The 55786-nt window shown below is 71.9% G+C and carries 55 protein-coding genes and 2 pseudogenes (2 of these 57 only partly in view); 19 read left to right on the forward strand and 38 right to left on the reverse strand.

Translation table 11 applies throughout. The features are described 5' to 3' along the window. A protein-coding gene (locus tag ABZ858_RS28185) for a geranylgeranyl reductase family protein (RefSeq protein ID WP_361384427.1) crosses the window boundary here: on the reverse strand, positions 1 to 596 show its beginning. It extends 697 nt beyond the left edge of the window; the window shows 596 of its 1293 coding nt (coding positions 1-596); the start codon lies at positions 594 to 596; the stop codon falls past the left edge of the window. A gap of 97 nt (positions 597 to 693) precedes the next feature. On the opposite strand from ABZ858_RS28185, the gene ABZ858_RS28190 reads away from it, so the two are divergent. Both ABZ858_RS28190 and ABZ858_RS28195 read left to right on the forward strand, forming a co-directional pair. Next, complete coding sequence (locus ABZ858_RS28190) at positions 694 to 1200, forward strand: GNAT family N-acetyltransferase (RefSeq protein WP_361384430.1); 507 nt, start codon at positions 694 to 696, stop codon at positions 1198 to 1200. Between the two features lie 226 nt (positions 1201 to 1426). Further along, complete coding sequence (locus ABZ858_RS28195; protein ID WP_361384433.1) at positions 1427 to 1741, forward strand: PASTA domain-containing protein; 315 nt, start codon at positions 1427 to 1429, stop codon at positions 1739 to 1741. A gap of 34 nt (positions 1742 to 1775) precedes the next feature. On the opposite strand, the gene ABZ858_RS28200 is transcribed toward ABZ858_RS28195, so the two are convergent. The 5 genes from ABZ858_RS28200 to ABZ858_RS28220 form a co-directional block, all read right to left on the reverse strand. Next, positions 1776 to 2468: a demethylmenaquinone methyltransferase gene (locus ABZ858_RS28200; RefSeq protein WP_361384436.1), complete on the reverse strand. Its 693-nt coding sequence runs from the start codon at positions 2466 to 2468 to the stop codon at positions 1776 to 1778. Positions 2469 to 2820: 352 nt separating this feature from the next. Next, positions 2821 to 3498, reverse strand: a complete 678-nt coding sequence (locus ABZ858_RS28205; RefSeq protein ID WP_361384439.1) for a hypothetical protein — start codon at positions 3496 to 3498, stop codon at positions 2821 to 2823. 7 nt (positions 3499 to 3505) lie between these two features. Next, a complete protein-coding gene (gene mqnC, locus ABZ858_RS28210; protein ID WP_361384442.1) occupies positions 3506 to 4720 on the reverse strand; it encodes a cyclic dehypoxanthinyl futalosine synthase in 1215 nt (404 codons plus the stop codon). A 166-nt stretch (positions 4721 to 4886) separates the two neighbouring features. Further along, positions 4887 to 5909, reverse strand: coding sequence for an A24 family peptidase (locus ABZ858_RS28215; RefSeq protein ID WP_361384445.1), 1023 nt, complete (start codon positions 5907 to 5909; stop codon positions 4887 to 4889). Next, on the reverse strand, positions 5906 to 8881 hold the full coding sequence (locus tag ABZ858_RS28220; RefSeq protein ID WP_361384448.1) for a BTAD domain-containing putative transcriptional regulator: 2976 nt from the start codon (positions 8879 to 8881) through the stop codon (positions 5906 to 5908). The genes ABZ858_RS28215 and ABZ858_RS28220 overlap by 4 nt, the downstream gene beginning before the upstream one ends. 279 nt (positions 8882 to 9160) lie before the next feature. Here ABZ858_RS28220 and ABZ858_RS28225 point away from each other — a divergent pair, with 279 nt between their 5' ends. From ABZ858_RS28225 to ABZ858_RS28245, 5 genes are all read left to right on the forward strand, one after another. Next, entirely contained in the window at positions 9161 to 9823 is a 663-nt protein-coding gene (locus ABZ858_RS28225) for a hypothetical protein (RefSeq protein ID WP_361384451.1), read from the forward strand. Further along, positions 9820 to 10890: a hypothetical protein gene (locus ABZ858_RS28230; protein WP_361384454.1), complete on the forward strand. Its 1071-nt coding sequence runs from the start codon at positions 9820 to 9822 to the stop codon at positions 10888 to 10890. The genes ABZ858_RS28225 and ABZ858_RS28230 overlap by 4 nt, the downstream gene beginning before the upstream one ends. 85 nt (positions 10891 to 10975) lie before the next feature. Further along, a complete protein-coding gene (locus tag ABZ858_RS28235; protein WP_361384457.1) occupies positions 10976 to 11473 on the forward strand; it encodes an Imm50 family immunity protein in 498 nt (165 codons plus the stop codon). Continuing rightward, positions 11463 to 11879 (forward strand): Imm50 family immunity protein, encoded by a 417-nt coding sequence (locus ABZ858_RS28240; protein WP_361384460.1) that lies wholly within the window; start codon positions 11463 to 11465, stop codon positions 11877 to 11879. Before ABZ858_RS28235 ends, ABZ858_RS28240 begins: the two co-directional genes overlap by 11 nt. Before the next feature lie 27 nt (positions 11880 to 11906). Next, positions 11907 to 12038 (forward strand): hypothetical protein, encoded by a 132-nt coding sequence (locus tag ABZ858_RS28245; RefSeq protein WP_361384463.1) that lies wholly within the window; start codon positions 11907 to 11909, stop codon positions 12036 to 12038. Between the two features lie 66 nt (positions 12039 to 12104). Here ABZ858_RS28245 and ABZ858_RS28250 read toward each other — a convergent pair whose 3' ends face one another. From ABZ858_RS28250 to ABZ858_RS28300, 11 genes are all read right to left on the reverse strand, one after another. Further along, on the reverse strand, positions 12105 to 12569 hold the full coding sequence (locus tag ABZ858_RS28250) for a pilus assembly protein TadG-related protein (RefSeq protein WP_361384466.1): 465 nt from the start codon (positions 12567 to 12569) through the stop codon (positions 12105 to 12107). After that, entirely contained in the window at positions 12566 to 13036 is a 471-nt protein-coding gene (locus ABZ858_RS28255; RefSeq protein WP_361384468.1) for a TadE/TadG family type IV pilus assembly protein, read from the reverse strand. The genes ABZ858_RS28250 and ABZ858_RS28255 overlap by 4 nt, the downstream gene beginning before the upstream one ends. Beyond that, positions 13037 to 13558, reverse strand: coding sequence for a TadE family protein (locus tag ABZ858_RS28260; RefSeq protein ID WP_361384471.1), 522 nt, complete (start codon positions 13556 to 13558; stop codon positions 13037 to 13039). Between the two features lie 14 nt (positions 13559 to 13572). Then, positions 13573 to 13761, reverse strand: a complete 189-nt coding sequence (locus ABZ858_RS28265; protein ID WP_361384474.1) for a hypothetical protein — start codon at positions 13759 to 13761, stop codon at positions 13573 to 13575. Continuing rightward, the gene (locus tag ABZ858_RS28270) at positions 13721 to 13972 is read right to left on the reverse strand and encodes a hypothetical protein (RefSeq protein WP_361384477.1); all 252 of its coding nucleotides are present in this window, start codon (positions 13970 to 13972) and stop codon (positions 13721 to 13723) included. Before ABZ858_RS28270 ends, ABZ858_RS28265 begins: the two co-directional genes overlap by 41 nt. Before the next feature lie 76 nt (positions 13973 to 14048). Beyond that, positions 14049 to 14972: a type II secretion system F family protein gene (locus ABZ858_RS28275; RefSeq protein WP_361384481.1), complete on the reverse strand. Its 924-nt coding sequence runs from the start codon at positions 14970 to 14972 to the stop codon at positions 14049 to 14051. Continuing rightward, positions 14969 to 15991, reverse strand: coding sequence for a type II secretion system F family protein (locus tag ABZ858_RS28280; protein ID WP_361384796.1), 1023 nt, complete (start codon positions 15989 to 15991; stop codon positions 14969 to 14971). Before ABZ858_RS28280 ends, ABZ858_RS28275 begins: the two co-directional genes overlap by 4 nt. A gap of 68 nt (positions 15992 to 16059) precedes the next feature. After that, a complete protein-coding gene (locus tag ABZ858_RS28285; RefSeq protein WP_361384484.1) occupies positions 16060 to 17367 on the reverse strand; it encodes an ATPase, T2SS/T4P/T4SS family in 1308 nt (435 codons plus the stop codon). Next, complete coding sequence (locus ABZ858_RS28290; RefSeq protein WP_361384486.1) at positions 17364 to 18482, reverse strand: hypothetical protein; 1119 nt, start codon at positions 18480 to 18482, stop codon at positions 17364 to 17366. Before ABZ858_RS28290 ends, ABZ858_RS28285 begins: the two co-directional genes overlap by 4 nt. Before the next feature lie 16 nt (positions 18483 to 18498). Continuing rightward, positions 18499 to 19236: a hypothetical protein gene (locus tag ABZ858_RS28295; protein ID WP_361384489.1), complete on the reverse strand. Its 738-nt coding sequence runs from the start codon at positions 19234 to 19236 to the stop codon at positions 18499 to 18501. A gap of 432 nt (positions 19237 to 19668) precedes the next feature. After that, positions 19669 to 20328: a hypothetical protein gene (locus tag ABZ858_RS28300; RefSeq protein WP_361384492.1), complete on the reverse strand. Its 660-nt coding sequence runs from the start codon at positions 20326 to 20328 to the stop codon at positions 19669 to 19671. A 394-nt stretch (positions 20329 to 20722) separates the two neighbouring features. On the opposite strand from ABZ858_RS28300, the gene ABZ858_RS28305 reads away from it, so the two are divergent. The 6 genes from ABZ858_RS28305 to ABZ858_RS28330 all read left to right on the forward strand — a co-directional run bounded on the left by ABZ858_RS28305 (position 20723) and on the right by ABZ858_RS28330 (position 25746). After that, positions 20723 to 21490 carry a hypothetical protein gene (locus ABZ858_RS28305; protein WP_361384495.1) on the forward strand — a complete coding sequence of 256 codons (768 nt, stop codon included), beginning with the start codon at positions 20723 to 20725 and terminating at the stop codon, positions 21488 to 21490. Between the two features lie 151 nt (positions 21491 to 21641). Next, positions 21642 to 21944: a hypothetical protein gene (locus tag ABZ858_RS28310; RefSeq protein WP_361384498.1), complete on the forward strand. Its 303-nt coding sequence runs from the start codon at positions 21642 to 21644 to the stop codon at positions 21942 to 21944. A 58-nt stretch (positions 21945 to 22002) separates the two neighbouring features. Beyond that, a complete protein-coding gene (locus ABZ858_RS28315; RefSeq protein WP_361384501.1) occupies positions 22003 to 23220 on the forward strand; it encodes an enoyl-CoA hydratase/isomerase family protein in 1218 nt (405 codons plus the stop codon). Between the two features lie 11 nt (positions 23221 to 23231). After that, complete coding sequence (locus ABZ858_RS28320) at positions 23232 to 24125, forward strand: hypothetical protein (RefSeq protein ID WP_361384504.1); 894 nt, start codon at positions 23232 to 23234, stop codon at positions 24123 to 24125. A 23-nt stretch (positions 24126 to 24148) separates the two neighbouring features. Then, on the forward strand, positions 24149 to 24802 hold the full coding sequence (locus ABZ858_RS28325) for a hypothetical protein (RefSeq protein ID WP_361384507.1): 654 nt from the start codon (positions 24149 to 24151) through the stop codon (positions 24800 to 24802). A gap of 35 nt (positions 24803 to 24837) precedes the next feature. Continuing rightward, positions 24838 to 25746: a hypothetical protein gene (locus ABZ858_RS28330; protein WP_361384510.1), complete on the forward strand. Its 909-nt coding sequence runs from the start codon at positions 24838 to 24840 to the stop codon at positions 25744 to 25746. Positions 25747 to 25789: 43 nt separating this feature from the next. Here the strand turns inward: ABZ858_RS28330 and ABZ858_RS28335 are convergent, their stop codons facing one another. Genes ABZ858_RS28335 through ABZ858_RS28350 form a run of 4 tightly spaced genes read right to left on the reverse strand, consistent with a single transcriptional unit; the run spans position 25790 to position 29035 of the window. Beyond that, positions 25790 to 26698 carry a hypothetical protein gene (locus tag ABZ858_RS28335; RefSeq protein WP_361384513.1) on the reverse strand — a complete coding sequence of 303 codons (909 nt, stop codon included), beginning with the start codon at positions 26696 to 26698 and terminating at the stop codon, positions 25790 to 25792. Beyond that, complete coding sequence (locus ABZ858_RS28340) at positions 26695 to 27426, reverse strand: hypothetical protein (RefSeq protein ID WP_361384516.1); 732 nt, start codon at positions 27424 to 27426, stop codon at positions 26695 to 26697. The genes ABZ858_RS28335 and ABZ858_RS28340 overlap by 4 nt, the downstream gene beginning before the upstream one ends. After that, a complete protein-coding gene (locus ABZ858_RS28345) occupies positions 27426 to 28784 on the reverse strand; it encodes a putative T7SS-secreted protein (protein ID WP_361384519.1) in 1359 nt (452 codons plus the stop codon). Before ABZ858_RS28345 ends, ABZ858_RS28340 begins: the two co-directional genes overlap by 1 nt. 2 nt (positions 28785 to 28786) lie before the next feature. Beyond that, positions 28787 to 29035, reverse strand: a complete 249-nt coding sequence (locus ABZ858_RS28350) for a hypothetical protein (protein WP_361384522.1) — start codon at positions 29033 to 29035, stop codon at positions 28787 to 28789. A gap of 143 nt (positions 29036 to 29178) precedes the next feature. On the opposite strand from ABZ858_RS28350, the gene ABZ858_RS28355 reads away from it, so the two are divergent. Then, on the forward strand, positions 29179 to 29874 hold the full coding sequence (locus ABZ858_RS28355) for a hypothetical protein (protein ID WP_361384525.1): 696 nt from the start codon (positions 29179 to 29181) through the stop codon (positions 29872 to 29874). A gap of 61 nt (positions 29875 to 29935) precedes the next feature. Here the strand turns inward: ABZ858_RS28355 and ABZ858_RS28360 are convergent, their stop codons facing one another. Continuing rightward, complete coding sequence (locus tag ABZ858_RS28360) at positions 29936 to 30244, reverse strand: WXG100 family type VII secretion target (RefSeq protein ID WP_361384528.1); 309 nt, start codon at positions 30242 to 30244, stop codon at positions 29936 to 29938. Between the two features lie 263 nt (positions 30245 to 30507). On the opposite strand from ABZ858_RS28360, the gene ABZ858_RS28365 reads away from it, so the two are divergent. Further along, on the forward strand, positions 30508 to 35259 hold the full coding sequence (locus ABZ858_RS28365; protein ID WP_361384531.1) for an FtsK/SpoIIIE domain-containing protein: 4752 nt from the start codon (positions 30508 to 30510) through the stop codon (positions 35257 to 35259). A gap of 166 nt (positions 35260 to 35425) precedes the next feature. On the opposite strand, the gene ABZ858_RS28370 is transcribed toward ABZ858_RS28365, so the two are convergent. Then, positions 35426 to 36274, reverse strand: a complete 849-nt coding sequence (locus tag ABZ858_RS28370) for a menaquinone biosynthesis protein (protein WP_361384534.1) — start codon at positions 36272 to 36274, stop codon at positions 35426 to 35428. A 382-nt stretch (positions 36275 to 36656) separates the two neighbouring features. Here ABZ858_RS28370 and ABZ858_RS28375 point away from each other — a divergent pair, with 382 nt between their 5' ends. Together ABZ858_RS28375 and ABZ858_RS28380 are read left to right on the forward strand one after the other, a co-directional pair. Next, positions 36657 to 36860 (forward strand): cold-shock protein, encoded by a 204-nt coding sequence (locus ABZ858_RS28375; protein ID WP_004984723.1) that lies wholly within the window; start codon positions 36657 to 36659, stop codon positions 36858 to 36860. Between the two features lie 313 nt (positions 36861 to 37173). Further along, positions 37174 to 38187 (forward strand): LysR family transcriptional regulator, encoded by a 1014-nt coding sequence (locus ABZ858_RS28380; RefSeq protein ID WP_361384538.1) that lies wholly within the window; start codon positions 37174 to 37176, stop codon positions 38185 to 38187. Here the strand turns inward: ABZ858_RS28380 and ABZ858_RS28385 are convergent. Both ABZ858_RS28385 and ABZ858_RS28390 read right to left on the reverse strand, forming a co-directional pair. Continuing rightward, entirely contained in the window at positions 38087 to 40096 is a 2010-nt protein-coding gene (locus ABZ858_RS28385; protein ID WP_361384541.1) for an AMP-dependent synthetase/ligase, read from the reverse strand. The genes ABZ858_RS28380 and ABZ858_RS28385 overlap by 101 nt on opposite strands. Before the next feature lie 304 nt (positions 40097 to 40400). Next, positions 40401 to 41666: pseudogene (locus tag ABZ858_RS28390) on the reverse strand (acetyl-CoA C-acetyltransferase); the annotation flags it as partial. Between the two features lie 146 nt (positions 41667 to 41812). On the opposite strand from ABZ858_RS28390, the gene ABZ858_RS28395 reads away from it, so the two are divergent. After that, positions 41813 to 43177 carry a 3-oxoacyl-ACP reductase gene (locus tag ABZ858_RS28395; RefSeq protein ID WP_361384544.1) on the forward strand — a complete coding sequence of 455 codons (1365 nt, stop codon included), beginning with the start codon at positions 41813 to 41815 and terminating at the stop codon, positions 43175 to 43177. A 4-nt stretch (positions 43178 to 43181) separates the two neighbouring features. Further along, complete coding sequence (locus ABZ858_RS28400; protein ID WP_361384546.1) at positions 43182 to 44240, forward strand: MaoC/PaaZ C-terminal domain-containing protein; 1059 nt, start codon at positions 43182 to 43184, stop codon at positions 44238 to 44240. 3 nt (positions 44241 to 44243) lie between these two features. Here ABZ858_RS28400 and ABZ858_RS28405 read toward each other — a convergent pair whose 3' ends face one another. From ABZ858_RS28405 to ABZ858_RS28465, 13 genes and pseudogenes are all read right to left on the reverse strand, one after another. Beyond that, positions 44244 to 44879, reverse strand: coding sequence for a TetR/AcrR family transcriptional regulator (locus ABZ858_RS28405; protein WP_361384549.1), 636 nt, complete (start codon positions 44877 to 44879; stop codon positions 44244 to 44246). 84 nt (positions 44880 to 44963) lie between these two features. Then, the gene (locus ABZ858_RS28410; protein ID WP_361384552.1) at positions 44964 to 45263 is read right to left on the reverse strand and encodes a DUF4229 domain-containing protein; all 300 of its coding nucleotides are present in this window, start codon (positions 45261 to 45263) and stop codon (positions 44964 to 44966) included. A gap of 129 nt (positions 45264 to 45392) precedes the next feature. Further along, on the reverse strand, positions 45393 to 45917 hold the full coding sequence (locus tag ABZ858_RS28415; RefSeq protein WP_361384555.1) for a GNAT family N-acetyltransferase: 525 nt from the start codon (positions 45915 to 45917) through the stop codon (positions 45393 to 45395). A 16-nt stretch (positions 45918 to 45933) separates the two neighbouring features. Further along, positions 45934 to 46606: pseudogene (locus ABZ858_RS28420) on the reverse strand (UdgX family uracil-DNA binding protein). Between the two features lie 174 nt (positions 46607 to 46780). Beyond that, positions 46781 to 47944 (reverse strand): aminofutalosine synthase MqnE, encoded by a 1164-nt coding sequence (gene mqnE, locus ABZ858_RS28425; RefSeq protein WP_361384558.1) that lies wholly within the window; start codon positions 47942 to 47944, stop codon positions 46781 to 46783. A 54-nt stretch (positions 47945 to 47998) separates the two neighbouring features. Further along, positions 47999 to 48457, reverse strand: coding sequence for an Lrp/AsnC family transcriptional regulator (locus tag ABZ858_RS28430; RefSeq protein ID WP_361384561.1), 459 nt, complete (start codon positions 48455 to 48457; stop codon positions 47999 to 48001). Between the two features lie 105 nt (positions 48458 to 48562). After that, positions 48563 to 49273 carry a UbiX family flavin prenyltransferase gene (locus ABZ858_RS28435; protein WP_361384565.1) on the reverse strand — a complete coding sequence of 237 codons (711 nt, stop codon included), beginning with the start codon at positions 49271 to 49273 and terminating at the stop codon, positions 48563 to 48565. 65 nt (positions 49274 to 49338) lie between these two features. Continuing rightward, positions 49339 to 50241 carry a menaquinone biosynthesis prenyltransferase MqnP gene (gene mqnP / locus ABZ858_RS28440; protein ID WP_361384568.1) on the reverse strand — a complete coding sequence of 301 codons (903 nt, stop codon included), beginning with the start codon at positions 50239 to 50241 and terminating at the stop codon, positions 49339 to 49341. A gap of 79 nt (positions 50242 to 50320) precedes the next feature. Beyond that, positions 50321 to 51772 (reverse strand): menaquinone biosynthesis decarboxylase, encoded by a 1452-nt coding sequence (locus ABZ858_RS28445; protein ID WP_361384571.1) that lies wholly within the window; start codon positions 51770 to 51772, stop codon positions 50321 to 50323. Positions 51773 to 51891: 119 nt separating this feature from the next. Then, complete coding sequence (locus ABZ858_RS28450; protein ID WP_361384574.1) at positions 51892 to 52311, reverse strand: SRPBCC domain-containing protein; 420 nt, start codon at positions 52309 to 52311, stop codon at positions 51892 to 51894. A gap of 49 nt (positions 52312 to 52360) precedes the next feature. Beyond that, positions 52361 to 53470, reverse strand: a complete 1110-nt coding sequence (gene ccsB, locus ABZ858_RS28455) for a c-type cytochrome biogenesis protein CcsB (protein ID WP_361384577.1) — start codon at positions 53468 to 53470, stop codon at positions 52361 to 52363. Further along, entirely contained in the window at positions 53467 to 55260 is a 1794-nt protein-coding gene (locus ABZ858_RS28460) for a cytochrome c biogenesis protein ResB (protein WP_361384580.1), read from the reverse strand. The genes ccsB and ABZ858_RS28460 overlap by 4 nt, the downstream gene beginning before the upstream one ends. 3 nt (positions 55261 to 55263) lie before the next feature. Then, positions 55264 to 55786, reverse strand: partial view of a cytochrome c biogenesis protein CcdA gene (locus tag ABZ858_RS28465; protein ID WP_361384583.1) — the 3' portion only. 239 nt of this gene lie beyond the right edge of the window; the window shows 523 of its 762 coding nt (coding positions 240-762); the start codon falls outside the window, past its right edge — the gene reads right to left on this strand; its stop codon occupies positions 55264 to 55266.

Below are 55786 nucleotides of genomic sequence, written 5' to 3' on the forward strand. Positions count from 1 at the left end.
TACGTGCGCACGGCGACACCCATGGGGCGGTCCTCGCGGCGGTGCAGGCCCATCGCCAGGGACAGCCGGGTGGAGTTGCCGTCGGCGGCGACGACGAGCGGCGCGTGGAAGGTGACCTCGCGCTTCTCCTCGCCGAGCTTCGCCGTGACCCCGGTGATGCGGCCGGTGCGGTCGTCCACGAGGGGCCCGCTCACGTTGCAGCGCTCGTACAGGCGGGCGCCCGCCTTCTGGGCCTGCCGGGCGAGCTGCTCGTCGAAGTCGTCGCGCTTGCGGACGAGTCCGTAGTCGGGGAAGGAGGCGAGTTCGGGCCAGTCGAGCTGGAGCCGGACGCCGCCGCCGATGATGCGCAGCCCCTTGTTGCGCAGCCAGCCCGCCTCCTCGGAGATGTCGATGCCCATGGCGACGAGCTGCTTGACGGCGCGCGGGGTGAGTCCGTCGCCGCACACCTTCTCGCGCGGGAACGCGGTCTTCTCCAGCAGGAGGACGTCGAGACCGGCCCGGGCGAGGTGATACGCGGTGGTGGAGCCGGCCGGCCCCGCACCCACCACGATCACATCGGCGGTGTTCTCGGAGAGGGGCTCAGTCACGACGGTCACGGCGGGATCTCCCCAAGTTCGAAATCTGCGTGCCGACCGGCACTGGACATGGGCAGTCTATGCAGGAGCATTGATCACCCGGCTGAAGGGCTGCCCCGTGAACCGAGCACTCCCCGTCGTCCGGCTGCGCGTCCCCACCGACGAGGACGCCGTCGCCTGGCACCGGGTCTTCGACGACCCGGACGTCATGGAGTTCCACGGTGGCCGGTCCGCCGAACTCTCCGTCTACGAGGAGCTGACCGCCCGCCAGCGCCGGCACGACGCCGAGCACGGCTTCTGCCTCTGGACGGTGCTCGACGAGGCGGGCCGGGTCATCGGCTTCACGGGCGCGCAGCCGTGGCCCGGCGCGTGGGGCCCGGTGGGCGAGACGGAGATCGGCTGGCGGCTGGGCCGGGAGCACTGGGGGCGGGGGTACGTCACGGCGGCCGCCCGGCTGACCCTGGAGCGGCTGCGGGCGGCCGGCCAGCCGAGCGTGGTGGCGATGGTCGACGCCCGCAACGAGCGGTCCATCGCGGTCACCCGGCGGCTGGGCATGCGGCTCGCGGAGACCTTCGTGACGCCGTCCTCGCAGCGGCAGGGCCACTGCTTCCGGCTCGACCTGTGACGGCCGGCGGCGGCCCGAGCGGCTCGGCGGCTCGGCGGCTCGGCGGCTCGGCGGCATGATCGGCCCGGCGGTCCGATCGGCCCGGCGGTCACGGGCGAAATCGTGACCGTACGTAGTCGATTGTCACGGAAAGGCATCTGACGCTTCCGGGCGGCGCCCCTGGCTGGCTACCCTGGGCCGTACCGCTGGGGGTGACGCCGTGTACCCGATACCCAGGACACCGGAAGTGCGTGTGCCGCGCCTGGTCGGGCTGATGGCCGTGGACGCGCGGGAGACCGCCCGGGCGCGCGGCCTGTCGCTCGACGCGCCGGACCGCCCCGACTTCCACCTCGCCGTCGTCGACCATGTCGTACGCCAGTACCCGCGGCCCGGGGCCGCCGTGCCGCGGGACTCGATGGTGTACGTGTGGTTCGACTTCGGGCCGGGAGAGGGCGGCGGGGGCGTGCGCGAGCCGCGCGCGCCGGAGCCGCCCGCCGGGGGCGTGCGGCGCGAACTCGACGCGCCGGAACCGGACGACCCGTACGCCGTCCTGCCCACCTGAGCCCGGAGAACCAGCACCGCCGGGCCCTGCGGTCTCAGTCCTTGAAGCCCCGGTGCAGGGCCACGATCCCGCCGCTGAGGTTGCGCCAGGCCACCTTCGACCAGCCGGCCGCGCTCAGGTGCCCGGCCAGCGCGCCCTGGTCGGGCCAGGCCCGGATGGACTCGGCGAGGTACACGTACGCGTCGGGGCTGGAGGACACTGCGCGCGCCACCGGCGGCAGGGCGCGCATCAGGTACTCGGTGTAGACGGTGCGGAAGGGCGCCCACGTCGGGTGCGAGAACTCGCAGATCACCACGCGCCCGCCGGGCCGGGTCACCCGGTACATCTCGCGCAGGGCGGCGTCGAAGTCCCGTACGTTGCGCAGCCCGAAGGAGATGGTGACCGCGTCGAAGACGTCGTCCTTGAACGGCAGCCGCGTCGCGTCGCCCGCGGTGAACGGCAGCCAGGTGTGGCGCGCCTTGCCGACCTGGAGCATCCCGAGGGAGAAGTCGCAGGGGACGACATAGGCGCCGGCCCGGGTGAAGGGCAGCGAGGAGGTGGCCGTACCGGCGGCGAGGTCGAGGACCTTCTGCGCCGGGCGGGCGTCGACCGCCCGGGCGACCTCCTTGCGCCACCGCCGGTCCTGCCCCAGGGACAGCACGTCGTTGGTCAGGTCGTACCGGTCCGCCACGTCGTCGAACATCGAGGCGACTTCGTGCGGCTGCTTCTCCAGGGATGCGCGGGTCACGGGCCCATTGTGGCAGGCGGGAGTGCGGCGGCGCGGAAGCGGCCTCGGCTTGCGCGCGGGCGGTCACCGCGCGTCCGGCGGCGAACGCGCGGAACCGGCCGCGGAACCTGGCCACGGGCTGCTCCCCGGCCACGGCCCGTGGCGGGAGCCCGGTCCCGGGCGGCGGCCGCGCACCGGCGCGGGACGGAACCCGTACGGTCGGTGGCCCGGCGGTGGCGTCCCGGATCGCGGCGCCGCGCCGGCCGGGCGGCGCGCTGCGGGTCTCCTTCGGTGGGAAGGCCGGTACGCCGGTACGTTCGGGAGGGCGTTCGCGGGTGGAGCCCGGCCGGCGCGGCGTCGGCCGGGAGGGGCGTCAGTGGCGGCGGTGCAGCAGTCGGCCCCGGACGACGGTCGCCACGCACGTGCCGGCGCCGCGCTCGACGAGGGTCGCCTCGTCCGGGACGTCGAAGACGGCGAAGGTCGCGTCCGTCTTCTCGTACGGGAGGATCGGCGCCGAGATCGCCTCGCCGAGGCCGCGCCGGCCGGCCAGCGGGTCGAGGTCCGGGGTGCGGCTGCCCGGGGTCAGGTCCGGTGGTCCCGGCGGGTCCTCGGAGCGTTCCGCCAGGGTCAGTCCGGCCCGGCGGACCGCGTCCGCCACGGCGGGCCGCCGCAGGTTCCCGGCCACCGCCACGGTCCCGTGCGCCAGCATCCGCCGCACCCCGCGCCGGGCGCTCGCGCCCCACCGCGCGTCGGTCATGCCGAGCGCGGCCAGCGCCTCGCCGGTGATCGGCGCGCTGCCCAGGGCGTCGGCCTCGCGCGGGTCGGGGTGGTAGGCCAGCTCCAGGAGTTCGGGCCCGTACGGGTTGAGCAGGCCGGGGGCGATGAGTCCCGGCCAGCGGCGCACCCGGGCCGCGGGGTGCGCGGCCGCCACCTCGTCGAACGGGCCGACGGCGGCGATCGTCCGGCCCTCGGCCAGGATCGCGCCGCCGGGCACCGGCGCGGACCGCGGATCGCCGGTGACCAGCAGATCCGCGGTGTGGATCGTCAGCACGGCGACGTCAGTTGGACGCCAGCAGCTTCAGCTCGGGGTGGGCCGTGCCGCCCTCGATCGCCGTGGAGGAGATGTGGGAGACCACGCGGTCGTCGACCGGGTCGTTCGCCGGGTCGTCGTGGACGACGAGGTGCTCGTACGTCGTGGCGCGCTGGGCGGGGACGCGGCCGGCCTTGCGGATCAGCTCGATGATCTCCATGCGGTTGGAGCGGTGCTTGGCACCGGCGGAGGACACGACGTTCTCCTCCAGCATGATCGAGCCCAGGTCGTCGGCGCCGTAGTGCAGGGTGAGCTGGCCGACCTCCTTGCCGGTGGTCAGCCAGGAGCCCTGGATGTGGCGGACGTTGTCGAGGAAGAGGCGGGCGATCGCGATCATCCGCAGGTACTCGAAGAGCGTGGCCTGGGTGCGGCCCTTGAGGTGGTTGTTCTCGGGCTGGTAGGTGTACGGGATGAAGGCGCGGAAGCCGCCGGTGCGGTCCTGGACGTCCCGGATCATCCGCAGGTGCTCGATCCGCTCGGCGTTGGTCTCGCCGGTGCCCATCAGCATGGTGGAGGTGGACTCCACGCCCAGCCGGTGCGCGGTCTCCATGATCTCCAGCCAGCGCTCGCCGGACTCCTTCAGCGGGGCGATGGCCTTGCGCGGCCGCGCGGGCAGCAGCTCCGCGCCGGCGCCCGCGAAGGAGTCGAGGCCGGCCTGGTGGATCCGGGTGATGGCCTCCTCCACGGAGACCTTGGAGATCCGGGCCATGTGCTCGACCTCGGAGGCGCCGAGGGAGTGGATGACCAGCTGCGGGAAGGCGTCCTTGATGGCCTTGAAGTGCTTCTCGTAGTACTCCACGCCGTAGTCCGGGTGGTGGCCGCCCTGGAACATGATCTGCGTGCCGCCGAGTTCGACGGTCTCCGCGCAGCGGCGCAGGATGTCGTCGAGGTCGCGGGTCCAGCCCTTGGCGGTGTCCTTGGGGGCGGCGTAGAACGCGCAGAACTTGCACGCCGTGACGCACACGTTCGTGTAGTTGATGTTGCGCTCGATGATGTAGGTGGCGATGTGCTCGGTGCCCGCGTACGCGCGGCGGCGCACGGCGTCCGCGGCGGCGCCCAGCGCGTGCAGCGGCGCGTGGCGGTAGAGGTCGAGCGCCTCCTCGGGGGTGATCCGCCCACCGGCGGCGGCACGGCCGAGGACGGCTGTGACATCAGAAGAGGTGAGGTCGGCCTTCTCGGTCACCGGCGTCCCTTTCGCAGCATTCGTCAGGGGTGTGGACGGACTTCGCCAGCCTACGCCAGGGGGGTCGCCGGGCGGACGCCAGGCCGTCTCCGGGGCGCCTCCGGGCCGTCCCCGGGCCGGGGGCGCTGAGCGGACGCCGGGCCGGGCGGGAGGGGGCGTACGGCTCTCAGGCCGCGTGCGCGCCGAGGAGTACGCCCGCGCACGCCCCCGCGATCAGGAACGGCCCGAACGCGATGGCCGTCTTGCGCCCCGCGCGCCGTACGGCGACGAGCGCGCCGGCGTACAGCGCCGCGCACAGGAACCCGGCGAAGGTGCCGAGCAGCACGGTGGGCCAGCCGTACCAGCCCAGGGCGGCGCCCGCGGCCGGTGCCAGTTTCACGTCGCCGAAGCCCATGCCGGACGGGTTGACGAGGAACAGGACGAAGTAGCCGCCGCCCAGGGCGAGGGCCCCGTACAGCGCGGTCGGCCAGTGCCCGGCGTGGCCGGGGAGCAGGGCGGCCGCGCCGAGGAGCAGCAGGGCGGCGCCCGCGAACGGCAGGGTGAGCACGTCCGGCAGCCGCCGTACCCGCAGGTCGACGACGGCGAGCAGCACCCCGACGGGCGCGAGCAGCAGCCAGGCGGCGAGTTCGGGGCGCGGTCCGGTGGCGGCGGCGAGGGCGGCGCAGACGAGGGCGGTGGCGGCCACCGGCGCGGCGCTACGGGCGTACGCGGGCGGGACGATGTCTGGGGCGTGCGGGGGCGGTACGACGTCCGGAGCGTGCGAGGCCGGGGCGGCGTCCGGGGCGTGCGCGGGCGGTACGACGTCCGGAGCGTGCGAGGCCGGGGCGGCCTCCGGGGCGTGCGCGGGCGGTACGACGTCCGGAGCGTGCGAGGCCGGGGCGGCCTCCGGGGCGTGCGCGGGCGGGGCGGCGCTCGGAGTGTGTGCAGGCGGGGCGGCGCTCGGGGTGTGCGTGGGCGCCCGCGTGCCCTCCGGCCCGTCCGAGGTGTCCGCCTCCCCCCTGGTGGCGGTCGCGCATCGCGCGCAGCGGCCCCGGCCCAGCCAGCCCCGTAGCGGATGCCCGCCCGGACACCGCGACCGCCAGGCCTCCCCCGCCGGGACCGAGAACCGGTAGGCGGCGCGCGGCAGCAGGGCGCCGGTCACCGCGCCCCACAGCACGGCGGCGGCGATCAGCGGCAGCGGGCCGCTCATCCCGCCGCGGTGACGCCGGTGCGCCAGGTCGGCAGCAGTTCGTCGAGGAGCGCCTCGGTGCGCGGCGGCAGCCCGCGGGCCCCGCCGCGGCCGGCCAGCTCCGCGGCGAGGCCGCGCAGGCGTGCGGTGTCGCCGGTGGCGTGGGTGGCCCGCAGCAGCTCGTCGACCAGGCGCTCGTCGGACGGCGCGGTGCGCAGGGCCGCGTTCAGCGCCTCGATCGCCTTCTCCGCGCGGTCCTTCTCCAGGTGGAACGCGGACAGGGCGAGCCCGATGTCCGCGATGATCAACGGGAGCTGGGCGTCGACCAGTTCGTGGGTCAGCCAGCGGTAGCGGCCCTCGGGACGGTCGGCGAGCAGCGGCCCGCGCACCACCACGAGCGCGTCGGTCAGCAGCCGGCCGCGCACGGCCCGGTTGCCGGCGCCCTTGCCCTGGGTGGCCTCGTGGTACAGCGAACGGAGCACGTCGAGGTCGGAGACGACGGTCTTGGCGAGCGTGAGCCGGCCGGTGCCGTCGCTGCGCAGCCGGGCGGTGCCGTCCGGGTCGGTGCCGAGCCAGGCGCGCAGCCGCTCGATCAGCGCGTCGCGCACGTCGTCGGTGACGCCGCGCGGCCACAGCGCCGAGGACAGCACGCGCGGGTGCACACCCTCGCGGTGCAGCAGGAGCAGGGCCAGCGCCTCGTGCAGCAGCGCGCTGCGCTCGTCCTCCGGGGTGTCGAGGCCGATGACCTCGTACGAGCCGACGAGCCGCGCGTACACAGCCGGCCGCCCCTGCTCGCTGATGTCGACGAGGAACGGCGGGGTGGTCGTGGGCCCGTCGGGACCGCGCCCGGGGTCGGCCTCGGTGAACAGGTCGACGACGGCCCGCTGCTGGGCGGCCGGCAGCAGTTGCGCGTCGAGTTCCAGGCCGAGCAGCGGGGCGAGCAGCCGGCCCTGGCCGGTGATCTCCATCTCCCAGGCGGCGCCGGGCAGTTCGCCGCTCTCGGCGCCGACGAGGTAGCCGATGCCGAGCCGGGCGGCGCCGGCGGCCAGCTCCGCGAGCCGGCGGGCGTCGGCGGCGGACGGCTGGGCGGCCAGCAGCACCAGGTGCGGTGCCCAGCGGGTGTGCTGGGCGGGGCCGGTGCGCCCGGTGAGCACCGAGTCGTGTCCGGCGGCGCCGAGCGCGCCGCGCCGCTGCCGGGTCTCGGCCTCCATGGTCTCCAGCAGTGCCTCGACGCCGTCGAGGTGGCGCAGCCGGTTCGGGGCGAGCGCGGTGAGGTCCTCGCCGAAGCCGACGAGGGTCACGGTCATCCGGTCCGACCAGCCGTTGGTGGCGAGTTCGGCGGCGACGGAGGCGAGGACGGCGGCCCGGTCGGCGGCGCGGCCGCTCAGCGAGACGATGCCGGGCACGGCCTCCAGGTTGAGCAGCAGCCGGGAGTCGTCCATGGTGCCGAGGCTGACCAGGCCGGGGTAGGGGGCGGCGGTGCCGGCGTCCTCGTACCGCTCGGCGTCGGCGCGCGCCAGCACCCAGAACGTGTCGTCCTGGCCGGGCCGCCAGGGCGCGGGCGGCTTCCCGGACGGCTGGGCGAGCTGGAGGTGCAGATCGCCGCCGGTGAGCCAGGCGGCGTAGACGACGGGCAGCGCCCGGGACTCGGCGGCGAGGGCGGCGGCGAGGCCGCGCAGCGACCGGTCGAGCCGGCGTACGCCCTCCGGGTCGGCGCCCACCAGCAGCGCGTCCTGCACGTCCAGGGCGTCGCCGGTCGGCGTGGGCGGCTCCATGCCGCCCCGGCCGCCGAGCGCGCCGAGCGCCGACTGCCACAGCGCCTGCCGGCGGCGGCGGCCGAGGGCGGCGAGGAGGCCGGCGGCCAGGAAGGGGGCGCCGAGGAGGGCTTCGGGCAGCCCGAAGGAGCCGCTGCCGTGTCCGGCGGTGGTGTGAGCGGCGGGAGCGGCGGCGGGGCCGGTGCCGTGCTGGTGTCCGGGGTCGGGGGCGGGGCGCTGCGCGAGTACGGAGATGTGGGCGCCGCCGCCCTGGACGCCGCCTTGCTCGCCCTGGGCGCCGCCCTGGGCGTGGTCGCCGGACTCGGCGTAGTCGTGGATCTGCTGCCGCAGGTGCTCGGGGACCTGGGGCGCGTCGTCGGGCAGCTCGACGAGATCGCCGCCGTGCGCGTCCGCGGGCATCTCCATGATCCAGCCGGGCCGGATGAGGCTGGCCTCGGACAGCCGGGAACCGTCGGGCTGGATACGGTCCTTGTTCAGCTCGTAGATCTCCTTGTACCGGCGTCCGTCGCCCAGGTGCCGCTGCGCGATCTCCCACAGGGAGTCGTGGTGGCGGCCCTCGGGCGGCTGGATCCGGTAGTACTTCGTGTCGCCGTGCTCGGCCTTCGCCCGGGCGGCCGCGTGGGCCGCCTGCTCGGCGACGGCGGACGCGGCGGACGCGGAGGCGGCCTGCTCGCGCTGCTGCCCGAACAGCCCGCCGGGCGTCTGCTGGGCGGCGGCGACGGTCCCCTTCTGGTTGCCCTCCACGCTGTGCCCGAGCTGGGACAGGCCGGGGGTGAGGCTCGCCGCGGTGGCCCCGACCAGCAGCAGCGCGGCGACGAGCTGACGCGCGAGCAGCTGACTGGGCCCGGCCCCCGGTACTCGCCCCGGCACACCGACCCCGGACAGCGCCGCCTTCATCTCCACCAGCACACAGGCGGTGAACTGCGCCCAGGCGAACCAGACGAGGACGACCAGGATGTTCAGGAACGTCCCGACCGTGATCTCCTGCTGGAGCCAGTCGAGGCTGGGCACTCCGTGCGGCAGCGGCCATCCGACCTCCACCGCGAGGGCGCCCGGCACGCCCACGAGCAGCACGAGCAGGGCGAGGAAGGCGAAGAACGCCTTCACGAAGTCCCCGAACGTGCGCCGCCGCACCCGCACCGGCTGCGGTGTCCGGTTCCTCGGAGCCGGCGAGGTTCCCGACGAGCTTGACGAACTTGCACTACGACGTCGCGGCATGGCGGGTGTCCTGGGTCGTGTGGTGAGGGCACGGCTGCGGGGTGCGGGGTGCGGGGGTGTGCTGAGCCTACAGAGATCTTATGGACCCGGGCGACGCCGTCACGGTCCCCCTCCCGCGCGGGCATCCACCGCCCTCGCCGCCCTTCACGCTCACCCCACCGCACCTGCCGATTTCCCCCACAATCCGCCCCCAACCCCTCAAGAGCGCCCGGCTCCCCCCTGATAGCTTCGAGCCCTACCGAACGCAGCACACGCCAGATGTAACCGGGGGAGATCACCATGGCCCGCCGCGCCCGAACCGCCACCACCGCAGCACTCACCGTGACCGCGGCCCTGCTCCTGTCCGCCTGCGGCGGGGGGAGCGAGGCGAAGTCGGGGGACATCAAGGGGGCGGAGACGGGGGCGGGGAGTCCGTCGGCTTCGGTGCCGGCGACGGCCGGCGGCAGCGGTCCCGACATCAGCGTCCCCAAGGATCTGAAGCTGGACCTCGACTTCGACAAGCCGTCCGACACCAAGCAGTCGGCCGCGCTCACGGACGCACAGAACTACCTCCGGGCGCTGGTGCATGGCTTGGCCGCCCAGAACCCCGACGACCCGGGTTACCAGTACTACTCGGTCTCCGGCGGCCAGGCGGCCCAGTACGCCAAGTCCCAGATCCAGTCCTGGGTCAAGGGAGGCTGGACTCCCTACGGGACGGACAGGTACTACGACGGGAACATCACCACGCTGAGCGGCGGCAAGCGGGTGCTGGTCAAGTTCTGCGAGAACCAGGCGAAGTTCTACGGCAAGGAGATCAAGACCGGCAAGATCCTCTACACGAAGGAAAGCCTCAACAGCTATCTCAAGTACAGCCTCCTCATGATGCCGCCGTCCGGTTCCTCCACGAACTGGAAGGCATCGGTCATCGAAGTCGTCGGCAAGGCGAAGGAGTGCCAGGCATGAGGCTGTCCGCGACCTCGCGGTTCATGGCAGCCGCCGCTGCCGCCGCAGTGGTGTGGTCCGGCAGCAACGCGTACGCCGACGGTCCCGCGGACAAGACGACCCAGCCCTCCGGCCCCTCCGGCGGCGCCCACGGCAGCGACGTCTACGCCTCCGCCGGCTACTCCCGCATCAAGGTCCGCCAAATCAGCGGCCCCACCGGCGGCAACCGCGGCAGTCTCTCCTCCGTGGACGTCAACTGGAAGCCGCCGGCCTGCTGGTACGAACCCGTGTTCACCGGCGAGGAGCTGAAGGACTTCGTCGACAAGACGGACGGCAACGGCGATGTGGGCATCCACGAGTCCTGGTTCGGCAAGGGCCTGTGGACGGACCACTACAAGGACGGCAAGCCGGAGAGCAACTTCGACGACGCGTCGAGCATCGCCGAGGGCTACAAGGACTACAACGTCGGCAAGAAGGGCTACTTCTGGCGCAGCGTCGCGCCGGACGACAGCGACCCCGGCTCCTGGGACTGCAGCAAGATCATGTTCTGGCAGGACGCGGGCCGGATACCCGAGATCGCCCACGCCCCCACCCCGGAGATGCTCTCCGAGTACGCCTACAACCAGGTGAAGGTCCCCGCCACCAAGATCGAGCTGAAACCGGCCGCGACCTCCACGGTCAACCTGCCCACCTGGGTCTGGCTGGACAAGAGCGTCTTCCAGGACGTCACGGTCCGCGCCGAACTCCCCCGTACCGATCTGTGGGCGCAGACCACGGCCAAGCCGGTCGCCCTCCACCTGGACCCCGGCACGGACGACGCCGAGACCTACCCGTCCTCCGGCGACTGCACGTTCAACGCCGACGGCTCGATCGGCACCCCGTACCGGGCCGGCGACGCCGACAGGACCCCGCCCTGCGGCGTCAGGTACCTGCGCGCGACCAACGGCACGCCGTACCACCTGAAGGCGTCCGTCACCTGGAAGATCACCTGGACGGGCACGGGCGGCGCGCACGGCGACCACCCCGACGGCGTCTTCGAGACCACCCAGGACGTGAACGTCCAGGAGATCCAGTCGGTCAACCGCTGAGGTGTCCGGGACACCCGGCGCGAAGCCGGAACCGACCCCGCCGCACACACCGGTCCCGATGACGCCTTCGCGCGAGGACGGGACGATGGCCATCGAAGGCTCCCTGGTGAATCCAGAAGTCCTCCAGTCGCTGTACGGGCACGTCCCGGCACTCGACCGCGTCAGGGTCCGGTCGATCAACTTGAACCGGTGCGGCCCGACAGTCACGCTCCGCGTGGACCTTCCGTCGTTCCCTGACTTGGCACCACCGGAGTGGCTCGACGCGGGGACAGACACGGTGCAGTGTCAATTCCAGTTCCTGGCCGCGACGGACATCACCCTCACCGCCTGGTCCCCGCCGGCCCTGGCCGGCCTCCGCATGCGATCCCTGGGGAGGGAGCGCCGGATGCGGGTGAGCGTCCACGGCCGCGGAATCGACTGCGGCTTCGAGTGCGGTGAATGCGTGACGGCCGGTCATGTGAGCGCTTTCAAGGCCGGTGCGAACGGGTCCGACAGCGGTGAGCACTTCTTCGTGGGAAAGGTCGACGCTCGACTGCACACCTCGCTGCCCGCGACCGACGAGAAGACCTTTTATGAGCGCTGACCTGATACAGGCTCTTACGGCTGCCGGCTTCTTGGAGGAGCTGCGGGCGTTGTACGGCGACAGCCCACCGCCGTTCGAACGCTGCGATCTGTTCTACCTGCACATCGATGAACGCGGAGACTCGGTGACGCTGGGCTTCGAAACCCGTACGCTCCCAACTCACCGGCCGGAAAAATGGACCGGGAAAGGTTTCAACGCCTTCGAGTTCTTTGTCGTGTTCTCCGGCGTGCAGGGGCTGCGGATCACAGGCTGGGGGCCATCCGAATCCCGCGCAGCCGACCTGACCGTCCACGGCGGCAACCTCTTCGAAGTGTGCCTGGGATCTGATGAATCGGGAGTGACTTTCCGAGCTTCCGCAGTACGCCTCGGCAGGACACACGCGTACCTGGCCTCCGGCATACCCTAGGACGTAGAAGAGGTGCCGAGTTCGCGTGTGACTCTGGATGAGATCGAATGGTATGGACAAGACGTGGGACAGCTGGATCCAGGTCACGTCGGCAAGGTCGTCCTGACAGGTCAGGCCGCCGCGCTTCTGGCGGCTCGCAGCGTGCTGATCTCCGTCTGAGCGGCGCACCGGCGACGAAGATGCTTCCACCGGCGTGAAGGTCCGCCTGCCGGAAGCAGCGGAACCTCACCCCACCTCGTTCTTGGCCACCGACTCCCCGTGGACCACCACGCTGCCGCCGTAGAAGACGCCGGTGAAGACGGGTGAGTAGGTCAGTTGGACCTCCACCTGGACCTGGGCCGCGTCGGCTGTCACGCAGTGGGTCGCGGCGATGTCCTGGCCGGTCATGCCCATCTGGCGGGCGAAGCTCTTCACCCGGGCGTCGCACTCCTCGTACTTGATGGGGGCGGGCCCGCCCTGGTCGTCGTAGAGGGCTTCCTTGTCTATGTCCTGGGCGGCGTAGCGGGCGGCCTGTTCGGCGATGTCCGCGGCGCGTTCCCGTTTGGAGATGGACAGGCCGCCGTCGATGACGAAGGCGGCCAGGGAGAGGAAGACCAGCGCGAAGATGATGACCGCGCCGGCGCCCGAACCGCGGTCGTCCAGGCGGGTGCGGCGCCCCTGCCACCAGGCGTGCGCGGCGTCGTGCCTCACACGGTCCTCCGGAACGGGTCCAGCGGGGAGCTGAAGCTCGCCGACAGCCGGGTGGGGATGTCCAGGCCGAGCATCGCCAGGCCCCTGACCTGGCAGCTGACCTCGACCGTGAACAGCGTGTCCGGCTCGAAGCCCGCGCTGGTCTGCACGACGGACACCGGACCCGAGCAGACGTCCGACAGATCGGCCTCCGCCGCCGCGCGCGCCTCGGCGATCGCCGTGCCGTGGTCCTTCTGGATGGAACCCGCGCGGGCCGCGTCCCGGGCCGCGCCGCCGATCGCGCCCCGGCCGTCGACGAGCTGGCCGAACGCCACCAGCACGAGGATGAAGAGGATCATCACAGGGGCCAGGATCACCACCTCGACGGTGGACAAGCCGCCATCGCCGTATACATAGCCATCGCCGTCGTCGTCGGCGCCGAGGCTCAGACGCAGGCGTCGGTGGAGCTTGCGGAGCGCGGTGTGCATCTAGTTCCCGCCCTCCTTCACGAACCGTTCGACCGGGCCCGACGACTGCGCGTGCACGGTCAGGTCCAGGCCCGGGAACACCGTCGGGATGCGCGCCGAGATCTCCACGCCCACCGTGTTCCGCTCCGGCTGGAGCATCTTCACGTCCGGGGAGAGGACCAGTTGCGGGCCCAGCTGGCGGATGTAGGAGTCCACGGCGTCCTGCGCCTCGCCGCGCCACGCGCCGGGCTGTTCGTCGGCCGTCGCGCGCGCCTTGCGGGCGCCCGCCTGCGCCGCCGCCTGGGCGACGTGGTCGGCGAAGAAGTACAGGCCGAACTGGATCGTGGCGAAGATCATGAAGAACAGGACGGGAGTGAGCAGCACGAACTCGATCGCCGTCATCCCGGAGTCACCGCCGGCGGCCACCGCCGCCCGTGCGGCCCGCGCTCTTCGGCGCACCGCGCGGCGTATCCCGCGGCACACCGGTCGGCACACCGGTCGCCGCACCTCTCGGCGCACCCGTCGGCCCACGTCCGCGGGCATCCCCGCCACCCCCGTCACCCCGTCATCCCCGTCGCACCTTCGTCGTACGTCTCGTCGTACGTGTTCTCGATGTACGTGTTCTCGATGTACGTGTTCTCGATGTACGTGTTCTCGATGTACGTGTTCTCGATGTACGTGTTCGTACGTCCCTGTACGCCGCGCTCAGCAGGTCTTGCTCGCGCTCGCGCCCTTGATGCAGTCACCGACCTTGTGGGCGCCGTCGCTCAGCGCGGAGTTGATGATCGCGGCGACCACGCCGACGATCGCCACGACCACCGCGGAGATGATCACCCACTCGACCGCGGAGGCGCCGCGGTCCAGTTCGCCGGAGCGGGCGCGCTGGACGCGGCCGCGCAGGAAGGTGATCAGGAAGTCCATGGCCGGGACACCGGTCCGGAAGTCTCGTGCCTTCATGACAGTTTTCCTCTCGACTTGCTCTGTGTGCAAGGCAGTTGGCATGCGGGATGGTGCGTACGACTTCGGCGGTGGCTCACACCTGGAACACCCGCATCGCCGCCGGGAAGATCAGGAACACCAGGAAGCCCGCGCACAGCAGCAGCTGCGCCACGAGCATCGACTGCGACTTCTCGCCCGCGCTGCCCTCGATCTCGGCCATCTCGCGGTGCCGCATGGTCTCGGCGCGGGAGGCGAGCGACTCGCGCACCTTCGCGCCGTCGTCCGCGACCAGCGCCAGCGAGGCGGAGAGGTCCTTCAGCTCCTCCACGCCCAGCTCCTCACCGAGCTGGCCGAGCGCCTGCCACTGGCTGACGCCGGTGATCCGGGCGTCGGCGAGCGCGTTGCGGATGCGCTGGTTGGCCCAGCCGTCGGAGACCTCGGCCGCCGCCATCAGCGCCTCGGGCAGACCGCGTCCGCCGGCCAGGCTCATCGACACCAGGTCCAGATAGGCCCCGATGACCCGGCGCAGGTCGCGCCGCTTGTCGGCGGCGTCCCGGCGGATCTCCAGGTCGGGCAGGAAGAAGAACAGCGCGGCGCAGGCCAGGGCCATCCACACCGGGATGACCGGACTGCGGCCGAAGCCGAGCGTGTAGACGACCGCGAACAGCAGCGGGCCGAAGAACAGGCCGGCCACGGCCAGCAGCGCCTTCGTCGCCAGGAACCGTTCCCAGCTCCGTTCGAGGACCGCCAGGTCGGCGCGCAGGGAGCGCAGCTCCCAGCCCTGGTGCAGATAGAACTCGGCGACCCGGGCGCCGACCCTCGCGCGCAGCGTGCCCAGCCGGCCACTCGTCTCCTGCGTCCGGTGCGCGTTCTCGTACGCCGCTCCGCGCGCCCGCATCGCGTCGATCCGCGCGACCTGCGCGACGGCGCTGCGCCGGGACGGCATGAGGGCCCGTACGAGGGCGTAGATCCCGAGGCCGGCCACCGCGCCGACCAGGACGGGCATGGTCAGGTTCATCGGCGTGCCCTGCCTTCCTCCGCGGGCGTGGACGTACTCGCAGGCGCCGACGTACCGGCGTGCGCGGAGGCACCCGCGTGCCCCGGCGCACCGGCCTGCCCGGGCGCCCCCGTCTGCGCGGGCGTGCGGGGGCGGACGAGGCGTACCTCCGACGCGTCGCGCACCAGGAAGCGTTCGGGCGTCTCGATGGTGGACAGCTTGCGCAGCCACCAGAAGCCGAGCGCGAACAGGGCGCAGACGACGGCCAGGACGAGCTGGCCGACCGCGGTGCCGTACGGCGAGACGAAGTCGCGGTTGAAGACGGCGAGGCCGAGGACGAACGCGATGGAGACCGCGACGACGATCTGCACCGAGCGGCGCGTCGAGGCGCGCTGGGCCATCACGCGCTGGCGCATGTCGACCTCCTCACGGGCCGACTTGGCCAGGGCGCCCAGCACCTGGCGCAGACCGGGGCCGCGCAGCCGGGCGTTGAGGATGAGGGCGGCGACGATGATGTCCGCGGACGCGTCGTCGATCTCGTCGGCGAGCACCTGCAGCGCGTCCGGCAGCGGGGTGCGGGCGCGCAACCGGTCGACCAGGGCGTCCAGGTGCGGGCGCAGCACCGGGGCGGCGGCGCGGGCGGAGGCGGGGATGGCCTGTTCCAGGCCGACCGCGCCCGCGATCGTGTCGCGCAGTGACTCCGTCCAGGAGGCCAGGGCCTCCACGCGGCGCATGGCGGACCGCTCCTCCGCGGCGCCGCCGAACAGGCGGTCCCAGAAGAAGACGAGGACGCCGGCGGCGATGCCGGCCACCGCCCAGCGGGTGAGCAGGAGGACGGCGAGGCCGATGATGACGGCCAGCGAGCCGCGCTGCCCGGCGAAGCGCAGCAGCTCGTTCGCCCGCTCGGCCGCCTTCTGCTTCTCGTGCTGGGGCTTGGCGGGCAGGCCGCGGACGGCGATGGCGAGCAGCGCGAGTCCGCCGCCCGCCGCGACGCCGCTGCCGATCGAGTACAGGACGGTGGTGGAGAACAGCCCGTCCATGGAGCCGAGTGAACTCAGCGAACCGAAGGCCATGGGGTGCGTGGTCGTGGGGTACGCGCTCATCCCGCTCACCCCCAGGTTCCGTGGGGCTGGTAGCCGTGGGCCATGAGGTCCTCCAGGCAGGCTATGGGGGCGTGCGGCACGACCCGGCCGTCGGGCGCCTCGGCGAAGACCTCGCTGGACAGCACCCGCCCGTCGACGCCGTTGACCTCGCGGATCGAGGTGACCACGCGCTGGAGGCGTCCGCCGGACTGGAAGTTGTTGCGCCGCTGGATGAAGACGACGAAGTTCACCGCGCCCGCGATCAGCATCTGGCTGGCCTCGATGGGCAGCCGCTCGGACGCCTGGAGCGCGTAGGTGGAGATGCGGTTGAAGACCTCGCTGGAGCTGTTGGCGTGGATCGTGGACAGCGAGCCGTCGTTGCCCTGCGACATCGCGTTCAGCATGGTCACGATCTCGTCGCCGAGCACCTCGCCGACGATCACGCGGGACGGGTTCATGCGCAGCGAGCGCCGCACCAGCTCGGCCATGGGGATGGAGCCCTGGCCCTCGGAGTTGGGCAGCCGTTCCTCGAACGCGACCACGTTGGGGTGGAGGTCGGGGAAGGTGTCCAGGCCCAGTTCCAGCGCGCGTTCGACGGTGATGAGGCGTTCGTGCGGCGGGATCTCGTTGGCCAGGGCGCGCAGCAGGGTCGTCTTGCCCGCGTTGGTGGCGCCCGCGATCATGATGTTCTTGCGGGCGCGGACCGCGCAGGCCAGGAAGTGCCCCAGCTCCGGGGCGAGCGTGCCGTTGCCGACGAGGTCGGAGATGAACACCTTGCCCATCCGGGCCCGGCGGATGGACAGCGCGGGCCGGCGGGCCACGTCCATGACCGCCGACAGGCGCGAACCGTCCGGCAGCCGCAGGTCGAGCTGCGGATTCGCGGAGTCGAAGGGGCGGGAGGACAGGCCGGAGTACGCGCCGAGCACCTGGATCAGCTCGATCAGTTCCTCGTCGGTCTCGGCGACCGGCTCGCCCTTGGCCTCGCGTCCGTCGGCGTACCCGACGAACACCTGGTCGCAGCCGTTGATGTCGATGTTCTCGACCTGCGGGTCGTCAAGGAGCGGCTGGAGCCGGCCGACGCCGAAGAGCGCCGCGTGCACGGCGGCGGCGTACTGCTCCTCGGTCTCGGCGTCCAGCGGCGTACGGCCCGCGTTGATCTCGGCGCGGGCGTACTCCTCCAGGATCTGGGCGATGACCGCGCGGGCGTACTGCCGTTCGTCCTCACCGGACATCGGCGTGACGCCGTTGACCTGGTCGAGCCGGCGCTGCTCGGCGATCCGGTCACCGGCGTCCTGCCGGAACCGCTTGACCAGCTGGTGGTCGACAGTGGTCACCGCCCGGCTCCCGGGTTACCGCTGCCGTTGCCGCTACCGCTCATCGGGGTGTGCGGGGGGTATGGGCCCTGCTGGGGCTGGGGCTGGGGCTGTGAGTGGGGCTGGGGCTGTGAGTGGGGTTGGGGCTGGGGCTGGGCGTACTGGCCCTGGTGGGGGTACTGGTCCTGGTGGGGGTACTGGTCCTGCTGGGGCTGCTGAGGCTGGGGGTGCTGCTGTCCCTGGTAGCCGTGCTGCTGGCGGTCGGTCCGGCGGAGGCTCTGCCGCGGCTGACCGGTGGCAGCGGCGGTGGCAGTGGCGGCGGCCGCAGCCGGTACGGTCCAGGAGGCGCCGTACTGCTGGTGCAGATCCCCCGCGACCTTGCGGGCCGACCGGATCAGCAGCGACTTGTCCAGGCGCCCGCGCTTGCGGCCGGCCAGCTGCTCGGCGCCGGCCGGGTCGTCGGCGATCGTCCCGACCACGCGGGCACCCGTCTGGGCGTGCACCAGCATGTCGTTGACCTGCCCGGAGACCTTGCCTGCGCTGCTCGGGTCGGCGACCAGGACGACCCCGATCAGCGGGGTGGCCAGGCCGGCGGCACCGCGCGGCCCGCCGTGCAGCTTGGTGGAGAGTACGGCGGCACGGTCGCGGACCCGGGCGATGGACTCGGGCTCGGTGCGCGCGACGAGGAGCACGAGCGCGGCGTGCGGGAACAGCTCGGCCGCCGGGGTGTCGCCGCTGATGCGGCCGCAGTCGGCGATGACGTCGGCGGCGGAGTCCGGGGAGTCCCCGAGGGAGGCGAAGGCGCGCCCGAGTGTGGGCCACAGCCCGGTGAGCCCGGCGGCCTGCTCGGCGCTGCCGAGCCCGACGAGCACGTCCAGCCCCCCGCTCAGCGGCTGCACATGGTCCCAGAGCTGGTCGGGGACGAGGCCGCGGCGGGCGGTCGCGGCGATGGAGAGCATGCCGACGTTCGGGTTGAGCGGTCCGCCGTGCGCGGCGGCGCTGCGGTAGACGAGGTCGCCGCCGGCCGGGTCGGTCTCGGCGAGCAGCACGCGCCGCGGCCAGACCGCGGCCAGGGCGACGGCCGCGGTGGTGACGCCGGGGGAACCCTTGTCGGCGGCCAGTGCGATGAGGGCCATGGGTGTCCCGCCGCTCTCAGTTGCCGGGAACGACGACGACGGCGGCGTCACCCGAGGACGCGGCCTGGGCGACGGCGGCGGCGTCGGACTGGTTGACCAGCAGGGTGAGCGAGAGGGTGCCGGTGCTCACGGTGGCGTCGCTGTCGTCCCTCTTGTAACTGACCCGCGCGTTGTCGACGATGAGGTTGCCGCCGGCGGAGGAGCCGCCGTTCTTGCCGGAGCCCGAGGAGCTGGCGGAACTGGACGAGCCGCTGGAGGTGTTGTTGCCGACGCGGTACACGGCGACGATGTCGCCCGTCTTGATGTCCGACGGGTACTGGCCCTCCTTGAGGGCCACACCGACGGTCGCCTTGCCGGCGGCGAGGGTGCTCTTGCCGGCGAACATCTGCCCCACCACGACCGTTCCCTGGTAGATCGTGGACTTGGCCTTGAGGCTCTCCAGCGCGCTCAGCTGCGACCACTTGATGTAGTCGGTGCCGGGGTCGGCGGCCACCATCACGGACGTCACGTCGTTCCTGGTGACGGACTGGCCGGCCTGGACGTCCTTGGTCACCTTGATGACCTCGACCCGGTCGCCGGCCTGCAGCACCAGCATGGTGGCGCCCAGCGCGCCCACGAGGATGAGCAGCACGGCCAGGGCCGCCAGCGCGGGTTTGCGCTCGCGAGGTGCCGTGGGAAGCCGGTCACCGCCCGGCGACTGAACCGGAGCCGCGGAACGCCCCGCGCCCGCCCCCGTACGCTCCTGGATCTTCACGCAACCGCTCCCCGTACACCCAGAAAGTGTTCTACCGAATTCTCTGCAAGTCAGGACACTCCACCCCGGACCACGTATGTGGAATGCACCGGACGTACCGCCCGACCTGGGCGATTAGCCGCCGCTTGGGTGAGTGTCAAGCCATCGCACCGTATCAGCCACACATAAGCCCCTCAAGGCGCCTCCGGCCCCACGCGCACCGCCGCGCGGGCCATTGCCAACCAGCAACGACACGCCCCTGCCGAGCAGTCGGGAAGCGGACGGAAACGCTCCCGCACCTGTGCGACAGCGAATCCGCCGGCACCTCGACAAGTCACGCAACCCGGGACAGCCCGCCCCCTACCGACCCCGGTCGGCCACGAAGTACCCACGAGGCCTGCACGATTCACTCACGGTGGCGGCGGCACCCAGGGCGCCGGGGCGGTGCGAGCCCTATCGCCGGGAGTACGTGCCGACGCCGACGGACCGCCGCCGCTGCCCGGCGCAGAAGAGGGCCGACCCCGCCACCAGGAAGAGCCCCGCCGTGACGCCCAGACCCACGGTGTCAACGCCCCGCTCCCCGGGCTCCGCCTCGATCCACGGGTCCAGCGCGCCGAGCGGGTCCTCGAAGAGGACGACGCGCTCACCGGCAGCGAACTGACCTTGGCAGTTGGACTGTTCGGACACCTCGCGCACGGCGCCCGACGCCTCCACGACCCGGCAGACGGACAGCTTCGCGCTCTTCTTCACCCCTTGGCGCTCCCCGGTCCCGGTGATGACGGCAGGCACCCGCTCGCCGGCCTGCTGGGCGTACGTCGCGTAGAAGGCGGGCCCGGCGAAGAACGGCAGCGCCAGCACCGCGAACGAGGCGAACGTCGCCGCCCACGCCCGGTGCCAGACGCCTCCCGCGACGACGGCGGTCGTGGCGGCCACCGCCAGCCCGAGGACGACCCCCACCCACATCCCGTACGGATACTGCGCGACCACACCGGCGAGAACCCCCGCCACCGGCAGCCCGACAGCCCACACCAGACTGCTCCCGGTGGGCCGCCGCGCCCGCTCGCCCCCACCACCCGCCCCGGCCTCCCGCGCGACCGACGTCACTTCATGCATCCCCATACGGCATTGCCCCCGCGCACTGACCGACACCGACCGGCCGACGACGTGCGCATACCGACCGGCCTCTTACCGGCGGCCCACCTTAGCGGCGCCCCGTACTACGCGAGTGGCCCGTGCGGCGGGCCGCTCGTCGAGGCATCCGCTCGGCCCGGGCCCAAAGGACGCTCGCATATGGTTACCGCTCATGTGGCCAGGAGAACAGCCGCCAGGGGGCGGGCAGAACCCTCAGCAGCCGGGGACCGGACAGCAGCCGAACCCCTACCAGCAGCCCGGATACCACCAACCGAACCCCTATCAGCAGTCCCAGCCGTGGAACGCGCCGAACGCGCCGACGCAGCCGTCCGGTTCGTCGATGCCGCCGCCCCCTCCCGGCGGCGGCCGCGACCGCGTGAGACTCATCGCCCTGGTGGCGGCAGCAGCCGTCGTGGTCGCCGCGGGCGTGACCGGGTACGTCGTGCTCGGCGGCGGCAAGGACGACAGGGTGGACCCCTCCCCCACCCAGTCACCGACGCCGCCGGCACCCAGCCCGGCCGATCCCCGCGGGGGCGGCGGCGACACCGCCACGGTCAAGGGCTGGAAGGTCGTCGCCAACCCGAGCGCGGGCATCAAGTTCGACGTTCCGCCGCAGTGGGCGCTCAAGTCCACGAGCTGGGTCACCTACGTGTCCGAGAACGACGACCCGGACGACAAGCCCCTGATCGCGATCCGCGCCCCCGCCTTCTTGCAGGAGCAGTGGTGCTCCTCGGACGACGACAAGGACGGCACGCCGGAGTACACGGCGCTGGCCGCGGCCGGCTCCCGCCGGGACAACGGCGCCAAGAGCACCGAGGCGATAGCCGGCGCCGACCCGAGGACATGGGTGTACGGCCAGTACACCCAGCCCGACACGGCCAAGGTGAAGGCCGGCACCGTCGAGCCGTTCACCACGGCCTCCGGCATCAAGGGCAGCCTGGGCAGCGCCTGGTCCGTGGGGGTGGCCAAAACCAAGAAGTGCACCACGAACGGCAAGGCCTGGACGTTCGCCTTCAAGACCCCCCAGGGAGACCTGGCCTCCTGGTCCTTCTTCGCCGCGAAGGGAGTCCCCGGCGAGGTACCGGACGCGACCGTACGGCAGATCGCGGCGACGGTACGGGTCTACCGGGCTCCGGCGACATGACGGCAGAACCGGCGGGGCGGGCAAAGGACGGACACCGTGACCTGAAATGGCGAAAGGTGGCGGAAGCCGGAGCCCGGCTTGGCGTGACCGAGGCCCCCACCGATACCGTCGGTCCGCCTTCCCCCACCACCAGCGAGAGAGCCCTCACCACATGAGTGACCTTCACCTGGAAGACACGATCTTCGCTGATCTGAAGAGAACGTTCTCCACGATCAGCGAACGCATGGAGACGACCCGCCGCACCCTGCGCGGCACGGACGCCTCGGCCGTCGGTGAAGGCGGCCTCATCGATGACGTGCACGACTTCGCCGACGACTGGGCCTACGGCATCAAGCAGCTCGGCAAGCACACGCACGGCGCCGTCAAGATGATCGACACGATCAGCAAGTCCTTCGACAAGCTCGACCTCGATCTCGTCGAGTCACTGAAGGCTCCCAAGAAGAAAGGCAAGTGACGTGAGTGGTGGGCGGCCGTCCTTCCCGCACATCGGCTGGGACCCCACACCGGGCGACGTGGAGGACACCCGCCAACTCGCCAAGAACCTCGGCGGACTGGCGGGCGAGCTGGGCACGTCCCTGCGGGAACTGGAACGCATCGAGTGCGGCGCCTGGAAAGGCAAGACCGCGGTCGCTTTCGCCCAGTACATCAGCAAGGACGTCACCCCGCTGGTCCGCAAGAGCCACGACTCCTTCGACAAGGCAGCTCGCGCTCTGCATCACTGGGCGGAACAGCTCAAGGGCTTCCAGGAGGAAGCGGTCCGGCTGGAGAAGGAGGCCGGGGAGAAACTCGATGCCGAGACCCAGGCCAAGAACAAGGCCGGCAGCGAGGGCAGCGACGAACTGGGCAAGGCCTCCAGCGCGGTGGACGGCGTCATCGGCAAGGTCCACGACCTCGAAGACCGGTACAAGAAGGCCGCCGGTCACATCAGCAAGGAACTCGACAAGGCCGGCGACCTCGCACCCGACGAGCCCGGATTCTGGGACAAGCTGGGCCACGGAATCGTGAACGCGTGGAACGAGACCGGGGACTGGATCAAGGATCACGCGGACCTGATCAAAGAGATCGGTGACATCCTCAGCGACGTCACCGCGATTCTCGGCGTACTGGCCATCATCACCCTTCCTTTCGAACCGCTCGGCGCGATCTTCGGCGCTGCGGCCGTACTGACCAGCGGGCTGGCGCTACTGTCGCACTCGGTGGCGATGGCTGGCGGGGCGGACGTCAGCTGGTTGACGATGGGGACGGATGCGATGGGGTTGCTTCCGGGGTTCGGGCTTTTCAGTAAGGGTGCGAAGGTCGCGAGCAGGGCAGCTGCGACAGCCCGGATCGCGGAATTCGGCGGGGGTTTCGCCGCCTCCGAAATTGAGAAGTCTTTTGTGCTCATCGCCACGGGCGACATGGCCAAATCCGTGGAGGGCGGCCTGGGCATGCTGGGACGCCGAGTCGTGCTTGGTGGCACGGGCGAACGCCTCGGGCTACTGTCGCACGCAAGCGGGGTGAAGGGGCGGCTCGCTGGCCTCGCCGAGGCGGGTTACCACCAAGGCCAATGGCTCGGTACCAAAGGGTTGGCGGCCGCCAAGGAAAAGTGGACCGTCGACCCGTTGAGTAAGCTCGGAAGGGGGATCGACGTGACCGGAAAAATCCTTCCCAAGGGAATCAGTATCGCGTTGCACGGCGGGCACCTCATTGATCCCGGAGACCGTCTGCACCAATCCGCGACCGCACACTGAGGCTTGCACCCATGACGATCTGGCAACCGGACCCGGACGAGACGCTCGTAGCCCGCTGTGGGGTGAGTTTTGCGACCGGCGCTGCCACTCCTGTCTCGGGCATGCGCTGGTTCCGCGACACCGAGCGCCGCGACATCCAGAACCAACTGCCCGACTGGCCGGACGGCCCCCACTTCACCGTACGCACCAAGGGAGAACGGCGACTGCGGCAGGGGGGCAAGTTCGGAGCAGGGCTGCTTGCTGTGGCAGTGCTCGGCGTTCTCGAATCACTGGCTGGCTCCGGAAGCACCGGGAACGTCGCGAGACTGAAGGATCCGGAGGAGCCTGAGAATGAAGTCCAGGACTTCCCTGTCGTGTGGGCGGCACCCGGAACACTCGCTCGCACCCTGCCGTGGCAACTCGATCCCGGACGCCGCCCGAAGGAATACCACACCCACTTGGTAGCGACAGACAGACGAATCCTCCTTCTGGGTTTGCTGGAGGAAAGTGACACCCCTGAGGACGAAGTGCTTTGGGAGACGCAGCGCAGCAATGTGGCCACCACGCAGAGGATGAAGTTCAGTCGATACCAGACAGACTTCAAACTGGTCTTCTCAGACGGGTCCTGGTGTCGGCTCGCCGGATGGAACACGAACTGCCGGGATGATGTCACTCGGGCACTCACCCCTCCTCTGACACTGGTGACAACCGGGGGCTTGACTCCAGGGCAACAAGAGGCCATCACCAAATTCCTCGCACGCCAGGAGACGCCTGGCAAGCTTCTGATCACCCGTCGACCCAGCGGAAACCTCTTGGCCGAGTACCTGAAGACCACCAGAGTTGCCGCCTCCTACGGAATCGGCGGCGACTTCCTCCTCATGGGCCCCCACGACGAAAACTTCACCTACACACCAGGCGACATCTGACCCCCGATGGAAACCGAAAACCCGTGACCACACCACTCCTGACAGTCCACCCCGAGATCCCACCCCTCTCTTTCCACATCCCCGACGGCTTCTTCTCGCTCCCCCTGGCAGAGACGGCGGAAGAGCGCGCGTCGCTCTCCGATTCGTTCGTGCGTGAGCTGTACTCGCGCGGTGACGATTCCTTGTGGTCCCCCGCAGCCCCCTACTACGCGGCCCTGGCCGAGCAGCTGGCCTCGACCGGTCTCTCGTACTCGGCCATCGGTCTCTTCTCCACCGATGAGGGCGGTGTAGCCCAATGCGCCTTCACGGTGGCCGCCGTGGAGACGGACCAGACCAGCCCCGACATAGCCGCGAACGGCATCCTCGCCGTCCTGAGCAGTGATCCGCGCCGAGACGCGCGTTGGATGGACCTGCCCTGCGGGCCGGCCGTCTCCTGCGTGACACTGCGCGAGATCACGCTCTCTCCGGAGATCACGGCCGACGGCAGCGAGAAGGAGCTGCTCACAGGGCAGATCCAGGTGCATGTGCCTTTTCCGAACGCCCCCTATACCGCCGTATTCACCCTTGACACCGCGTCCACCGAATACTGGGGCGAGTTCTGCGACACGATCACGGCGATCTTGCGGACAGTCTCCTTCGACGTCACCGAGACGGCACAGCCGTCCGAACCGGCATGAACGTCATGAACCTATAGGTCAGCGAGGTAAGGCACATGGCGATCTGGACTCCGGAACCGGGCGAAGTGCTGCTCGCCCGTGACTCCATCGTCTTCGCCACCGGGACCGCGCCCAAGGTGTCCGGTATGCGCTGGTTCCGTGATCCGCGGCGGAACGACATCCACCAAGAGCTGCCCGGTTGGCCCGCAGGCCCCTGCTTCGCGCTCGGTGCTGAGCCAGGAAAGACGCCAGGCGGCAACGCCGCCGCTCTGGGGCTGCGCGCCCTGTACGTTGCGATCGGCGGGGCCCTTGAGGCACTCGGTGGAACGGGCGGCTTTCTGCCGGGCCGCAGTGCCGGTCCCGGGCGTCCGCAGGAACCGGAGAACGAAGTCGAGGACTTCCCCGTCATGTGGGCGGAGCCGGATTCCGTCGCCCGGACCCTCCCCTGGCAGCTCGACCCCGCCCGCTGCCCCGAGAGCTGTCGCACCCACCTCATCGTCACTGATCGCCGTCTGGTCGTCGTCGGATTCACCGGCGACGACCTCTCACGGGACGAAGTTCTCTGGGAGATCGATCGCTCCGAGGTCAGTGGCGCCGAGACCATGCGTTGCAGCGCCGTGGGGGGCGATATCAGGATCCACTTCGCTGACGGCTCGTGGTGCAGACTTGCTCCACCGAGCAGTCGTGTTCACTGGTCGATCACTCGTCATTTGGCCGGGTGCGCCGAGTTGGTCAGCTCCAGTGACCTCACCTCACGCCAGAGCCGCTACGTCGATTCCTATGTCTCGTCCCTTGGCGAACGGAACACGTCGGTCGAACCGGTCATCACTCGCCGTCGCAGCGGCAATTTCCTCATCGAAGTGACGACGACCATCCCGGTCAAACCGGACCACGGCCTGCTGAAGTCGTACGCGTTCATGAGCAAGGCGGGCCGGCGCGGTGGGTTCAATCCCGCAGACCTCTGACGTCGACGGCTCTGCGCTCACGTGAGATCTCTTGGCCTGCCGCTCAGTCGAACGGCACCTCCTCGACCACGTTCTCCTTGAAGCGCCAGGAACCCCGGTTGCCCGCCGCCTCCGCTCGCAGGCCCGTTTCCCAGGCGATGCGGGCCGCCTGTTGCTGGGAGAGGTCGGGGTAGTCCTCGGGGTGCAGCTTGATGTAGCCGCGTCGGTCCGCCGGATGGGCTCGCAGGGCCTCGCGCAGTCGTTGCTCCTGCTCCGCTCGGGTCGAGTGGTTGCGGGTGACCGCCTTGTACGCCTTACGCAGGGTGGCGCCGGCCGCCGGCTCGTTCTCGCCGCGCCGCATCACGGCGGCCGACCCCCGCCATGCCATCCAGGCGACAGCGGCGAGGGCGCAGAGGGCGAACGCGGCCGAGCCGATCATCTCGCCGGTGGCGTTGGCCTGGGCCGGGGTCCGGGGGCGCAGTACGCCCTTCGGGTCCTCGATCACCGTGAGGGTCTGGCCGATGTCGTACGAGTCCGACGAGGTCTTCAGTGGGGGGCCCGGCACCTTCGAGCCGTCCGGGCGCCGCAGCTCGTAGTTGTAGTCGCGGGCCTTGCGGCCCTCCGCCGGGTCTCGCCATTGCCGGACGACCTCGGCCGAGACCTGCTCGCCCCTGCGCTGCAGCGTGAGCACGTCGCGGGCCATGCCGGCGACGTACACCGACATCAGTGAGGTCGCCAGGACGAACAGCATCGCGTACGTGCTGGATTCTCTCGCTCCCAGCTTGCGGAGCAGCAGGATCAGGATGCCGGCGTGCACGATCCAGAGCGGTATCAGGAGGGCGGGTCCCGTCCTGTCCGCCAGGGCGAACATGCCCGCGATCGCGGCGAGCACGTAGCAGCCGGTTCCCACCGCCCAGAGGGAGGGGTGACGTGCCCGCCCGGCTTGCGCCGGGGTGAGGGTCCGGCCGCTCATGTTCGCCCCTCCGCTCCTCCGGCGGCCGGGGCGTGAGGACCCGGCTCCTCTTCGCTCCGCGGCTCGTCGGCCGAGATCGACCTCATGATGCCGCTGAGCAGGTCAAGGTACTCGGACCAGTGTGCGACGTCTTCCGTGGTGAAGACGAACAGCACGGACCCGGGGCCCTTCTCCAGCGGCACGCAGAGCTGCAACTGCCTTACTGTCGTGGGGATCGGAGTGTCCAGGCCGAAGAAAGCACCCGGTATCCGCACGTTCTGGTCGTCGATGCAGAGGGCCGCCATGCCGTAGGGGAGCATGACGAGGCCGACCTCGGCTTCGGGGTGCATGGCGCGCCATTGCGCGGCCGTGCGTCTGGCCGAGCCCGGCCGGTCCTGCCGCCCCGGGCCACGCTCCGGTCGCTCGACGAGCACGCACAGCGTTCCCTGGGACAGTTCGTCATCGGGCATGCGGACGAAACAGCTCGACACGTGTTCGGCGCCGGCCGCGATCATCGTCTGGAGGACGTATTCGCCCGATACGACGAGTCCGAATCGCTGTTCCGGGGTCGCGTCGGCGAACATCAGCTCCGTGGCCTCCGCCATCCGGAGCATGCGTGCCTCCGATGGCTCGCCCAGGTCGAACGCGGTGAAGCCCGCAGGGAGCTCGAACCAGAAGTCGGGGACCTCGGGGATCGCGGTGGTGGTACGGCCGGCCGTCGCCTCCGGGTGAATGCCGCTGGACGCCATCAGTCCGTCAGCTCCCAGGCGCCCAGGCCGATGGCGCTGCCGATGGCCACGAGGCCGCCGAACTTGCCGCCTCCGGTTCCCGTGGCGATGTTGGCCGCACCGGTGCCCCAAGTAGCCGCGTCGTACCTTCCCTTGCTCGTTTCGTAGGCGTTGAGTGCCGTCGGAGCCGTCCAGCCGAGCGCCGCGGCTGCCTGGACCCCCTCCGTCGCGGTCAGGGCCGCGCCGCGTGACACGCCCATCTTGGTCGCGAGGGCCATCACCGGTTTGTCGATGACCGCGGCGACAGGGTCTGCCGCCTTCATGGCGGTCTTCGCGGTCACGCCGGCGGTCTTGATCCCGATCCTGGTCCCCGCGACGAGGCCCTCTGCTCCGCGGGCCGCCTTGACACCGGCGGTGACCCCGGACTTCGCGGCACCGACGCCGGGCACCATGCCGAGGGCGTCGCCTCCCAGGGTGAGCCAGTTGCCGATCCGTTCACCGGTGGGCGGGAAGAGGCCGGACACGCCGTAGGAGGCGGCATGCGCGAAGAACGCCACAGCGCTCAGCCCGATCGCCAGCGGAGCGAGGGCGGGGCAGAAGATGGCGATGACGCCGACCACCGAAGCCGCGACGGTGATCCAGTCGGCGTGGCTCTTGAGCCAGTCGCCGACGTCGGACAGGAGCTCTCCCACCTGATCCGGCAGGTCGGCCAGGGCCTTGCCGAGGTCTTCCAGGGCGTGACCGAGCCTGTCCCACATACCGGGCTCGTTCGGTGCGATGTCCATCGCTGATTTCAGGCGCCCGGCGATCTTTTCGCCGTACTCCTGGTAGTCCTTGCCCATTTCGTGGCCCTGCCGGCGAAGCTCTTCCAGCTCGTGCTGCTTCGCGTTCACGGCCCGGTTGGCTTCCTGGAGCCTGTCCTTGCGGTCCTTGGATTCCCCGGCTTCACCGGATTCCTTGGAATCCTTGGATTTCTTGTCACCTTGGCCTCGGCCAGAATTCTTGAGCTTTTCGGCTTTTTCGTGCGCACTGCCCAGTTGCTCGCTCAGGTGAGCCGCCTGAACTTCCAGACGCGCGGCAGCCTTTTGCTTGCGTTCCATGTAGGACGCCCAGTCCTTGAGGGGGCCGGCGGCGTCGGAGAACGAATCCCGGGCGTCGTCCATGCGGGGCCGGAAGTCATTGTCGAACTTCTTCCGGAATGCCTCGGCCGCCTCGCCCTTCCAGTCGCCGGCGCCTGTTCCGTGGAGCACCTGGCAGATCTCGTCGAGCGCCTTCGCCGTCTCGTGGACCGTCTTCGCCACATCGTCGGCCACCACGTGGTCACCAGGACAGGGGACGAAACCCAGCGCCGGGAAGTCCTCCAGCCGTGCCTCGGCCATGCCTACTTCCCCCCGTTTCCGCCCCGGCCGGCCTTGCCCTTGCCCTGGCCGGCCTGTGCCAGCTCATGGTCCAGTTCCTCGAAGGCGTGCTTCATGTCGAGCAGGGCCTTCGACGCCTTCTCGGAGAACTTCGTGAGCTGCTTGATCCCGTACGACCACTCGTCGCCGAAATCGTCCATGCGCTTCGCCAGTTCGGGAACTCCCATGGAGTCGCCGCTCACCTGGGCCATGTCCCGGCCCGGCTTCCTCATCAAGTGGGCTATATGGTCGAGATTGTTTCTCACTCGATTCAGCACGGCATGATCGATCGACAAGTCACTCATATTTCCCCCATTGTCAACATGAGACCCTGCTTCCGAACCGCGCAGGCGACCGGCAAGGAAGGTGAAACGGTGTGTCCAGAAGCACCGACCGCACCACGAGGAACCGCCTCGGCGTGGCCCCGGACGCCGGAGCATGGTGCACGATCGGCAAGATCCCCGAGCCGCCCGCGCAGGTGCACGAGGCGGCCGGGGCCGGGCGGCTGCGGCCGGCGCCGCTCAGGCCGCTCGGTGTCCTGGGCGCCGTGCTCGTCGCGCCGCTGATGCCCATCGCGATGCTGTTCAGCCTTCTCGCCTCGGGCGAGGAGGCCCTCAAGCGTCTGCTGTCCTCGGCGCAGGACCGCGAGCGCGCCCGTGCCGCGGACCTCGACGCCGAACAGCGCGGCCGGGCCGTCGTCGAGCACGGCCTGGACAAGACCTTCGACGGCGACTGGACCGGGGCGGCCGGTCAGTTCCTGCTGCGCTGGTACGGCCATTCCTCGCACCACCAGAGGTTCGTCCTGCTGTCCCAGGGCCGCGTCCTGCTGGCAGCGCCCCCCAGGCGGGTGAGTGTCCGCAGGGAGGACCGCATGCGCGTCGTGGCCGAACTCGCCGCCACCGAGGCGGTGGTGGAGGACCCCCTGAACGGCGTCCACGAGAGCGACAAGCTCCGCATCCGTTTCTCGGACGGCTCCTGGCTGACCCTCACCACGGAGGAGTGGCGCAGCGATCTCCACCAGTACCTGACGCGCCACGCCCCGTCCGGCGAGGCCGGCGAAGCCGGAGCATGAGTCCCGGGGGCGCGGTGGGCGGTGGCGGCCACCCCCACCGCGCCCGGGCGCCGGAGCCGGCTCAGCCCTTGGCGCCCTGCGCCAGGTGGTGGTCCAGGTCCTCGTACGCCTGCTTCGCCTTCTTCAGGAAGTCGGACAGGCCGTGCAGGCCCTGGATCGTCTTCGTCGCGCCCTTGGTGAAGTCCTTGATCGAGCTCTCGTAGGCACCCGAGGCCTTCTGCGTGGTGAAGCCGTGCTCCACCAGCTGCTCGACGCCCTTCTCGATGCTCTTCAGCTGCGCTTCCATGTCGTGCATGGCCTTGAGGAGGTCAGTGGCCTTCTTCTCCATCTCGGAGTAAGTGAGGTCTGCGTCCTTACCGCCCTTGCCCATGGGGGCTCCTCCCGTTGTGTTGCCGTAGGGCCGTCCCCCGCGGCTCGCGTCGTACGGCCGCTCCGGTCGTGTACCGGTCGTCCGCACGCGCAAAGATCTTACGGGTGGGGCTGTGGGAATGACAGGGACGTCGGGCGTCGGGCCCGTGAAGGGCCGCACATCCCGTTGCGCGGGAGGAAACGCGGGCGGTTAAGGTCACTTCGACCGCGCGCCCCTGCGTCCAGCGTTCCGGAGGGGGCCGAAGCCCCGCGAGGAGGATGAACGTGCGCCTGAGCCTGACCGTCGTCGACCCGCTCGGCGGTGCCAGCGCCGACGTGGTGCTCGACGCCGATCCGGAGTCGACCGTGGGCGACATCACCCGCGAGCTGGCCCAGCAGATCGGTCCGGGCGGCGGCGGTGCGCAGGTCATCTCCCTGCGGGGGCACGCCCAGGGAGTCCACCAGGGCACCGCCGGGGCACCGCAGGCGTACGTCGACGGCTACCCCCTCGATCCGGACGCCAACATCGCCGGGTCGCCGCTGCGCGAGGGCGCCGTCGTCAGCCTGTACGACCCCGCGGGCTGCCTCTTCGGCGAGCCCACCGGCGTCGTGGAGTTCCGGGTGGCCGGCGGCCCGGCGGCCGGGACCGTGCACCGGCTCGGCGTCGGCCGGTACGACATCGGCAGCGGACCGGCCGCGCAACTGCGCGTCGACGATCCCGAACTGGGCCAGCGGGCCGCCACGTTGTCCATCGCCATCGACGGCACCTGCGAAGTCAGCCTCCACGACCTCCCGGACGACCGCCGCGAGAACAGCGGCACGACCGGCAGAACCGACACGCCCCGCACAACCGGCACAACCGGCAAGCAGGCCAAAGAAGCCGAGAAGAAGAACAAGAAGAACAAGAACGACAAGAACAAGGAAAAGAAGAAAGAGGAGGAGAAAGGCCGCGCGCAATCCCGAGCCGGCGGCAATCCCCTCCCCCGCCTCGACGGAGAGACCTTCGACGGCGGTTCCTGGCCCCTGGGCGCGCAACTCGCCCTCGGCAACAGCCTGCTGGAGATCGCGGCGTACACCCCGCCGAACGCGGCCCTGAAGTGGTCCGAGGACGGTACCGGCCTCGACTACAACCGGCCGCCGCGGCTGCGGCCGGCCGAGCGCAGGACCGAGTTCCAGCTGCCCGGTCCGCCCGGTGAGTACGAGGCGCGGCCGCTGCCCTGGCTGATGGCGCTGTTCCCGCTCGTCGGCGCGGTGGTCTCGGTGCTCGTCTTCGGCCGCTGGTACTACCTGATCATGGCCGTGATGAGCCCGGTCATGATGGTCGGCAACTACGTCATGGACAAGAAGCACGGCCGGACATCGCACGTCAAGCAGGTCAAGGAGTACAAGGAGCACAAGGAGCGGATCGAGCAGGACGCCCAGGAGGCCCTGGTGGCCGAGCGCGCCGACCGGCGCCAGGCCATGCCCGACCCGGCCGCGGTGCTCGCCTTCGGCACGGGCCCCCGGACCCGGCTGTGGGAGCGCAGGCGCACCGACGCCGACCACCTGCTGCTCCGCGTCGGCACCGGCCGCGTCCCCTCCGAGGTCGTCCTCAACGACCCGCAGCAGGACGACCACAAGCGGAAGGTCACCTGGTTCCTGGAGGACTCCCCCGTCGCCCTGCCGCTGAAGGACCTCGGGGTCGTCGGCATCGCCGGGCCCGCGGACTGCGCGCGGTCCCTGGGCCGGTGGGCGGTCGCCCAGGCCGCGGTCCTGCACAGCCCCATGGACGTCCAGTTCTACGTCCTCACCGAGAACGACGCCCACCCGCGCTGGGACTGGGTCCGCTGGCTGCCCCACGCGCGGCCGCCGGGCGGCCAGGACGTCAACGTCCTCATAGGCACGGACTCCGAGACCGTCGGCGCGCGCGTCGGTGAGCTGACCCAGCTGCTCGCCGCACGGCAGAAGGCCCTCCAGGAACGCGGACGCGGCAGCGACGGGCCCGCCTTCGCCGACCCGGACATCGTCGTCGTCTGGGACGGCTCCCGCCGGCTGCGCTCGATGCCGGGGGTCGTACGGCTCCTGCGGGAGGGCCCGGCCGTCGCCATGTACGCGATCTGCCTGGACGAGGAGGAGCGGTTCCTGCCCGGCGAGTGCCAGGCGGTCGTGGTCGCCGAGCCGCGCCGCGCGGACGGCAGCGCGGGTGGCGCGGCGGCCAGCGCCGTGCCGCAACCCGCCGCCGGTGGCTTCCCCTCCTTCCACGCCTGGCACCGGACGGCCGCCCAGCCCTCGCCGGAAGGCCCGGAACAGGCCCTCGAACTGCGGCTGCGGGTCGAGCAGAGCGGTTTCCTGCGCAGGACCGACGTCCGGCCCGACTTCGTCTCCCCGGCCTGGTGCGCCCGGCTGTCCCGCGCGCTGTCCCCGCTGCGGGACATCAGCGGCGAGACCGAGGACTCCGCGCTGCCCGCCGCCAGCCGCCTGCTGGACGTGCTCCAGCTCGAACCGCCCACGCGGGACGCGATCGCCGCCCGGTGGCGGGCGGGCGGCCAGTCGACGATGGCGGTCATCGGCGAGTCGTACGACGGCGCGTTCGGCATCGACATCCGGCGCGACGGCCCGCACGGCCTGATCGCCGGTACCACCGGCTCCGGCAAGTCCGAGCTGCTGCAGACCATCGTGGCCGCCCTCGCCGTGGCCAACACGCCCGAGAACATGACCTTCGTGCTCGTCGACTACAAGGGCGGCTCGGCGTTCAAGGACTGTGTGAAACTGCCGCACACCGTCGGCATGGTCACCGACCTCGACGCGCACCTCGTCGAACGCGCCCTGGAGTCGCTGGGTGCCGAGCTGAAGCGGCGCGAGCACATCCTGGCCGCCGCGGACGCCAAGGACATCGAGGACTACCAGGACCTGGTGCGCCGCGATCCGTCGCACGCGCCGGTCCCCCGGCTGCTCATCGTCATCGACGAGTTCGCCTCGATGGTGCGCGACCTGCCGGACTTCGTCACCGGCCTGGTCAACATCGCCCAGCGCGGACGTTCGCTCGGCATCCACCTGCTGCTGGCCACCCAGCGCCCGAGCGGTGTCGTGTCGCCGGAGATCCGGGCCAACACCAACCTGCGCATCGCGCTGCGGGTGACCGACGCGGGCGAGTCGACCGACGTCATCGACGCGCCCGAGGCCGGGCACATCTCCAAGAGCACACCGGGCCGCGCCTACGTCCGCCTGGGCCACGCCTCGCTGATCCCCTTCCAGTCCGGCCGCGTCGGCGGGCGCCGCCCGGGCGCGGCCGACCCGCGGACGCTGGCGCCCTGGGTGAGCCCGCTGGCCTGGACCGACCTCGGACGCGCCATGCTGCGCAAACCGAAGTCCGAGGCGCGCGAGGACGACGAGATCACCGACCTCAAGGTGCTGGTGGACGCCGTCCGGGAGGCCGACCGGGCGCTCGGCATCCCCGCCCAGCACTCTCCGTGGCTGCCCGCCCTGGAGGACACCCTGCTGCTGGACGACATCCCGGCGGTCCGCTCCCAGGGGTCGCTGCCCGCCGCCCCGTACGGCATGGAGGACCTGCCCGCCGAACAGGCCCGCCGTCCGGTGGCCGTGGACTTCGCCGCCTTCGGGCACCTGCTCGTCGGCGGCGCGCCGCGCTCCGGCCGCTCCCAGCTGCTGCGCACCATCGCGGGCTCGCTGGCCCGTACGCACTCCTGCGCCGACGTCCACCTGTACGGCGTCGACTGCGGCAACGGCGCCCTGAACGCCCTGACCCGGCTGCCGCACTGCGGCGCGGTCGTCGGCCGCAACCAGGTCGAGCGTGTCGTACGCCTGTTCACCCGGCTCACGGCCGAACTGACCCGCCGCCAGGACCTGCTGGCGGACAAGGGCTTCGCCGACATCGGCGAGCAGCGGGCCGCGGCCCCCGAGGAGGAGCGGCCGGCGCACATCGTGCTGCTCCTTGACCGGTGGGAGGGCTGGCTGCCCACGCTCGGCGAGTACGACCACGGAGACCTGACCGACCAGCTCTTCGCGCTGATGCGCGAGGGCGCGAGCGTGGGCATCCACGTCGTGATCACCGGCGACCGCCAGATCCTGGCCGGCCGGATCGCCTCCCTGACCGAGGACAAGTACGGTCTCCGGCTGGCCGACCGCGGCGACTTCTCCATGCTGGACATCAACGCCCGCAAGGTGCCGGAGGAGATCCCGCCGGGCCGTGCCTTCCGCAACGAGAGTGCGGCGGAGACGCAGTTCGCCCTGCTCTGCGCGGACACCACCGGCCAGGGCCAGGCCGCCGCGCTGGGCGCGATCGGTGACGCGGCGGCGGCCCGGGACGCGGACGTGCCGCGTGCCCGCCGCCCGTTCCGGGTCGACGTCCTGCCCGGCCGCATCTCCTTCGCGGACGCGTGGGCGATGCGCGACCCGGCCGCCGGTGCCTCCCCGCTGTGGGCGCTGGTGGGGGTCGGCGGTGACGAGCTGACCGCGTTCGGGCCCGATCTGGCCCGCGGCGTCCCGGCGTTCGTGATCGGCGGTCCGGCGAAGTCGGGCCGCAGCACCGTGCTGATGAACTTCGCGCGCTCCCATCTCGCGCAGGGCGTACGCCTGGTGCTGGCCGCCCCCCGGCCGTCGCCGCTGCGCGAACTGGAGGGCACGCAGGGCGTGCTGCGGGTGTTCACCGGCCGTGACATCGACGAGGACGAGCTGGAGGAGGCCATCGGGTCGGCCACGCCCGAGCAGCCGATCGTCGTCCTGGTCGACGACGCCGAGGTGCTCGACGACTGCGACGCCGAGGACGTGTTCAAGCGCATCGTCCAGCGCGGCGCGGAGGAGGGGCTCGCCGTCGTCATCGCCGGTGACGAGGAGGAGGTCGGTGACGGCTTCTCCGGCTGGCAGGTCGAGGCGAAGAAGGCCCGGCGCGGCATCCTGCTCTCCCCGCAGGACACCTCCGCGGGCGAGCTGATCGGCATCCGCACCAACCGGAGCATGGTCGGCGGCCCCGTCACACCGGGCAAGGGCATGCTGCACCTGGGCAGCGGCGAGTTCACGACGGTCACGACACCGCTGTAGCGGCGGTGCCCGTCACCCCGCCTTCGAACAACCGCGCCCGCGGCGTCCCCTCCCCCGGGCTCCCCCGTGCTCCCCCGTACGCCGTCCCCGTCCTCCGGCCCACCCCGGCAGGGTGGTGGCGCGGGCGGGCGGCGCACCGGGGGTTCCGGGGCCCGGGCGGGGTGCGCTACGGCCGCAGCAGGTCCACCTTCACGTCCGCCGGGAAGCCCGTGGTGGGGCCGACCCGGCGGGCGAACTCCGCGACCGCCGCGAGCTGCGGCGCGCCGAAGCGGAAGTCGAGGGTGGTGAAGTACCGCTCCAGGACCTTCTCGTCGAACGCCTCCCAGCGGGCCGCCTGCTCGGCGACCTTGCCGACCTCCTCCAGGGAGAGGTTGCGGGAGGCGAGGAACGCCTCGTGCACCTTGCGGGTGATCTCCGGCTGCCGCTCCAGGTAGTCGCGGCGCGCCGCCCAGACGGCGAAGACGAACGGCAGGCCCGTCCACTCCTTCCACAGCTGCCCGAGGTCGTGCACGTCCAGGCCGTAGCGCGGGCCGTCGTGCAGGTTGGCGCGCAGGGCCGCGTCGCCGATGAGCACGGCCGCGTCCGCCTCCTGCATCATCACGCTCAGGTCGGGCGGGCAGGTGTAGTAGTCCGGCGTCACCCCGTACCGCTCGGCGAGGAGCAGCTGGGCGAGGCGGACGGAGGTGCGGGAGGTCGAGCCGAGGGCGACCCGGGCGCCGTCGAGCCGGTCCAGCGGGACCTGCGAGACGATCACGCAGGACATCACCGGGCCGTCGCAGCCGACCGCGATGTCGGGGAAGGCGACCAGATCGTTCGCGTTCTTGAGGAACTCCACGAGGGTGACCGGCGCGACATCGAGTTCGCCCCGCACCAGCCGCTCGCTGAGCTTGTCCGGGGTGTCCTTGGTCAGCTCGAAGTCGAGGAGGGTGCCTGTTCTCGCGAGCCCCCAGTACAGGGGCAGGCAGTTGAGGAACTGGATGTGGCCGACGCGCGGCCGGATGCGAGAATTGTCCACATCGCGAGACTAGACCCTGGCCCGCGGGGCCCCGCCGCCACCCCCTCGCCCGGCGGCGTACCGTCCGGCTCGCGCGACGGCGGGCCCTCCGGCTCACCCGGTCGGCGGCTTCGCCGCCCTCGTCCGTCGGAGCCTCTGCGTCAACCTCTGACCAGAGCCTTCAAACATCCGGGTGACGTGATCTTGACCTCTATTGCTTTCCGGTAGCCGCATGCTAGGCTCACCAGCAAGTTGCAGTTTTGGTTTCCCTTGCAGTACAGAGCCTGCGGAGCATGTAACCGCGGGCTCTGGTCGTTTTCAGACGTATGCAGTTGTGCGGCGATCTCGTTTTCACACTTGCAGGTTCTGGAGCAGGGCGACCCTTTGAGCCCAAGGAGGGCTTATGGCTACCGGAACCGTGAAGTGGTTCAACGCCGAAAAGGGCTTTGGCTTCATTGCCCAGGAAGGCGGCGGCCCCGACGTCTTCGTCCACTACTCCGCGATCAACGCGACCGGTTTCCGCTCCCTCGAAGAGAACCAGCAGGTGTCCTTCGACGTCACCCAGGGTCCGAAGGGCCCGCAGGCGGAGAACGTCACCCCGGTCTGAGCGTCCCGCGCGCAGTAACCGATCTGATTGCAGTACCCAAGGAGCCCCGCGCCGTCAGGCAACGGGGCTCCTGCCTTTTCCCCGATTCCGATGCGGGCTTCCGCACTTCCGCCCTTCCGCACTACTGGGCTTCCGCACTTCCGCCCTTCCGCACTACTGGGCTTCCGCACTACCGGGCTTCCGCACTACTGGGCTTCCGCACTACCGGGCTTCCGCGTGAATTCTTCGCGAACTCCTCCGGTCGCGGCGGATCGGCACCCGCTCCCTCCCGTCCGGGTCCGGGCCCCGGAAGGTCAGGCCCTAGCCTTGCCGGGTGACTCTCGATGATCTGCGGGTGTTCGTGGCCGTGTGCCGGGCGGGCAATCTCAGCGCCGTGGCCCGGGACCTGGGCTGCACCCAGTCGGCGGTGAGCCAGCACGTGAAGCGGCTGGAGCGGGAGACCGGCGTCAGCCTGCTGGAACGCCAGCCCCGGGGGGTCGTGCCCACCCCGGCCGGGCGGATCCTGCGGACGGCCGCCGACGAGGGGATCACCGGCCTGGACCTGGCGCTGCGGCGGCTGCGCGACCTGGCGGACGGCGAGACGGGCTCGGTGCGGGTCGCCACCGGCGCGACGACCGTACGGCACTTCCTGGCGGACGCGGTCGTCGCCTTCCGGCAGCGCTACCCCAGGGTCAGCCTGGAGTTCTTCACGGAGAGTTCGAGCCGGGGCTGCTTCGACGCGCTGGCCGGCAGCGAACTGGACCTGGCCTGGGTCACGCTGGGCGCGCCGGTGCGCGGGATCGAGCAGCGCGCCGTGGTGGAGCTGCCCTGGGTGCTGGCGGTACCGGCCGGTGACCCGCTGGCGGACCGGGCCCACGTGGACGCCGGGGAGCTGCGGGACCTGCGGCTGATCCGGCTGCCGCCGAACTCCACGTCGGCCGCCCATCTGGACGCGGCCTGCGCCGAACTGGGCGTCCGCTTCGGCTCGGACACCAGCGTGGCCGACTGGGACACCGCGTTCCTGCTGGCCGAGCTGGGGGTGGGCCGGGCGCTGGTGCCCGCGCTGCCCGGCCACGGCACGGCGGGCGGCCCGCTGCGGCTGGTCCCCGTGCCGAGCCTGCGGCCGCTGTCCGTGGGCTGGGCGGTCCGCCGCTGGGACGCGCTCAGCCCACCGGCCCGGGCGTTCGCCCAGACGGTCGTGGAGTCCTGCCACGGCCTGCCCGCCACCCCAGGACCGTCGGCCTCCCTCACCCCCCGTACAACCCCTCCACCTCCCGCGCGAAGTCCCGCAGGACCGCCTCCCGGCGCAGCTTCATCGACGGGGTCAGGTGGCCCGCCTGTTCGGTGAAGTCGACCGGCAGGACGGTGAAGCGGCGGATGGACTCGGGGCGGGAGACCAGCTTGTTGGCCTCGTCCACGGCACGTTGCAGGACGGCCGCGAGGTCGGCGTCGTCGGCGAGGAGTTCCGGGGGCACGGGGTGCTTGCCGTTCATCCGGCGCCAGTGGGTGATGCCGTCGGGGTCCAGGGTGATCAGGGCGCTGATGTAGGGGCGGCCGTCGCCCAGGACCATGCACTGGGAGATCAGCGGGTGCGAGCGGAGCCAGTTCTCCAGGGGCGCCGGGGCGACGTTCTTGCCGCCCGCGGTGATCAGGATCTCCTTCTTGCGGCCGGTGATCGTCAGATGGCCCTCGTCGTCCAGGCACCCGAGGTCGCCGGTGGCGAACCAGCCGTCGTGCGTCGCCGGGGCCACTCCGGTGCCGTTCGGGTCCCAGTACCCGCGGAAGACCTGGCCCCCGCTCAGCAGCACCTCGCCGTCCGCGGCGATCCGCACCCGGGTGCCGGGCAGCGGCCAGCCGACCGTGCCGAGGCGGGGCCGGTGCGGCGGGGTGACGGTCGCCGCGCCCGTGGACTCGGTGAGGCCGTAGCCCTCGTAGATGTCGATGCCCGCGCCGGTGTAGAAGGCGGCCAGCCGGCGGCCCAGCGGGGAGCCGCCGCAGATGACGTGGCGCAGCCGGCCGCCGAGGGCGCCCCGGATGCGGCGGTAGACGAGGGGGTCGTAGCAGGCGCGGGCCGTCTTCAGGGAGCGGCCGGGGCCGGGGCCCGAGCCGTCCCTGCGGGCCTCGGCTGCCTCGGCGTAGCGGCGGGCGACCGAGGCGGCGCGGTCGAAGGAGGCCACCCGGCCGCCGCGTTCGGCCGTCGCCCGCGCGTTGTTGTAGATCTTCTCCAGCATGTACGGGATGGCCAGCAGGAAGGTGGGCCGGAAGCTCGCCAGGGCGTCCAGCAGGTCCTCGGCGGCCAGGCTCGGCGCGTGGCCCAGCCGTACCCCGGCGCGCACGCAGGCGACGGCCACCATGCGGCCGAAGACGTGCGAGAGGGGGAGGAAGAGGAGGGTCGCGGGCTCCTCGGACTCCTTGTCCCGGAAGACCGGGTAGAGGAGTTCGATCGCGTTGTCGACCTCGGCCAGGAAGTTGCCGTGGCTCAGGGCGCAGCCCTTGGGGCGGCCCGTGGTACCCGAGGTGTACACGAGGGTGGCCAGGGTGCCGGGTCCCAGGACGCCGCGGCGTACGTCGGTCTCCTGGTCGGGCACGGTCGCGGTGCCCCGTTCGGCGAGGCGGTCGAGGTGGCCGTGGTCCATCACCCACAGGTGGCGCAGGCCCGGCAGCCGGTCGCGCTGCGGGCCGAGGGCGGCGGCCTGGCCGGCCGTCTCGGTCACCAGGGCCACCGCGCCGGAGTCCTGGAGGATCCAGCGGACCTGGAAGAGGGAGGAGGTGGGGTAGACGGGGACCGTGACCAGGCCGGCGGCCCAGGCGGCGAAGTCGAGCAGCGTCCACTCGTACCGGGTGCGGGCCATCACCGCGATCCGGTCGCCGGGCGCCAGGCCCTCCGCGACCAGTCCCTTCGCCAGGGCGAGCACCTCGGCGGCGAACTCCCGCGCGCTGACGTCGTGCCACTGCCCGTCCGCGTCCCGGCGGCTCAGGACGCGGCGGCCGGGGTCCGCGGCGGCGTTCTCGAACGGCAGGTCGGCCAGCGAGCCGTGGGTGGCCCGGCCGACCAGCGGCGGTACGTACGCCTCGCGCACCCGGCCGTCCAGCCGCCGGGTGCGCGGCTCGACGGGGTACGGGCCGTCGGGGCGGCCCTGGCCGGAGCCGGAGCCGGGGCCGAGGTCGGGACCGGAGTGGAGACCAGGGTCGAGACCGGGGCCGGGGCCGGGTTCGCCCGCGTAGGGCGAGGGCGACGACGAGTACGAGATGGGCATGGCAGCTCCTGGGGCCTGTAGCCGCGCGCCGCGCGCCGCCGCATGGGGTACGCGCGGTACGGACCGGGTGGTTCACCGGTGGTGCGTTCACCGGTGGTGCGTGCGCGGCTGTGCGGGCCTTGGGTGTTACCGCCGGTTGCCACCGGGATCGTACGGCTCGCTCATGGGGAGTCCGTGCGGGTTCGGGGCGGGTTGTACGTCGGTTGGGGGCCGGGGGTGTGCAGTCCTGGCGACGGGGCCCGGCCGCCGGTGGGCGGGCTGTGCGGTCTCGCGGACCGGGCCCCGGCCGCCCGCGGGTGCCCGGTCAGGCGCGTTCCAGGATCGCCGTGACGCCCTGCCCGCCCGCCGCGCACACCGAGATCAGGCCGCGGCCGGGGCCGTCGCGGTCGGCGAGCAGCCGGGCCAGGGTCGCCACGATCCGGGCGCCGGTGGCGGCGAAGGGGTGGCCGGTGGCGAGGGAGGAGCCCGTGACGTTGAGGCGGGCGCGGTCGACCGGGGCCAGGCCGCGCTTCTCCCAGGCCGCCAGGGTCGCGAGCACCTGGGAGGCGAACGCCTCGTGGATCTCGACCAGATCGAAGTCCTCGATGCCGAGCCCGGCGCGCTCCAGCATGCGCGGGACGGCGTACGCGGGCGCCATGAGCAGTCCGTCCTCGCCGTCGGCGACGTCGCCGCGCACGAAGTCCACGGCGGCCGTCTCGTACGCCGTCAGGTAGGCCAGCGGTACCAGGCCGCGGGCGCGTGCCCACTCCTCGGAGGCGAGCAGCACGGTGGCGGCGCCGTCGGTGAGCGGGGTGGAGTTGCCCGCGGTCATCGTGGGGCCGGGGCCGTCCAGGCCGAACACGGGCTTGAGGGCGGCGAGTTGGTCCACAGTGGAGCCGGGCCGCAGGTTCTGGTCGCGGGACAGGCCGCGGAAGGGGACCACCAGATCCTGGAAGAAGCCGCGTTCGTAGGCGGCGGCGAGCCGCTGGTGGCCGGCGGCGGCCAGTTCGTCCTGGGCCTGGCGGGTGATGCCCCAGGCGCGGGCGGTCACGGCGGCGTGCTCGCCCATGGACAGGCCGGTGCGCGGTTCGGCGTTGCGCGGGATGTCGGGGACGAGGTGTCCCGGACGCACCCTGGCGAGCGCGCGGAGCCGGGCACCGGGCGTCTTCGCCCGCCGGGCCGCCAGCAGGATGCGGCGCAGGGTGTCGTTGACGCCGAGCGGCGCGTCGCTCGCGGTGTCGGCGCCGCCCGCGACCGCGGACTCGGTCTGGCCGAGGGCGATCTTGTTGGCGGCGGCGATCACCGCCTGGAGGCCGGTGCCGCACGCCTGCTGGACGTCGTACGCCGGGGTCCGCGCGTCCAGCGCCGAGCCGAGGACGGTCTCACGGGCCAGGTTGAAGTCGCGGGCGTGCTTGAGGACGGCTCCGGCGACGAACTCCCCTACCGCGCCCAGCTCCTGGAGCGCGTACCGCTCGACGAGGCCGTTCAGGGCGGCGGTCAGCATGTCCTGGTTCGAGGCGGTGGCGTACGGGCCGTCCGCGCGGGCGAAGGGGATGCGCGCACCGCCGACGACCGCCACCCGGCGGGCCTGGCGCGCGGCGCGGGTCCGGGGCCCGGTCCGGGTCCGGGTCCGGGCACAAGGGAACTCATCTCGACCTGCTCCTCACCCGTGACGTAGGCTTACCACCGGTAACATTACTCCAGAGTAAGCAAGAGTGGACCCAGGGGAGACGGCACATGGCCGACCGCTATCTGAGCTTCACCGGCACCGCACCCGGCCGCTTCCTCACCCGCCGCCTCGGCCTGCCCCAGCCCGCCGCCCTGCACCGCTGGTCACCCGGACGCCCGGCGCTCGACGGCCCGCTGCTGCGCCGGACGGCGGGCACCTCCGCCCTGGGTCCCGGCCTCGCCGCCGTCCTGGCCCGCACCGGACTGCCCGCCGCCGAACAGGGCCCCGCCGCGGACCAGGGCCCCACCGGTGACGAGGGCCCCGCCGCCGGTGGCCGGGCCCCGGCCGCCGTCGTGCTGGACGCCACCGGCGTCCGGGACGTGCCCGCGCTCGCCGGGGTGCACGCCGCGCTGCACCCGGTGGTCCGGTCCCTCGCCCCGAGCGGCCGGGTGGTCGTGCTGGGCGCCCCGCTGGCCCCGGACGACCACCACCAGGCCGCCGCCCAGCAGGCCCTGGAGGGCTTCACCCGCTCGCTCGGCAAGGAGATCGGCCGCGGCAGGACCGTCAATCTGGTCCGGCTCACCGACGCCTGGGCCGCCGAGTCCACCCTCCGCTTCCTGCTCTCCCCCAGGTCCGCCTACGTCAGCGGCCAGGTCGTCCACGTCGGAGCGCAGGAACCGGCCGCCCCCGACGACTGGGAACGCCCCCTGGCCGGGCGCACCGCGCTCGTCACCGGCGCCGCCCGGGGCATCGGCGAGGCGGTCGCCGAGACCCTCGCCCGGGACGGCGCCCACGTCGTCGTACTGGACGTCCCGGCGGCCGAGCGGGACGCCTGCGCGGTCGCCGCCCGCCTCGGCGGCACCGCCCTCGCCCTGGACATCACCGCCGCCGACGCGGGCGACCGGATCGCCGCCGCCCTTCCCGAGGGCCTGGACGTGCTGGTCCACAACGCGGGCATCACCCGTGACCGGCGGCTGGCGAACATGCCCGCCGAGCGCTGGAGCCAGGTCCTCGACGTCAACCTCGCGAGCGTGCTGCGCACCACCGACGCGCTGCTCGCGGCCGGTGCCCTGCGCCCCGGCGGGCGGATCGTGGCCACCGCCTCCATCGCGGGCCTGGCCGGCAACGCGGGCCAGACCAACTACGGCGCGAGCAAGGCGGGCGTCGCCGGACTCGTCCGCGCCCTGGCGCCCCGCGCGCTGGCCGGGCACGGGGTGACGGTGAACGCGGTCGCGCCCGGGTTCATCGAGACGAGGATGACCGCCGCGGTGCCGCTGTTCCTCCGCGAGGCGGGCCGCCGGATGAACTCCCTCGGGCAGGGCGGCCTGCCCGTGGACGTCGCCGAGACCATCGCCTGGCTCGCCCACCCGGCCTCCGGCGCGGTCAACGGCCAGGTCGTCCGCGTGTGCGGGCAGAGCCTGCTGGGGGCGTGAGGCCATGACCGCCGCCGACCCGCACGACCGCACCGACCCGCACGACCGCGCCGACCCGGGCGACCGCACCGATCCGGGCGACCTCGCCGACCCGGGCGACCTCGCCGCCCCGCACGACCGCGCCGCCCCGGGCGACCTCGCCGATCCGGGCGACCGCGCCACCGTCGTCCTCCCCCGCTCCCCCGCCCTCGCCCCGCTCCTCGCGCGCGGCGCCCTGCGCTCCCCGCGCAAGCGGCCGTCCCCCGGCGCGCCCTTCCCGCGCACCCGGCTCGTGCTGCCGTCCGTCCGTGTGGACCTCGCGCGGCTGGCCGCCTACGAGCGGGTGTGCGGCTTCCCGACCGGCACCGGCGCGCTGCCGATCACCTGTCCGCACGTGCTGGGCTTCCCGCTCGCCATGCGCCTGATGAGCGACGCGGCCTTCCCGCTGCCGCTGCTCGGCCTGGTCCACACCTCCTTCGCCGTCACCCGGCACTCCGCCCTGCCGGTCACCGGGACGTACGAGCTGTCCGTGCACGTCGCCGGTCTCGCACCGCACCGGCGCGGCACCGAGGCCACCGTCGCCACCGGGCTGCGGGCGGCGGGCGGCGAGGTGGTCTGGGAGTCGGCGAGCACGTATCTGGCACGCCACCGCACGGCAGGGGAGGACGGCCGCGCGAGCGATCACGCGGAGCCCGCCCCGCCCGAGGACCCCCACTCCGAAGGGACCCGCGCCGAGGCCACCCCCCTGCCCACCGTCGACGAGTGGCACCTGCCCGGTGACCTGGGGCGGCGTTACGGTGCCGCGTCCGGCGACCGCAACCCCATCCACCTGCACCCGCTCACCGCCCGCCTGTTCGGCTTCCCCCGCGCCCTCGCGCACGGCATGTGGACCGTGGCCCGCTGCCTCGCCGCCCACGGCACCCCCGAAGCGGCCGCCGTCCGGGCCGAGTTCAGGGCGCCGGTGCTGCTGCCGGGCACGGTCGTCTACGCCGCCGACGGCAGCGGCCGCTTCGCACTGCGGGCGGCGCGGGGCGGGCGGCCGTACGTGACGGGCGAGGTGACGGCGCCGGCCGGGCGGCGGTGAGTGTCACTCCTCGGGCGCGGGCGGTGTCCAGGGCCGGCCCTCGCGGAGGTCGCCCAGTCCCGCCCAGGCGAAGTTCATCAGGGTGGCCGCCGCCTGGCGGGCGGTGACGCCCGGGGTGGTGTTGGCCCAGGCGGCCAGGGACTCGGCGGCGCCGACCAGTGCCTCGGCGAGCCCGGCGGCCTCGTGCCCGGACAGTTCCTGCCGCGCGGCCTCGATGATCAGCTGCGTGACGAACACGACGATCTGGGCCCGCATCACCCGCACCTCGGCCGCGAACCGCTCGCCGTGGGTACGGGCCTGCACATGGAGCACCGACCAGCCGTCCGGGTGGCGGGCGGTGTGCGTGAAGAACGCCCGCAGGCCCTCCCACAGCTGCCGGTCGGCGGGGAGGCCGGGGCGCACCCCGGCGCGCACGGCCGCCGCCAGGGCGCTCGCCTCCCGGCGGATGCAGGCGCTGAAGAGGTCGTCCTTGGAGTTCAGGTACAGGTAGACCAACGGCTTGGAGACGCCCGCGAGTTCGGCGATCTCGTCCATCGACGCGGCCATGTAGCCGCGGCGGCCGAAGGTCCGTACGGCGGCGTCCAGCATCTGCTGTTCCCGCACCGCCCGCGGCATCCGCTTGGTCTTCACGGCACCCATGCGCGCAAGCCTACGGTTCGCGCCGCCGGCGGCGGATCAGACGGCGCCGGAACAGACGGGCGCCGGAACAGTCCCGGAGCGGCGTCAGGACGTCTTGGTCCCGGCCCGCGCCCGCTCGTCGGCCAGATCCTCCGCCAGCCCGGCGGCCTCCATGTTCGCCTTCATCCGGTCCACCCGCGCGGCGACCTGCACCGACGCCCGGTCCCGCTCCTTGCGCAGCACGACGAAGCTGATCGGGGCCGAGAGCACCAGGGCGAGCAGGGGGATCCAGAGGCCGTTGGAGCCGTTGCGGCCGCTCGGCACGATATCGGCGTACACGAGCCCCCAGGCGACCGCGAGGCAGCCCAGGAAGATGCCGAGGCGCATCAGCGTGTAGCGGAGCATCTCAATCCACTCTTCCGTTCCGAACAGGGCCAAACAGGCACCGTCCAGTGAAGCACGCCGGACGCCCGGCCCGGCAAGGGGGTGGGGCGAGCGGGCGAAACCCCAGGTCGAGACGGCGGGCGGCGGGTCTCAGGACAGCGGGAGCAGCATGATCACGTCGTCGCGTTCGTCGCCCGGCGCCACCCGGATGGCCCCCGGCACCCGGCCGACCTCCTTGTAGCCGCAGGAGGCGTAGAACCGCTCCAGGCCGAGTCCGCCCCGGCAGGAGAGCCGGATCGCCTCGACACCGTCGAGGGAACGGGCAGCGTCGGCCGCCGCGGCCAGCAGGTCGCGGCCGTATCCCGCGCCCTGGTGGCGCGGGTGCACCATCACCGTGTAGAGCCACAGCCAGTGGGTCATCAGCCGGTGGGTGTTGCGGGTGAGGAAGGCGGTCGCCGCGACCCGCCCGTCCTCGTCGTGGCCGACCAGCAGCCGGGAGCGCCCCTCGGCCATCGCCACGAAGTGCCGGACCACTTCCGCCCGTATCTCCTCGCGCACGGCGGGCGCCACGAAGCCGACCGCTCCCCCGGCGTCCGTGACATCGGCCCACAGATCGAGGATGCCGTCGCGCAGGGCGCGGTCGACGGACGGATCCAGCGTAAAAGTAAGAGGCATTGCGCCAGCGTACCCATTACCCCAGGGCGGCCGCGGCGATTTTCAGATCGGAGACCAGCCCCCGGTACGCGCCCTCGCGGTCGTCCGCGCGCAGCACGGAGGACGGGTGGACGGTCGGCACCAGCCGCTCGGGACGCCCGTGGATCTCCTCCTCCAGCACCGTCCCGCGCACCCGGGTGACCCGGAACGACGAGCCGAGCAGCGCCTTGCCGGCCGTGGCGCCCGGCACCACGATCAGCTCGGGCTCCACCAGCGCCGGCTCGGCCGCCGGCCACGGGCCGCAGGCTCGGCGCCTTGTGGATACGGCGCTTGCCCGGCTCGGCCCGGGTGAACTTGAAGTGCTTGACCGCGTTGGTGACATACGCCTCGCCCGGGTCGATGCCCGCCTCGGCCGGCGCCCGGTCGAGCAGCTTGCCGGCCGGTCCGACGAACGGCCGGCCCCGGCGGTCCTCCTGGTCGCCGGGCCGCTCGCCGACGAGCATCACCCGGGCGTGCGCCGCGCCCGCGCCGAACACGGTCCGCGTGGCGTCCCGGTGCGGGGGGCAGCCCCGGCAGCCCGCGGCGGCCGCGCGCAGGGCGGCCAGGTCCGCGTGCGCCGGGACGAACGGCTCGGCGGTGTAGGCGTCCTCGGGTGCGGACGCGACCGCCTTGGCCTTGGTGGCGGGCGTCTTCGGTGGCGGACGCCTCAGCCTTGCGGCGGACGCCTTCACCCCGGCCGTGGACGTCTTCGCCTTGGTGCCGGCCATACCGGACGGGTACCCGCCCGGCATCCGGCCTCACGGCGCCGCGCGCCGCACCACCCCCCGGAACGGGCGCCGCACCACCCCCCGGAACGGGCGTCACACCGCCCCCCGGTACGGGCGTCACACCCGCATGGGCTGCGGCGACTCGCGGCGCTCCGCGTCCGGGCCGTCGTACTCCCGGATGATCTCGTACCGGGTGTTGCGCTCGACCGGGCGGAACCCGGCGTCGCGGATCAGCTCCAGCAGGTCGTCGCGGGTCAGCTTGTTCGGCGTGCCGTAGTTGTCCGCGTCGTGCGTGATCTTGTACTCGACGACCGAGCCGTCCATGTCGTCCGCCCCGTGCTGGAGGGCGAGCTGGGCGGTCTGCACGCCGTGCATCACCCAGAACACCTTCACGTGCGGCACGTTGTCGAACAGCAGCCGCGAGACGGCGAACGTCTTGAGCGCCTCCGCGCCGGTGGCCATCGTGGTCCGGGCCTGGAGCCGGTTGCGGACCTTGCCGTCCCGCACGTCGACGAAGTCGTGCTGGTAGCGCAGCGGGATGAACACCTGGAAGCCGCCGGTCTCGTCCTGCAGCTCGCGCAGCCGCAGCACGTGGTCCACCCGGTGCCTGGGCTCCTCGATGTGCCCGTACAGCATGGTGCACGGGGTCTTCAGGCCCTTCTGGTGCGCCAGCCGGTGGATGCGCGACCAGTCCTCCCAGTGGGTGCGGTGGTCGACGATGTGCTGCCGCACCTCCCAGTCGAAGATCTCCGCGCCGCCGCCGGTCAGCGACTCCAGGCCGGCGTCGATCAGCTCGTCCAGGATCTCGCTCGCGCTCAGCCCGGAGATCGTCTCGAAGTGGTGGATCTCGGTGGCCGTGAACGCCTTCAGCGACACGTCCGGCAGCGCGGCCTTCAGCTCGCGCAGCGAACGCGGGTAGTAGCGCCAGGGCAGGTTGGGGTGCAGCCCGTTGACGATGTGCAGTTCGGTGAGGTTGTCCGCCTCCATCGCCTTGGCGAGCTTGACGGCCTCCTCGATGCGCATCGTGTACGCGTCCTTCTCGCCCGGCTTGCGCTGGAACGAGCAGTAGGCGCACGAGGCCGTGCACACGTTGGTCATGTTGAGGTGACGGTTGACGTTGAAGTGGACGACGTCGCCGTTCTTCCGCGTCCGCACCTCGTGCGCGAGGCCGCCGAGCCAGGCCAGGTCGTCCGACTCGTACAGCGCGATGCCGTCCTCGCGGGTCAGCCGCTCACCGGAGCGGACCTTCTCCTCCAGCTCGCGCTTGAGCCCGACGTCCATGCCCTACCTCTTTCCTGCCGCTTCCCGGAAGTCCCCGCCAACGGTACGCCTGGATCACTGCACCTCTTCGGGCAGCTCACCCACCCGGTTCTCCCACTTGGTGGAGAGCACGATCGTGGTACGGGTCCGGGACACGCCCTTGGTGCCCGACAGCCGCCGGATGATCCGCTCCAGGCCGTCCACGTCCGTGGCCCGCACCTTGAGCATGAAGGAGTCGTCGCCCGCGATGAACCAGCAGTCCTCGATCTCGGGCAGGTCCTTCAGCCGCTGCGCCACGTCCTCGTGGTCGGCGGCGTCGGAGAGCGAGATGCCGATCAGGGCGATCACGCCCAGACCGAGCGAGGCGGCGTCCACGGTGGCGCGGTAGCCGGTGATGACCCCGGCGCTCTCCAGCCGGTTGATGCGGTCGGTGACACTCGGTCCCGACAGGCCGACGAGGCGTCCCAGCTCCGCGTAGGAGGCCCGGCCGTTCTCCCGCAGAGCCTGGATGAGCTGCCTGTCCACCGCGTCCATGCGATCGAGCCTTCCGCTGAAAGAAGTTCCTGAAGTGTCGAGTGGTGGTGCTGGTAGTGCAGTGCTGGTGGTGCGGTGCCGGTGGTGCGGTGCCGACCGTCGGGATCAGGCGGGGCGGGGTCCGCCGCCCCTGCCGCCTCCGGCGCCGCCGCCGCTCGCGCCGCCCAGGTCGCCTTCCCAGCGGCGGTAGAGCCGGTGCGGCACGCCCACCGCGTCGAGGGCGCGGCCGGCGACGAAGTCCACCAGGTGCTGGATGTGCGTCGCACCGGCGTAGAAGGCGGGCGAGGCGGGCAGGACGGTGGCGCCCGCCTCGTCCAGGGCGACCAGCTGCCGCAGCGTCGGTCCGTTCAGCGGGGTCTCCCGAACGGCCACGACCAGCGGCCGGCCCTCTTTCAGGGTCACGCTCGCCGCCCGTTGCAGCAGGTCCTTCGACAGGCCGAGCGCGACACCCGCCACGCACGCCGTCGAGGCGGGCACGATCAGCATGCCCCGGGCCGGGTACGACCCCGAGGACGGCCCGGCCGCCAGGTCACCGGCGCTCCAGTGCCGTACGTCCGTGGTGTCCACGTCGAACGTGCCGGGCTTGCCGTCGGCCCCGAGGGACAGCCACGCGCGCAGGTCGTCGCGCCAGTGCGCGTCCCGGAAGGAGATACCGGTCTCGTCGAGCAGGGTGAGCCGCGAGGCCCGGCTGACCACGAGGTCCACGCTTTCCCCGGCCTCGATCAGCCCCCGCAGCACGGCCGCCGCGTACGGCGTACCGGACGCTCCGGACACCCCCACGATCCAAGGCGCGCGCTGCGATTCTCCTGGCTTCATGGTGTCGAGCCTATCCGGCGGCGTTCATGATCCGAATCCGAGGGAGTGTGCGGCGGACCGGGGGGTCAGGCCCGCAGTCCCCGGACGACGAGATCGAGCAGCGCGCACACGAACAGTGCGATCCCGATGAACCCGTTGACGCTGAAGAACGCCCGGTTCAGGCGGGTCAGGTCGTGCGGGCGGACGATCGTGTGCTCGTAGAGGAAGGCGCCCGCGACGACGACCAGGCCCAGCCAGAAGAAGACACCGGCGCCGGTGGCGAGGGCGAACCAGACGAACAGGGCGGTGGTGACCGTGTGGCAGGCGCGGGCGCCCCGGACGGCGGCCGGGATGCCGAAGCGGGCCGGGACCGAGCGGACGCCGATCTCGCGGTCCGTCTCGACGTCCTGGCAGGCGTAGATCAGGTCGAAGCCGCCGATCCAGATGCCCACGGCGAGGCCGAGGACCACCGCCTTCCAGGACCACTCGCCGCTGATCGCCAGCCAGCCGCCGATCGGGCCCATGGCCTGGGCGATGCCCAGGATGGCCTGCGGGAAGTTCGTGAACCGCTTGCCGTAGGGGTAGACCACCATCGGGACCACCGCGATGGGCGCGAGGGCCAGGCAGAGCGGGTTCAGCGCGGCGGCGGCGCCCAGGAAGACGGCGACGGCGATCAGCGCGCCGGTCCAGGCGTGCCGCACCGACATCGCGCCGGTGACCAGCTCGCGCTGGGCGGTGCGCGGATTGCGGGCGTCGATCTCCCGGTCGATGATCCGGTTCACCGCCATGGCGAAGGTGCGCAGCCCCACCATGCAGACGGTGACCAGGAGCAGCCTGGCCCAGTGGACGGACTCGTCCCACTCGTACATCGCGGTGAGCGAGGCGATGTAGGCGAAGGGCAGCGCGAACACCGAGTGCTCGATCATCACCAGGCGCAGGAAAGCTCTGGTGCGTCCCGGCTGCGGGATGGCTGCGGAGGCGCTGCTCACCGGCCGTACTCCGGATCATCCCCGCGTCGGCGGGGAAACCCCGTATCCGCGCTGCCGTACACCGTCATGCGGCCACCTCTCACAGTCCGTACTCCTTCCAGCGTCGCGTCACCCGTTGGGATGTCTCCGGGTCGGAGACCACCATCTCCGGCCAGCCGCCGTCGCGGGTGTACCCCTCCCCGGGCAGCTTCTTCGTCGCGTCGATGCCCGCCTTGCCGCCCCAGAACTGCTGGTAGGAGGCGTGGTCGAGGTGGTCGACGGGGCCCTCGACCACGGTGAGGTCGCGGGCGTAGTCGGTGTTGCCGAGGGCCCGCCAGGCGACCTCGTGCAGGTCGTGCACGTCGCAGTCGGCGTCGACGACCACGATCAGCTTGGTCAGGGACATCATGTGCGCCCCCCAGATGGCGTGCATCACCTTCTGGGCGTGCTTGGGGTACTTCTTGTCGATGGAGACGATCGCGCAGTTGTGGAAGCCGCCCGCCTCGGGCAGGTGGTAGTCCACGATGTCCGGCACGATGATCTTCAGCAGCGGGAGGAAGAACCGCTCGGTGGCGCGGCCCAGCGGGCCGTCCTCGGTCGGCGGGCGGCCCACCACGATCGACTGGAGCAGTGGCCGCTTGCGCATGGTCACGCAGTCGATGGTGAGCGCCGGGAAGGGTTCCTGCGGGGTGTAGAAGCCGGTGTGGTCGCCGAAGGGCCCCTCGGGCAGCGTCTCGCCGGGCTCCAGCCAGCCCTCAAGGACGACCTCGGCGTTCGCCGGCACCTGGAGCGGGACGGTCTCGCAGTCCACCATCTCGATCCGCCTGCCCGCGAGGAACCCGGCGAACAGGTACTCGTCGATGTCGCCGGGCAGCGGGGCGGTGGAGGCGTACGTCACGGCGGGCGGGCAGCCGAAGGCGATCGCGACCGGCAGCCGCTCACCCCTGCGGGCCGCCACCTGGTAGTGGTTGCGGCTGTCCTTGTGGATCTGCCAGTGCATGCCGATGGTGCGCCGGTCGTGGCGCTGGAGCCGGTACAGCCCGAGGTTGCGCACGCCCGACTCGGGGTCCTTGGTGTGGGTGAGCCCGAGGTTGAAGAAGGAGCCGCCGTCCTGGGGCCAGGTGAACAGGGCGGGCAGGGCGTCGAGGTCGACGTCGTCGCCGCGCAGCACGACCTCCTGGACGGGGGCCTCCTTGACCTTGCGCGGCGGTACGTGCGCCATCGCGCCGAGCTTGCCGAACGCCTCGCGCACGCCGACGAACCCGTGCGGCAGCTCCGGCCGCAGCAGCCCGCCGATCTTCTCGCTGATCTCGCCGTACGAGGTGAGGCCGAGCGCCTTCAGCAGCCGCCGGTCGGTGCCGAAGACGTTCATGGCCAGCGGCATCGCCGAGCCCTTCACGTTCTCGAAGAGCAGTGCGGGACCGCCCGACTTCTGCACCCGGTCGACGATCTCACCGACCTCCAGGTGGGGGTCGACCTCGGCCTTGATGCGCTTGAGGTCGCCCTCGCGCTCCAGCGCCCGCAGCAGGGAGCGAAGATCGTCGTAAGCCATGCGTCCCAGTATCGGCCACCGGCCCACCCGGTCCGGTCACCGGGGGCCGCACAGGGGGGCACGGCGAGGAGGCCGTGGTGCCGGACCGGCCGGAGTGCGTGTCCCTGGCGCGGGACCGCTCACAGCTGTTCGATCAGGCGCTCGAAGCGCGCCCGCCAGGCGCGTTCCGAGGCAGGCTGCGCCGCCGGCTCCGACGCCGGCTCCGCCTCGCCCGAGAACTCGTGGGTGAAGCGGAGCGCGCAGCCGTCCTCGCCGTCGCGTTCCAGGTGGAAGCGGACGCGGCCGGTGCCGAGCGTGTACTCGGCGACCCGGTCGACGTCCCACGCGGTGATCTGCCCGCTGCCCAGGCCCCGCAGGCTGACCGCGCCGCCGAGCCGGGGTTCCAGCTCGTCGGCGGGGGTGAACCAGCGCGCGAGCCCCTGCGGTGTGGTCAGCGCCGGCCAGACCGCTTCCATGGGCCGGGCGAGCCGGACCAGGAAGTGGAGGATGTGCGTGTTCCCGTGGGTCTGGCTGGTGCCCTGTGCGATGGAACCGGTCATGGTCCCCGGGTTCCCCCGGTGGCCGGTCGGACGCCCGCGTTTCCGCGTTTCAGACGCCCGCGTAGGAGTGCTTGCCGCTGACGAAGATGTTCACGCCGTAGTAGTTGAACAGGTAGCAGGCGAAGGCGATCAGCGCGATGTACGCGGCCTTGCGGCCCTTCCAGCCGGCCGTGGAGCGGGCGTGCAGGTAGCAGGCGTAGCCGACCCAGGTGATGAACGCCCAGGTCTCCTTGGGGTCCCAGCCCCAGTAGCGGCCCCAGGCCGACTCGGCCCAGATGGAGCCCGCGATGATCGTGAACGTCCACAGCGGGAAGACGCCCGCGTTGATCCGGTAGGCGAACTTGTCCAGGGTCGCCGAGGAAGGCAGCCGCTCCAGGACCGAGGTGGCGAAGGTGCCGGGCGTGCCGCCGCCGGCCAGCTTGTTCTCGTAGGAGTCCTTGAAGAGGTACGCCAGGGTGGCGACCGCGCCGACGTACAGGGCCGCGCCGCAGAAGATCGCGGTGGAGACGTGGATGTAGAGCCAGTACGAGTGCAGGGCCGGGACCAGCTGGTCGCTCGCGGTGTAGAGCACGGTGACCGCGAGGCCGAGGTCGAGCAGGACCGTGGTGGTCAGGAACAGGCCGATCCAGCGCACGTTCTTCTTCAGCGCGAGCAGCCCGAGGTAGACGCCGACCGCGACCGTGGAGAAGGTGATGTTGAACTCGTACATGTTGCCCCACGGCGCCCGCTCCACGGAGGCCGCGCGGGCGACGACGCCGGCCAGCTCCACGAGGAAGGCGAGCACGGTGAGGGAGATGGCGATCCGGCCGTACAGGTCGCCCTGCTCGTCGCCGCCGTGCGCGCCGGGCCCGTCGGGCACGTCGCGGGCGCCGGCGGCGGACCGCACGACGACCTCGGGCCGCTCCAGGACGGCGGTCCCGCCGGCCGACTGCACGGTGACGGCCGGCTGCTGGGCCTTGGCCGGCTGCGCGGAGCCCGCTGCGGCGGTCAGCGCGGCGGCCGTGCGGGCCACCTTGCTGCGGCTGCCGAAGAGCCATTCGGCGATGTACGCGAGGAAGGCCAGCATGTACACGGCCATCGACGAGTAGATGAGGATGTTGCTGGTGTGCGCGAGATGCTCGTTGGTCGCCGTGGCGAGCTCGGTTGCGGCGGGAGTCACTTGTTCTCAGCCCCTTCGGCGGGTACGGAGGTGGCGGCGTCCGGCTCCCGGGCGGGGTCGGCGTCGGTCTGTGCGGGTGCCTTGTCGTGGACGAGGGCGGCCAGGGTGCCGATCTCCTCGGGGAGCTTCGCGGATTCGCTGCGGCCGAGCCCGGCCACCTCGACGACCGTCAGGCCGTCGGCGCCCCGCACCGCGCGCACCCAGACCCGGCGGCGCTGGATGAACAGCGAGCCGGCCAGGCCGAGGATGGCGCCGAGGGCGCCGGCCAGCGCCCAGCCGGTGCCGGGCTGCTGGACGATCTGGAAGCCGGCCCACTCCTTGATGTCCTTGTCGAAGGTGATGGAGCCGGCGCCGCCGGGCAGCTTCATGGTCTCGCCGGGCAGCAGCCGCCCCTTGAGGATGTTGCCCTTGGCGTCCTTGAACGGCTTGAGGGCCGGGTCCTTGGTGTCCAGCTGGTAGACGTTCTGCGGGATGCCCGCGCTCACGCCGAGGTCGCCGTGGTAGGCGCCGAGCGCCAGGACCGGGAACTCCAGGCCGGGGAACTGGGAGAACATCGAGCCCTTGCCGGCCCCGGCGAAGGTCGGCACGAAGAACGCCGCGAAGCCGAGCTGCTCCTTCTTGCCCTGCGGGTTCGTGTAGCCGTCCAGCACCTTGATCGCGCCCTGCGAGGTGACGTTGGAGTCGAGCGGCAGCAGCGGCACGGCGTCGTGGTAGACCACGTTCCCCTTGCCGTCGCGCACGGTGACGGTCGGCGCGTAGCCGTGGCTGACCAGGTAGACCTTGGCGTCGTCGATCTCCAGCGGCTCGTTGACCTTGACGGTCCGCTGCTTGCTCCTGCCGTCGGCGCCGAGGCTGTAGGTGAGGTCCGCCTGGTAGGTGCGCGGGGTGCCCCGGTTGGGGCCGGTGCGCTCGTAGGTGCCGGTGAACTTGTTCAGGCGGAAGCTGAACGGCACGAGGTCGTCGTCGTCGAAGAGGTTGCCCGACTTGAAGTCGTCGTACTGGGTGAGGGTGTTGGAGAACCCGTCGCCCTCGACGATCAGCTTATCGCCCTCGGTCTTGAACAACTGGCCCCAGGCGAAGGCGATCAGCATCACGATCAGCGCGATGTGGAAGAGCAGGTTGCCGGCCTCGCGCAGGTAGCCCTTCTCGGCGGCGACCGCGTCACCGGCGGTGTGGGCGCGGAAGCGGCGCTGCCTGAGTGCCTTCAGGGCGGCCTCGCGGACCTCCTCGGGCGGGGCGGCGGTGCGCCAGGTGGCATACGCGGGCAGCCGGGTCAGCCGCTTGGGGGCGCCCGGCGGGCGGCTGCGCAGCTGGCCGGTGAACTGCCAGGTGCGCGGCACGATGCAGCCGATGAGGGAGACGAACAGCAGGATGTAGATCGCGGAGAACCACACCGAGCTGTAGACGTGGAACAGGCCGAGCTTGTCGTAGACCGGGCCGAGTGTGCGGTGGGCCTGCCGGAAGGCGGCCACCTTCATCGCGTCGCTGCCGTTCTGCGGGATCAGCGAGCCGGGGATGGCGCCCAGGGAGAGCAGGAACAGCAGCAGCAGCGCGACCCGCATGGAGGTGAGCTGCCGCCAGAACCAGCGGACCCAGCCGGTGACCTCCCGCCAGGTCCAGGTGAGCCATCCGGTCAGGCCGGGGGCGCGGCGGCCGCCGAAGGAGCCGGGGACGGCTTTCTCGGTGGGGGCGGTGGACAGCTGCGAGCCGGCCGCGCCGAGGTCGTCCTCGCCGGGGGGCGGGGCGTCCTGGGCCGGGTCGCCGGTGGTGTCCGTCGTGGTCTTGCTCATGGATCAGATCCCCACAGTGAAGCCGGTGGACCAGTTCTGCATGTCCTGCACCAGCTGGTCCCAGGCGCCGGTGAGCAGCAGCACACCGGTCACGATCATCATCGTGCCGCCGATGCGCAGCACCCACACATAGTGGCGCTTGACCCAGCCGAAGGCGCCGAGCGCCTTGCGGAAGGCGATCGCGGTGAGCACGAACGGAATGCCGAGCCCGGCGCAGTAGGCGACGGTCAGCAGCGCGCCGCGGCCGGCGCTCGCCTGGTTGGAGGAGAGCGCCACCACGGAGGCGAGGGTCGGGCCGATGCACGGGGTCCAGCCGACCCCGAACAGGGCGCCGAGCAGGGGCGCGCCGACCAGTCCGGCGGCCGGGCGCCGGTGGAAGCGGAACTCGCGCTGGGTCAGCCAGGGCATCAGGCCCATGAAGAACACGCCCATGAGGATCATGAGCACGCCCAGCACCTTGGACAGCGTCCCCTTGTATTCCTGGAGGGTCTGCCCGAAGAAGCCGAACAGCGCGCCGCCGGAGACG

It is taken from the genome of Streptomyces sp. NPDC047017 (assembly GCF_040644175.1).
GTDB lineage: Bacteria > Actinomycetota > Actinomycetes > Streptomycetales > Streptomycetaceae > Streptomyces.

Bases quoted from the DNA above. Each gene is read 5' to 3' on its own strand.
- ABZ858_RS28215 (WP_361384445.1), bottom strand. From the start codon at position 5,909: ATGAGCGGCCCGCTGCCGCTGATCGCCGCCGCCGTGCTGTGGGGCGCG.
- ABZ858_RS28220 (WP_361384448.1), bottom strand. From the start codon at position 8,881: ATGCCGCGACGTCGTAGTGCAAGTTCGTCAAGCTCGTCGGGAACCTCG.
- ABZ858_RS28225 (WP_361384451.1), top strand. From the start codon at position 9,161: ATGGCCCGCCGCGCCCGAACCGCCACCACCGCAGCACTCACCGTGACC.
- ABZ858_RS28230 (WP_361384454.1), top strand. From the start codon at position 9,820: ATGAGGCTGTCCGCGACCTCGCGGTTCATGGCAGCCGCCGCTGCCGCC.
- ABZ858_RS28235 (WP_361384457.1), top strand. From the start codon at position 10,976: ATGGCCATCGAAGGCTCCCTGGTGAATCCAGAAGTCCTCCAGTCGCTG.
- ABZ858_RS28240 (WP_361384460.1), top strand. From the start codon at position 11,463: ATGAGCGCTGACCTGATACAGGCTCTTACGGCTGCCGGCTTCTTGGAG.
- ABZ858_RS28255 (WP_361384468.1), bottom strand. From the start codon at position 13,036: ATGCACACCGCGCTCCGCAAGCTCCACCGACGCCTGCGTCTGAGCCTC.
- ABZ858_RS28260 (WP_361384471.1), bottom strand. From the start codon at position 13,558: ATGCCCGCGGACGTGGGCCGACGGGTGCGCCGAGAGGTGCGGCGACCG.
- ABZ858_RS28270 (WP_361384477.1), bottom strand. From the start codon at position 13,972: ATGAAGGCACGAGACTTCCGGACCGGTGTCCCGGCCATGGACTTCCTG.
- ABZ858_RS28275 (WP_361384481.1), bottom strand. From the start codon at position 14,972: ATGAACCTGACCATGCCCGTCCTGGTCGGCGCGGTGGCCGGCCTCGGG.
- ABZ858_RS28280 (WP_361384796.1), bottom strand. From the start codon at position 15,991: ATGGACGGGCTGTTCTCCACCACCGTCCTGTACTCGATCGGCAGCGGC.
- ABZ858_RS28290 (WP_361384486.1), bottom strand. From the start codon at position 18,482: ATGGCCCTCATCGCACTGGCCGCCGACAAGGGTTCCCCCGGCGTCACC.
- ABZ858_RS28300 (WP_361384492.1), bottom strand. From the start codon at position 20,328: ATGCATGAAGTGACGTCGGTCGCGCGGGAGGCCGGGGCGGGTGGTGGG.
- ABZ858_RS28310 (WP_361384498.1), top strand. From the start codon at position 21,642: ATGAGTGACCTTCACCTGGAAGACACGATCTTCGCTGATCTGAAGAGA.
- ABZ858_RS28320 (WP_361384504.1), top strand. From the start codon at position 23,232: ATGACGATCTGGCAACCGGACCCGGACGAGACGCTCGTAGCCCGCTGT.
- ABZ858_RS28330 (WP_361384510.1), top strand. From the start codon at position 24,838: ATGGCGATCTGGACTCCGGAACCGGGCGAAGTGCTGCTCGCCCGTGAC.
- ABZ858_RS28335 (WP_361384513.1), bottom strand. From the start codon at position 26,698: ATGAGCGGCCGGACCCTCACCCCGGCGCAAGCCGGGCGGGCACGTCAC.
- ABZ858_RS28340 (WP_361384516.1), bottom strand. From the start codon at position 27,426: ATGGCGTCCAGCGGCATTCACCCGGAGGCGACGGCCGGCCGTACCACC.
- ABZ858_RS28345 (WP_361384519.1), bottom strand. From the start codon at position 28,784: ATGGCCGAGGCACGGCTGGAGGACTTCCCGGCGCTGGGTTTCGTCCCC.
- ABZ858_RS28350 (WP_361384522.1), bottom strand. From the start codon at position 29,035: ATGAGGAAGCCGGGCCGGGACATGGCCCAGGTGAGCGGCGACTCCATG.
- ABZ858_RS28360 (WP_361384528.1), bottom strand. From the start codon at position 30,244: ATGGGCAAGGGCGGTAAGGACGCAGACCTCACTTACTCCGAGATGGAG.
- ABZ858_RS28375 (WP_004984723.1), top strand. From the start codon at position 36,657: ATGGCTACCGGAACCGTGAAGTGGTTCAACGCCGAAAAGGGCTTTGGC.
- ABZ858_RS28385 (WP_361384541.1), bottom strand. From the start codon at position 40,096: ATGCCCATCTCGTACTCGTCGTCGCCCTCGCCCTACGCGGGCGAACCC.
- ABZ858_RS28395 (WP_361384544.1), top strand. From the start codon at position 41,813: ATGGCCGACCGCTATCTGAGCTTCACCGGCACCGCACCCGGCCGCTTC.
- ABZ858_RS28400 (WP_361384546.1), top strand. From the start codon at position 43,182: ATGACCGCCGCCGACCCGCACGACCGCACCGACCCGCACGACCGCGCC.
- ABZ858_RS28405 (WP_361384549.1), bottom strand. From the start codon at position 44,879: ATGGGTGCCGTGAAGACCAAGCGGATGCCGCGGGCGGTGCGGGAACAG.
- ABZ858_RS28410 (WP_361384552.1), bottom strand. From the start codon at position 45,263: ATGCTCCGCTACACGCTGATGCGCCTCGGCATCTTCCTGGGCTGCCTC.
- ABZ858_RS28415 (WP_361384555.1), bottom strand. From the start codon at position 45,917: ATGCCTCTTACTTTTACGCTGGATCCGTCCGTCGACCGCGCCCTGCGC.
- mqnE (WP_361384558.1), bottom strand. From the start codon at position 47,944: ATGGACGTCGGGCTCAAGCGCGAGCTGGAGGAGAAGGTCCGCTCCGGT.
- ABZ858_RS28430 (WP_361384561.1), bottom strand. From the start codon at position 48,457: ATGGACGCGGTGGACAGGCAGCTCATCCAGGCTCTGCGGGAGAACGGC.
- ABZ858_RS28435 (WP_361384565.1), bottom strand. From the start codon at position 49,273: ATGAAGCCAGGAGAATCGCAGCGCGCGCCTTGGATCGTGGGGGTGTCC.
- ABZ858_RS28445 (WP_361384571.1), bottom strand. From the start codon at position 51,772: ATGGCTTACGACGATCTTCGCTCCCTGCTGCGGGCGCTGGAGCGCGAG.
- ABZ858_RS28450 (WP_361384574.1), bottom strand. From the start codon at position 52,311: ATGACCGGTTCCATCGCACAGGGCACCAGCCAGACCCACGGGAACACG.
- ABZ858_RS28460 (WP_361384580.1), bottom strand. From the start codon at position 55,260: ATGAGCAAGACCACGACGGACACCACCGGCGACCCGGCCCAGGACGCC.